The sequence below is a fragment of the Limosilactobacillus mucosae genome, assembly GCF_046939755.1.
Taxonomy (GTDB): Bacteria; Bacillota; Bacilli; order Lactobacillales; family Lactobacillaceae; genus Limosilactobacillus; species Limosilactobacillus mucosae_A.
The window spans coordinates 1-55,484 of the sequence record NZ_JBKZAY010000014.1; the positions used below are offsets into that span (position 1 = coordinate 1).

46 protein-coding genes are annotated in these 55,484 nt (G+C 45.0%); 21 read left to right on the forward strand and 25 right to left on the reverse strand.

Annotated features, from left to right (window positions below; all coding sequences use genetic code 11):
* Positions 1-47 precede the first annotated feature (47 nt).
* Positions 48-2,330: an alpha-xylosidase gene (gene yicI / locus ACLUWI_RS05950; protein WP_412146580.1), complete on the reverse strand. Its 2,283-nt coding sequence runs from the start codon at positions 2,328-2,330 to the stop codon at positions 48-50.
* A 303-nt stretch (positions 2,331-2,633) separates the two neighbouring features.
* Between yicI and ACLUWI_RS05955 the strand changes: the two genes are divergently transcribed.
* The 3 genes from ACLUWI_RS05955 (at position 2,634) to ACLUWI_RS05965 (ending at position 6,472) form a co-directional block, all read left to right on the forward strand.
* Positions 2,634-4,019 (forward strand): MFS transporter, encoded by a 1,386-nt coding sequence (locus ACLUWI_RS05955; protein ID WP_272214998.1) that lies wholly within the window; start codon positions 2,634-2,636, stop codon positions 4,017-4,019.
* A 67-nt stretch (positions 4,020-4,086) separates the two neighbouring features.
* Positions 4,087-4,995: an ROK family protein gene (locus tag ACLUWI_RS05960; RefSeq protein ID WP_412146581.1), complete on the forward strand. Its 909-nt coding sequence runs from the start codon at positions 4,087-4,089 to the stop codon at positions 4,993-4,995.
* Between the two features lie 7 nt (positions 4,996-5,002).
* Complete coding sequence (locus tag ACLUWI_RS05965; RefSeq protein WP_272218245.1) at positions 5,003-6,472, forward strand: glycoside hydrolase family 1 protein; 1,470 nt, start codon at positions 5,003-5,005, stop codon at positions 6,470-6,472.
* A 159-nt stretch (positions 6,473-6,631) separates the two neighbouring features.
* Here the strand turns inward: ACLUWI_RS05965 and ACLUWI_RS05970 are convergent, their stop codons facing one another.
* From ACLUWI_RS05970 to ACLUWI_RS06010, 9 genes are all read right to left on the reverse strand, one after another.
* On the reverse strand, positions 6,632-8,605 hold the full coding sequence (locus tag ACLUWI_RS05970; protein WP_412138133.1) for a DUF2325 domain-containing protein: 1,974 nt from the start codon (positions 8,603-8,605) through the stop codon (positions 6,632-6,634).
* Between the two features lie 493 nt (positions 8,606-9,098).
* Positions 9,099-9,344, reverse strand: coding sequence for a DUF2922 domain-containing protein (locus ACLUWI_RS05975; RefSeq protein WP_033934822.1), 246 nt, complete (start codon positions 9,342-9,344; stop codon positions 9,099-9,101).
* Positions 9,345-9,376: 32 nt separating this feature from the next.
* On the reverse strand, positions 9,377-9,583 hold the full coding sequence (locus tag ACLUWI_RS05980) for a hypothetical protein (protein ID WP_033934823.1): 207 nt from the start codon (positions 9,581-9,583) through the stop codon (positions 9,377-9,379).
* 729 nt (positions 9,584-10,312) lie between these two features.
* Positions 10,313-11,470, reverse strand: a complete 1,158-nt coding sequence (locus ACLUWI_RS05985) for an iron-containing alcohol dehydrogenase (RefSeq protein WP_412138132.1) — start codon at positions 11,468-11,470, stop codon at positions 10,313-10,315.
* 87 nt (positions 11,471-11,557) lie between these two features.
* Positions 11,558-12,250, reverse strand: coding sequence for a phosphoribosylanthranilate isomerase (locus tag ACLUWI_RS05990; protein WP_412138131.1), 693 nt, complete (start codon positions 12,248-12,250; stop codon positions 11,558-11,560).
* Between the two features lie 106 nt (positions 12,251-12,356).
* Complete coding sequence (locus tag ACLUWI_RS05995) at positions 12,357-13,319, reverse strand: PfkB family carbohydrate kinase (protein ID WP_412138130.1); 963 nt, start codon at positions 13,317-13,319, stop codon at positions 12,357-12,359.
* Positions 13,320-13,502: 183 nt separating this feature from the next.
* Entirely contained in the window at positions 13,503-14,576 is a 1,074-nt protein-coding gene (locus ACLUWI_RS06000; protein WP_412138129.1) for a PfkB family carbohydrate kinase, read from the reverse strand.
* Positions 14,546-14,737 carry a hypothetical protein gene (locus tag ACLUWI_RS06005; RefSeq protein ID WP_033934828.1) on the reverse strand — a complete coding sequence of 64 codons (192 nt, stop codon included), beginning with the start codon at positions 14,735-14,737 and terminating at the stop codon, positions 14,546-14,548. Before ACLUWI_RS06005 ends, ACLUWI_RS06000 begins: the two co-directional genes overlap by 31 nt.
* A 171-nt stretch (positions 14,738-14,908) precedes the next feature.
* A complete protein-coding gene (locus ACLUWI_RS06010; protein WP_302176672.1) occupies positions 14,909-15,376 on the reverse strand; it encodes a hypothetical protein in 468 nt (155 codons plus the stop codon).
* A 228-nt stretch (positions 15,377-15,604) separates the two neighbouring features.
* On the opposite strand from ACLUWI_RS06010, the gene ACLUWI_RS06015 reads away from it, so the two are divergent.
* On the forward strand, positions 15,605-16,210 hold the full coding sequence (locus ACLUWI_RS06015; RefSeq protein WP_412146582.1) for a sigma-70 family RNA polymerase sigma factor: 606 nt from the start codon (positions 15,605-15,607) through the stop codon (positions 16,208-16,210).
* 120 nt (positions 16,211-16,330) lie between these two features.
* Here ACLUWI_RS06015 and ACLUWI_RS06020 read toward each other — a convergent pair whose 3' ends face one another.
* Positions 16,331-17,098, reverse strand: coding sequence for a hypothetical protein (locus ACLUWI_RS06020; protein ID WP_302176671.1), 768 nt, complete (start codon positions 17,096-17,098; stop codon positions 16,331-16,333).
* A gap of 212 nt (positions 17,099-17,310) precedes the next feature.
* The gene (locus tag ACLUWI_RS06025) at positions 17,311-18,849 is read right to left on the reverse strand and encodes a replication initiator protein A (protein ID WP_412138128.1); all 1,539 of its coding nucleotides are present in this window, start codon (positions 18,847-18,849) and stop codon (positions 17,311-17,313) included.
* Between the two features lie 766 nt (positions 18,850-19,615).
* On the opposite strand from ACLUWI_RS06025, the gene ACLUWI_RS06030 reads away from it, so the two are divergent.
* Positions 19,616-20,452: a ParA family protein gene (locus ACLUWI_RS06030; RefSeq protein ID WP_272222841.1), complete on the forward strand. Its 837-nt coding sequence runs from the start codon at positions 19,616-19,618 to the stop codon at positions 20,450-20,452.
* Positions 20,453-20,467: 15 nt separating this feature from the next.
* The gene (locus tag ACLUWI_RS06035; protein ID WP_048344700.1) at positions 20,468-20,797 is read left to right on the forward strand and encodes a DUF5388 domain-containing protein; all 330 of its coding nucleotides are present in this window, start codon (positions 20,468-20,470) and stop codon (positions 20,795-20,797) included.
* Between the two features lie 1,167 nt (positions 20,798-21,964).
* On the opposite strand, the gene ACLUWI_RS06040 is transcribed toward ACLUWI_RS06035, so the two are convergent.
* Positions 21,965-22,717, reverse strand: a complete 753-nt coding sequence (locus tag ACLUWI_RS06040) for an alpha/beta hydrolase (RefSeq protein WP_412138127.1) — start codon at positions 22,715-22,717, stop codon at positions 21,965-21,967.
* Between the two features lie 371 nt (positions 22,718-23,088).
* Between ACLUWI_RS06040 and ACLUWI_RS06045 the strand changes: the two genes are divergently transcribed.
* The 3 genes from ACLUWI_RS06045 to ACLUWI_RS06055 all read left to right on the forward strand — a co-directional run bounded on the left by ACLUWI_RS06045 (position 23,089) and on the right by ACLUWI_RS06055 (position 31,139).
* On the forward strand, positions 23,089-23,442 hold the full coding sequence (locus ACLUWI_RS06045) for a hypothetical protein (protein WP_412138126.1): 354 nt from the start codon (positions 23,089-23,091) through the stop codon (positions 23,440-23,442).
* 581 nt (positions 23,443-24,023) lie between these two features.
* Complete coding sequence (locus ACLUWI_RS06050; RefSeq protein ID WP_412138125.1) at positions 24,024-30,641, forward strand: mucin-binding protein; 6,618 nt, start codon at positions 24,024-24,026, stop codon at positions 30,639-30,641.
* A gap of 198 nt (positions 30,642-30,839) precedes the next feature.
* Positions 30,840-31,139 carry a hypothetical protein gene (locus tag ACLUWI_RS06055; protein WP_155519139.1) on the forward strand — a complete coding sequence of 100 codons (300 nt, stop codon included), beginning with the start codon at positions 30,840-30,842 and terminating at the stop codon, positions 31,137-31,139.
* A 240-nt stretch (positions 31,140-31,379) separates the two neighbouring features.
* Here the strand turns inward: ACLUWI_RS06055 and ACLUWI_RS06060 are convergent, their stop codons facing one another.
* The 3 genes from ACLUWI_RS06060 to ACLUWI_RS06070 are packed head-to-tail and all read right to left on the reverse strand — an operon-like array spanning position 31,380 to position 33,140.
* A complete protein-coding gene (locus tag ACLUWI_RS06060; RefSeq protein WP_155519138.1) occupies positions 31,380-31,553 on the reverse strand; it encodes a hypothetical protein in 174 nt (57 codons plus the stop codon).
* Positions 31,550-31,867: a hypothetical protein gene (locus ACLUWI_RS06065; protein WP_412138124.1), complete on the reverse strand. Its 318-nt coding sequence runs from the start codon at positions 31,865-31,867 to the stop codon at positions 31,550-31,552. Before ACLUWI_RS06065 ends, ACLUWI_RS06060 begins: the two co-directional genes overlap by 4 nt.
* Positions 31,848-33,140: a Y-family DNA polymerase gene (locus ACLUWI_RS06070; RefSeq protein ID WP_412146583.1), complete on the reverse strand. Its 1,293-nt coding sequence runs from the start codon at positions 33,138-33,140 to the stop codon at positions 31,848-31,850. Before ACLUWI_RS06070 ends, ACLUWI_RS06065 begins: the two co-directional genes overlap by 20 nt.
* A 200-nt stretch (positions 33,141-33,340) precedes the next feature.
* Between ACLUWI_RS06070 and ACLUWI_RS06075 the strand changes: the two genes are divergently transcribed.
* The 7 genes from ACLUWI_RS06075 (at position 33,341) to ACLUWI_RS06105 (ending at position 39,305) form a co-directional block, all read left to right on the forward strand.
* Positions 33,341-34,822 carry a BglG family transcription antiterminator gene (locus ACLUWI_RS06075; RefSeq protein ID WP_412146584.1) on the forward strand — a complete coding sequence of 494 codons (1,482 nt, stop codon included), beginning with the start codon at positions 33,341-33,343 and terminating at the stop codon, positions 34,820-34,822.
* Positions 34,809-35,219: a PTS sugar transporter subunit IIA gene (locus tag ACLUWI_RS06080; protein WP_412138121.1), complete on the forward strand. Its 411-nt coding sequence runs from the start codon at positions 34,809-34,811 to the stop codon at positions 35,217-35,219. Before ACLUWI_RS06075 ends, ACLUWI_RS06080 begins: the two co-directional genes overlap by 14 nt.
* A gap of 10 nt (positions 35,220-35,229) precedes the next feature.
* Positions 35,230-35,685 (forward strand): PTS sugar transporter subunit IIA, encoded by a 456-nt coding sequence (locus ACLUWI_RS06085; RefSeq protein ID WP_033934799.1) that lies wholly within the window; start codon positions 35,230-35,232, stop codon positions 35,683-35,685.
* Between the two features lie 20 nt (positions 35,686-35,705).
* Positions 35,706-37,067 (forward strand): PTS galactitol transporter subunit IIC, encoded by a 1,362-nt coding sequence (locus ACLUWI_RS06090; RefSeq protein WP_412138120.1) that lies wholly within the window; start codon positions 35,706-35,708, stop codon positions 37,065-37,067.
* A gap of 31 nt (positions 37,068-37,098) precedes the next feature.
* Positions 37,099-37,386, forward strand: coding sequence for a PTS sugar transporter subunit IIB (locus ACLUWI_RS06095; RefSeq protein ID WP_033934801.1), 288 nt, complete (start codon positions 37,099-37,101; stop codon positions 37,384-37,386).
* Between the two features lie 650 nt (positions 37,387-38,036).
* The gene (locus tag ACLUWI_RS06100; RefSeq protein WP_412146585.1) at positions 38,037-38,852 is read left to right on the forward strand and encodes a DUF5067 domain-containing protein; all 816 of its coding nucleotides are present in this window, start codon (positions 38,037-38,039) and stop codon (positions 38,850-38,852) included.
* 21 nt (positions 38,853-38,873) lie between these two features.
* Complete coding sequence (locus tag ACLUWI_RS06105) at positions 38,874-39,305, forward strand: hypothetical protein (RefSeq protein ID WP_056968160.1); 432 nt, start codon at positions 38,874-38,876, stop codon at positions 39,303-39,305.
* 312 nt (positions 39,306-39,617) lie between these two features.
* Here ACLUWI_RS06105 and ACLUWI_RS06110 read toward each other — a convergent pair whose 3' ends face one another.
* The 4 genes from ACLUWI_RS06110 to ACLUWI_RS06125 all read right to left on the reverse strand — a co-directional run bounded on the left by ACLUWI_RS06110 (position 39,618) and on the right by ACLUWI_RS06125 (position 43,705).
* Positions 39,618-39,932 (reverse strand): type II toxin-antitoxin system Phd/YefM family antitoxin, encoded by a 315-nt coding sequence (locus tag ACLUWI_RS06110; RefSeq protein WP_320840959.1) that lies wholly within the window; start codon positions 39,930-39,932, stop codon positions 39,618-39,620.
* A gap of 174 nt (positions 39,933-40,106) precedes the next feature.
* The gene (locus ACLUWI_RS06115) at positions 40,107-42,320 is read right to left on the reverse strand and encodes a hypothetical protein (protein WP_412138119.1); all 2,214 of its coding nucleotides are present in this window, start codon (positions 42,318-42,320) and stop codon (positions 40,107-40,109) included.
* Positions 42,321-42,432: 112 nt separating this feature from the next.
* Positions 42,433-43,026 carry a site-specific integrase gene (locus ACLUWI_RS06120; protein WP_056968150.1) on the reverse strand — a complete coding sequence of 198 codons (594 nt, stop codon included), beginning with the start codon at positions 43,024-43,026 and terminating at the stop codon, positions 42,433-42,435.
* A 4-nt stretch (positions 43,027-43,030) separates the two neighbouring features.
* Positions 43,031-43,705, reverse strand: coding sequence for an MmcQ/YjbR family DNA-binding protein (locus ACLUWI_RS06125; protein ID WP_412138328.1), 675 nt, complete (start codon positions 43,703-43,705; stop codon positions 43,031-43,033).
* Between the two features lie 428 nt (positions 43,706-44,133).
* On the opposite strand from ACLUWI_RS06125, the gene ACLUWI_RS06130 reads away from it, so the two are divergent.
* Positions 44,134-44,298, forward strand: a complete 165-nt coding sequence (locus tag ACLUWI_RS06130) for a hypothetical protein (protein WP_006499105.1) — start codon at positions 44,134-44,136, stop codon at positions 44,296-44,298.
* A gap of 357 nt (positions 44,299-44,655) precedes the next feature.
* On the opposite strand, the gene ACLUWI_RS06135 is transcribed toward ACLUWI_RS06130, so the two are convergent.
* Positions 44,656-46,404, reverse strand: a complete 1,749-nt coding sequence (locus ACLUWI_RS06135; protein WP_412146586.1) for an AAA family ATPase — start codon at positions 46,402-46,404, stop codon at positions 44,656-44,658.
* A 412-nt stretch (positions 46,405-46,816) separates the two neighbouring features.
* On the opposite strand from ACLUWI_RS06135, the gene ACLUWI_RS06140 reads away from it, so the two are divergent.
* Both ACLUWI_RS06140 and ACLUWI_RS06145 read left to right on the forward strand, forming a co-directional pair.
* The gene (locus tag ACLUWI_RS06140) at positions 46,817-46,972 is read left to right on the forward strand and encodes a hypothetical protein (protein WP_155519163.1); all 156 of its coding nucleotides are present in this window, start codon (positions 46,817-46,819) and stop codon (positions 46,970-46,972) included.
* A gap of 228 nt (positions 46,973-47,200) precedes the next feature.
* A complete protein-coding gene (locus ACLUWI_RS06145; protein WP_412145085.1) occupies positions 47,201-48,145 on the forward strand; it encodes a GH25 family lysozyme in 945 nt (314 codons plus the stop codon).
* 270 nt (positions 48,146-48,415) lie between these two features.
* Here ACLUWI_RS06145 and ACLUWI_RS06150 read toward each other — a convergent pair whose 3' ends face one another.
* Entirely contained in the window at positions 48,416-49,279 is an 864-nt protein-coding gene (locus tag ACLUWI_RS06150) for a hypothetical protein (protein ID WP_412146587.1), read from the reverse strand.
* 275 nt (positions 49,280-49,554) lie between these two features.
* Here ACLUWI_RS06150 and ACLUWI_RS06155 point away from each other — a divergent pair, with 275 nt between their 5' ends.
* Both ACLUWI_RS06155 and ACLUWI_RS06160 read left to right on the forward strand, forming a co-directional pair.
* The gene (locus ACLUWI_RS06155) at positions 49,555-50,439 is read left to right on the forward strand and encodes a hypothetical protein (RefSeq protein ID WP_412138246.1); all 885 of its coding nucleotides are present in this window, start codon (positions 49,555-49,557) and stop codon (positions 50,437-50,439) included.
* Between the two features lie 11 nt (positions 50,440-50,450).
* Positions 50,451-51,059, forward strand: coding sequence for an Lreu_0056 family protein (locus ACLUWI_RS06160; protein WP_412138247.1), 609 nt, complete (start codon positions 50,451-50,453; stop codon positions 51,057-51,059).
* Between the two features lie 358 nt (positions 51,060-51,417).
* Here ACLUWI_RS06160 and ACLUWI_RS06165 read toward each other — a convergent pair whose 3' ends face one another.
* The 3 genes from ACLUWI_RS06165 to ACLUWI_RS06175 all read right to left on the reverse strand — a co-directional run bounded on the left by ACLUWI_RS06165 (position 51,418) and on the right by ACLUWI_RS06175 (position 55,330).
* Positions 51,418-52,245, reverse strand: a complete 828-nt coding sequence (locus tag ACLUWI_RS06165) for a histidine phosphatase family protein (protein WP_412138248.1) — start codon at positions 52,243-52,245, stop codon at positions 51,418-51,420.
* A 244-nt stretch (positions 52,246-52,489) separates the two neighbouring features.
* Positions 52,490-54,325, reverse strand: coding sequence for an ATP-binding protein (locus tag ACLUWI_RS06170; RefSeq protein WP_412138249.1), 1,836 nt, complete (start codon positions 54,323-54,325; stop codon positions 52,490-52,492).
* 3 nt (positions 54,326-54,328) lie between these two features.
* On the reverse strand, positions 54,329-55,330 hold the full coding sequence (locus tag ACLUWI_RS06175; protein ID WP_412138250.1) for an SIR2 family protein: 1,002 nt from the start codon (positions 55,328-55,330) through the stop codon (positions 54,329-54,331).
* Between the last annotated feature and the right edge of the window lie 154 nt (positions 55,331-55,484).

Here is a 55,484-nt window from a genome sequence, read left to right on the forward strand (position 1 = left end):
GATAATAAAAAGCCAATTCCTTCATACGGGAATTGACTTTCGCGATATTACAATTCGATATCTTGCTGAGCAGCCGTCAGTTTGAATTCCTTAACCTCTGAACCAACGTAAACATACAACGTTGGCAGAACCTTTAAAGCAGATACGTCTACCGTCAGCTTGCTCCCATCAACATTAATCTTAATGGTGCCATGACGATTACCTTCTTCATCAACGACCGGCTGTTCATGTTCACCATCAGTTGGTTGGAAAACATGCAGTTCCGGCGTGCTCAGATAATCATACTTAGCATGTTCTGCCTTTGGATTCATCAACAGAATAGCATTTTGTCTTGCCAAAAGAGGCAAATGCAGATAGTCGTATTCTTCATCAAACCATTGACCAACTTTTACATCATAGAACTTCCCCGTCAAAATGTTGGTCCACTTGCCAGCTGGTAAGTAATAGTGAGCCTGGCTGCGGTCATTGAAGATTGGTGCTACCAACAATTGACTTCCGAGCATGTATTGAGTGCCTAAATCTTCAGCCGTGGAGTCGCCAGGGAATTCAACAAACATTGGCCGCATCATTGGATACCCGTTTTCATGCGTTTCAACGGCCTGTTCAAACAAATAAGGCATTAAACTCAGTTTGTTCTTGACGAACTTACGTGAAACTGCCACGGCCTCATCCCCATAGTGCCAAGGAACCCGATATTCCGAGCTGCCATGATAGCGACTGTGGGTTGAAAGCAGACCAAATTGCGTCCAACGCTTGAACAGATCTGGTGTGCAGTGGTCATTAAAGCCGCCAATATCATGACTCCAGAAACCAAATCCAGAGCTCATGAATGACAAACCGCCACGAAGCGAGGCAGCCATCGAAGTATAGCGCGAATCTGAGTCGCCACCCCATTGAACTGGCATTGTCTGTGAGCCGACTGTCGCTGAACGACCAAAGATAACAGCTTCTTTTTCACCCTTAACTTCTTTAATAGCGTCAAATACCGTCTTATTGTAGATATAAGTATAGTAATTGTGCATTCGACTTGGATCAGCGCCATTGAAGTAATGAGCATCTTTTACCGGGATTCGTTCACCAAAGTCGGTCTTGAAGGCATCAACGCCCATATTGAGCAAGTCTTTTAAGTAGCCTTGATACCATTTAACGGCATCTGGATTCGTAAAGTCGACAAATGCATTACCAGCTTGCCACATATCCCATTGCCATGGATTACCGTCGCTACGCTTGATCAAGTACCCCTTATCGCGTGATTCCTTGAACAGCCGTGACTTTTGACCAATATATGGGTTTAACCATACACATACCTTAACTCCTCGATCATGAATCTTCTTAATTAGACCAGCTGGATCTGGGAAGTTGTCCTTGTCCCATTCGAAGCTTGTCCATTCGAAGCCCTTCATCCAGAAGCAGTCAAAATGGAAGACATCCAACGGCACATCATTTTCCTTCATCTTATCAATGAAATTAAGCACCGTTTTTTCACTGTAATCAGTCGTGAATGATGTCGTCAACCAAAGTCCAAATGACCATGCCGGTGGAAGAGCAGGCTTTCCAGTCAAACTTGTGTAGGCAGCAAGAATTTCCTTCGGCGTCTTTCCATAGACAACATAATATTGTAGACTCTCACCCTCAACACTGAACTGAACTTTGTCGTTATACTCAGATGCAACTTCAAACGAAACCGTCTCTGGCTGATCAACAAAAATACCATAGCCATGATTCGTGATATAGAATGGAATATTCTTATACGTCTGTTCCGACCCGGTCCCCGCATCCTTGTTAATGATATCAACAGACTGACCGTTCTTTACAAAGTTGGTGAAACGCTCACCCAGCCCATAAACCTTTTCATCTACATCCAGGTCCAAAGCTTCGCGCATATAATGACGGCCATCATTTCGATCGTTAATTTCACCTTGCATCCCTGGCTCAGATGCCGTCAACAGCTTGCCATCACCAAAGAACTGAATGCGGAATGACCCATCCAACGGCAGCTTGGCCTTAAGATCACCTGATGCAATCGTTAGGCTATTATCATCAGCAGTCGTCTCCATAGCCAGATGTTCATCATTAACGTGGAAGGAAGGATCCTTTGGCAACTGATCAAAGTGAATAAGCTTAACGCCCATAATGTTCTTTTGTGGTGCCGTAAACTCAATCGTTGAAGCGCCGACATCTGTTGTGTCATCCCGACCCTTGATCTGCTTGTATGGTGCAAACACACTGACTTTTTTATGATCATCAGCAACTTTATAGTCATAGACACATGCAGGGGAATCAACATCAAAATTGTCCCGCACCAGCCATAATCCATTGGTAAACTTCATGATTCAAAATGCCTCCTGATAAAAAGTTTGTTCTGATACGAAACTAACTAGCTTACGGTGATCATTTTAAGAAGGCGCTCTAACCATGTCAACCCCTAAAATACAAAACTAATTTCTTCAAAAAAATCTCAGCAATGCCTATATTATGTAGTTTTTTTGTTCAGGACACTCAAAAATCTATTCATTTCTGGAAAGCGCTTGCAATTTTCTAAGCAAGGTTTTATTATGTGATTGTTCGCAACGGAAACAAACTAACAAACTTACAAAACTATCAACAATTTGTTATAAGGAGCGTGTTAAGCAATGGATGCTTCGAAAAACGACGTTGACAAGATGCCGAATCTTGTTAAATGGCCCGAGCGAATCAGTTATGCTGCTAGCGATTTTGCCTGCAACCTCTCGTTTGGGATGATTTCAAACTTCTTGATGTTCTTTTACACGGACGCTTTCGGCATATCTGCTGCCGCCTGTGGGACACTTTTCTTGGTAGCACGGATAGTCGACGCATTTGACGGTCCGTTCTGGGGAATCTGCATTGACCACACTCATACTCGTTGGGGTAAGAGTCGTCCGTACTGGCTCTGGTTCTCAATTCCATATGCTATCTTCTGTGTTTTGGTATTCACCACGCCAAATCTCAGTCTGGAAGGTAAGCTGGTATGGGCCTATATTACCTATATTGGCGTTGACATTCTTTATTCTGCGGTTAACATTCCGATTACGTCTGTTCTGCCAAACCTTACCAATAATCCTAATGAACGGGTTACTTTAAGTACTATTCGTCAGTTCTTTGGTACGGCTGGCGGCACGATCGTTTCAGTCGTTGCTCTGCCAATGGTCAACGCTTTTGGACATGGCAATGAGCAGAAAGGGTTCTTCTACACCGCTTTAATCTTAGCAATTATTGGTTGCCTTCTGCTCTTGAATACTTTTGCCAACACTCGTGAACGTGTTCAGACTGCCTCTTCTAAGAAATCTCTTCCAATCAAGACTTCACTTAAGGCTCTCAAGCACAATTGGCCTTGGGCAGTTATTATCTTCATCAACTTTATTTACTGGTTGGGGATGCAGACGCGTAACCAAGTCACAATCTACTTCTTCAAATACAATATGCATGCTGCTTGGCTGACATCAATCATGCTCGGTCTGCAAATGGCTGCTTTAATTACCGTTGCTATTACGCCATGGTGCTCAAAGAAATTCGGCAAGCGTAATACGATGCTTACCGGGATGCTTACAGCCATCGCTGGCCAATTTGTAATGTATGTTGGCTCAAAGACGCTTAACGTTGGTATCATCATCGCCGCCAACATTATCGTCAACCTAGGGACTGGTCTGGTATCTGGCTTGATTGCCGTTATGTTGGCTGATGCAGTTGACTATGGTGAATGGCGGAATGGCGTCCGAGCAGAAGGTATCGTTACCTCGTTCTCAAGTTTTAGTGCCAAGTTCGGTATGGGCATCGGTGGCGCCATTACCGGTTGGATTTTGAACTGGGGTGGCTATGTTGCCAACCATGCGCAAAGTGCATCTGCTTTGAATGCAATCTCCATAAACTATGTCTGGGTACCTATGGTTGGTTTTGCTCTTTCTGCATTAGCTCTGTTATTCTACAAAGTTGACAGTTTTGAAGGACAGATGCAGTCTGATCTTCGTGCAAAACATGCGCGTGAAAATCAAGAAGACTAGATAATCAACTATAAAGAGAACCCTCATTTGATCGGTTCTCTTTTTTAATAGCAAGGGTGATCTTATCATGAAGAAGAATTATCTCAGCATTGACATCGGAGGCACACAGATTAAATATGGCCTCTTTGATCGGTCAGGAAACTTAACTGATCACGGCCGTCTTAAAACACCGACAAGCGATCAATCTGAATTTCTCAAAACAATCAACCGATTAATTGAAGAATATGCGAATGTCATACGTGGCGTAGCATTCAGCGTACCTGGACGTGTTCATCCTGATACCAGCGTAATTGATTTTGGTGGAGCACTCCCCTATCTAGATAAACTTAACCTCAGACAGAAGCTGACCGAACGATTTGGGAATAATCTTTTGGTCAGTGTCGAAAATGACGGCAAAGCTGCTGCTCTAGCTGAATTATGGATGGGAAACCTTCTAAACGAAAAAGATGCTGGGGCAATCGTTCTTGGTACCGGAGTCGGTGGTGGCATCATTCTTGATGGCAAACTTTTTCGCGGCGTCCACTATCAAGCCGGCGAGCTAAGTTTCATGAGCGCTAAGAATGGCAACGAAGACTACGGCACCTATGGATCCGCAGTCTTAATGATTCAAAAAATCGCCCGACACTTTCATTTTTCAGATCTCAATGATGGTACGGCAGCATTCGACTTAATCAATCATCACGATCCTTATGCCTATCAAATATTTCAGGAGTATTGTCAGCGAATAGCCTGTTTAATTTTAAGCATTCAATCAGTGATTGACCTTAGAAAATACGTAATTGGTGGTGGTATCAGCGCTCAGCCAATCGTTGCCGATACGATTCGTGAACAGTTCTATCAATTGTTGCATCATCTAAAGCTTGATAATAATGGTGTTACACCACCCGCTATCGTAAGGGCGCATTTCGGCAATGATGCTAATCTTTATGGCGCTTTATACTGCCTGCTTTCAAGCCAAGTAAAGTTAAAGGAGTAATCAACATATGTATAATAATGACTTTCCACATCATTTTCCTAAAAGCTTTCTATGGGGAGGAGCCACCGCGGCAAATCAGATTGAAGGCGCCTGGAACATAGACGGTAAAGAACTTTCTGATGCTGAATGTATTAAAGGAGCACGACCGGGTACCAATCATCGCCCAACACTGGATGATGCCACGCTTTCATCAATCGAAGAAGCTGTAAACAGTAATTCTGAAAAACTTTATCCAAAGCGCCATGGGAATGATTTCTATCATCGCTATCCAGAAGATATCAAACTGTTAGCGGAAATGGGATTTAAGGCTTTCCGCGTCTCACTTGCCTGGTCTCGAATTTTTCCAAATGGTGACGATGAGCAACCTAATGAAAAAGGACTGCAGTTTTACGAAAATGTCTTTAAAGAAATGCACAAATACGGCATTGAGCCGGTCGTAACGCTATCACATTATGATGTACCGGTAAGTATGACGCTTAGATATAATGGCTGGGCAAGTCGCAAAGCCGTGTCTGCCTTTACGAATTACACAAAGACTGTTTTTAACAGATACAAGAGCTTAGTTCGCTACTGGATGACGTTTAATGAAATTAACACTGGTGCGTCTGGATTTCATGCAACAGGGGCATTGGAAGACAATCTAACTAATGAAGATGAAAAGCTGCAGCTACGTTATCAAGCTCTTCATCATCAATTCGTTGCCAGTGCTATCGCCACTAAGCAGCTGCATGAAATTATTCCAAATGCCAAAATGGGCTGCATGCTCGCTCGTTCTGAAGCCTACCCAGCTACCTGTGATCCCGTAGACGTGCTTGCGGCTCAACACGCTAATGATCTCAATTATTTTTTTACGGACGTACAGGTTCGTGGCGAATATCCCGAATACATGAATCGCTTTTTTGCTGAGCATCATATCAAGATTCAAATGGAACCTAATGATGAAACACTGATCAAAAAATATCCTGTCGACTATCTTAGCTTTTCATATTACTGCTCGGCAACGGTTTCTGGCAGCCATGGTCTAAACTTTACCAATATAGACCAAGTCAAGGTATCCAATCCGCATCTAAGTGCCACTGACTGGGGATGGGAAATAGATCCCATTGGACTGCGTGTTGCTTTAGATGATATGTGGGACCGATATCACATCCCGCTGTTTGTTGTGGAGAATGGCGTTGGCGCGCACGACCAGATAGCGTCTGATGGGAAGATTCATGATGATTACCGCATTCAATATTTTCGGAGCCATATTCAGCAGATGAAAGAAGCCATTAAAGATGGGGTCAATCTGATGGGGTACCTTACTTGGGCTCCAATCGATCTTGTCTCATTCTCAACCTCTGAAATGTCAAAACGCTATGGGTTCGTATACGTTGACTTGGATGACGAAGGTAATGGCTCAATGGATCGCACGCCCAAAGATTCATTTTTCTGGTATCAAAAGGTCATTCTTTCAAATGGTGAAAATTTAGATTAACGCTTTTCCACATATTTAATACACTTGGCATAGCTTGTATTGACAATCATAAGCTCCATATTAAAACACTCCAAGCGTTCGTCATTAAACTGTGCCAACGTCATAGAAAAGGCTTGACTGCGTAATGCAATCAAGCCTTTTTTATAGAATTCTCTGTTTTTATCCCATTGGGTACTCGATCTCCTGGCCACTCTGCTCATCGGACGGCAGGTTGTTTTCAGCCCGATACAGCGCACGGCAGAACGATTGCGTCGACATCTTGTTGCTTACGGCAAACTTGACGCCATACTTCTTGCAGGCCTTAGCAAGTGACCATGACGATGGATGGTTCGCGTAGGACTTGATCATGATCACCATATCAAGATTCTTGACCGCCTTTTCGATCTTCTTGCTCTTGCCGGTGAACGCGTTGATCAGCCGTGGATCCCCGTTGCAGGCCCTGACCGTGGCTTTTAGGATCTCGCCGTTTTGACCGTTGCCGATCGCGATGCCGACTTTTTGTCCCTTCAGATCCACCTTCAGCTTCTTGGCGTCTTGAGCTCCCTGCTGCATGCTGCCAAAGATCTGCTTGCTTAAACCAAGCGCAAGATGCATCTTTTCCTTTTTAGCAGGCTTCTTTTCCACGGATTTCTGCTTTGGCGCTTTTTCTGCCAGCTGATTATCGTCTTCAAGCGGGTAGACCCAACGAATCGTCATGCTGTCCTGGGTGTTGTCATCGTTGGCGTACCATGCCAGATCCACGATATCGCCCTCCTGCACCATGAACTGAATGCGGTCATCCTTGACGTGATAGGTAACCTTGGATCCATTGACCTTCAGCCGCTTGCCATAGATGTTATGGGTAACGACCAGCTCGCCATCCTTGTTTTCGACTACGGCTTGGCGGAATACCTCAATCGGATCATAGTCCAGATCCAGATGGCCAGTTACCCGTTTGATATATGCCTTGGATAATGACTGGTAAGGCTCGCCATCAGCCGTAACGATATCGCCATCTTGCAGATTCAGCATTCGGATCATCTTCTCACTGATGAAGAACGCCTGCTGACCATAGGCATCCAACAGCTGGGCTCCAGTCAGTCGACGCTGCACGACGTATTCGTCCAGATCCAGATCAAATACTGACGATTGATCAAGTAATTCGGCAAATGATGGCTCAGTTTCTGGTTCGGAACGTGTTGGCGAAACCTGCTCCACATCAGTTTCATTCTTGGAAGACTTCTCGGCTGGTTCATCTTTAGCCTGGTCCGTGTCAGTCTCTTTTGGATTCTCGGCCGTTTTATCTTCAGTCTGGACCGTGTCATCCGCTTTAGGTTCTTCGGCTGGTTCAACGGTCTGCTTGTCCGTCGTGCTTGGCTGTTCTTTCAACAGCGTGTCAAATCGTTGAACCGTCTCCTCTTTGATCAGCCCATTCGTTTGCGCTTCAGCAACTGCTTCTTGAAATGCAGTCAGCTTGGAAGCATCATCAGTTTCCTTGGCCAGATCAGCACCGGCCGCGATCAAGCGCTCGATCAGCCGACTGATGTTTTCCTTGCCGACCAGCATATCCTTATACGTTTGCCGGGTCTGCTTCAGCTGCTGCGACACGATCAGATAGTACGCGTTGGTCAGCGAAGTGTCTTCATCGCCCAGATTATAGTGGCAGTCCTCGAGATTCTTCTTCAGCGTGCCAAACGATGGCTGATATTCTGAATCCTTGACTACTCTGCGCAACTCGTTGGCGGTCGTTTCCATAATCGACTTAAAAATATGAATCGCGTCATACTGGGCCAGCGTTAAGGCATCGCGCTTCTCAACCTGGTTTTCAGTATTATCCTCGTCAGAAACTGGTGCCTCATCCTGCTCAGTCTGACCGCTCTCTTCATTTTCAGCTATCTCAGTTTCTCGACTGTCTTCAACGGCCTCGCTTGCTTCATTCTGCTCAATTGCCGTATCTGACGGGGATGCCGTTTCGAGTGGCTCAATCGTCTCTTCATTTCTTTCCGGTTCGCTTGGCAACCCGCTGTTCATTGGATTCTGATAGCCAGACTGATGCCGCAGCAGGTTCACGATCGACTGGACTGCCTCGATGCCTTCAATGCTGGGATTAGTGCCCTTAATAATATCAATTATATCTTTTCGATAGTCATACATAATTCTTCACCTCAATTTTGATTTTATCAACCGGCCCGGACAATAAGCGTCTATGTATGAAAAAAAGCTCTAAAAATTTTTGAAATTATGACAAATAAACCAAGTCAGCGGAGTGTAAGTTGAACCAACTCGGAACCAATCTTTTATCGTGGATTATTTACTTTTTACAATTCACAATTTACAATCTACTATTTACAATTCATTATTTACATTGTTAAAGTTTTATCCAACGGAATATAAATGCCCATATATCAGCATATCTTAACCGTAAATAATCCACTTTATACAATTCACAATCTACTATTTACTATTTACAATTCATTATTTACATTGTTGGAGTTTATTAAACGAGTAAATGTCTGCCGATAAAAATATCGAAAAACAAGAACTACCTGATTTTCATTCATCAAAAAAGACGACCCGTTATGATCAGCGGATCGTCTTCTGACATTAAAAAATCGGAACTGGCTTTTGCCAATCCCGATTCAATCAATTAATATGGCAGCTCTTTAACCTTTGGCGAGTTGTCAAATACAACCGTTTCTTGAACGTCAACATACTTAGCTGACACAGGCTGTTCGTAGAGGAATTCGTCAGAGTGCTGGAACAGTTTCAGCGCTGCCAGAGATTTCATCACTGGCAGAATAGTTTCTTCCTTCAGATCTGGCTTAGCATTGTGCACCTTAAATACGTGCTTGCCGCCAAGACTGCCTTTAAAAGTCAATTCAAGTGTCTTCATAGTTCAGATCTCCTTTCAAATATAATTCCTGACTACATCTTGATCAAATCGATCGTGTTGACTACCCGGCCGTAGAAGTACGTTTCGTTGGACAAGTCGGTCAATACCTTGATGCAGCCGTTGATCTGATCGTCAGTCGGCTTTTCAATGGCATCTGAGTAGCTGCGCCAGAGACCATCTTCATTGCCCTCGCTGACCATCTTAAATGACAGTTTTGAGTTCTTGAAATTGCGTTCCATGATTGAACATCTCCTTTGAATAATTTGGTAAGGTTTTAAGACTTACATTTATAGAAACGATTCAAGCTCAAAAAAGTAAAGGAAGATTCTAAAGATTTTTCGCATCCATTAAGCATCCCTAATCAACTATTTTGAAATGGCCTCTAATCCTCCTTTTATCAATCTCAGTCATTGATGATAATTTATTATTCACAATTAATTATTTACAATCCACTATCTACTATTCACTATTTACATTGTATTAGTTTATACCGTTATCTCTCAAAGGCCTTTATATAGCGGTTTATATTACGTTCACATTTTACAATTCACAATGCACAATCTACTATTTACAATTCATTATTTACTATTTACATTGTAGTAGTTTAAAAACATATGATCAGAACCAATCTTTTGTCAGCCAATACTACCCCAAATTCGTCACTTTCAGTCTTAGAATTTTTTACACCAAAAAGGAATTACCGATGTTATTCAAGACTACATGCACTCATACATGACCGGAACGTCCTGTATATACAGAGGGTGTATATGCATTATCCCCCAGGCCGGCGGAGCGTGAGCGGAACTAGGGGCTCACTCGAGGCGACGGTAAGCATGGCACATGCGGCCCGCCGGAGAGGAGACCCGTGAAGCGGAAGCGGAGCCGGCCTGGGGGAGCGTCCTAAAATAAATGAAAAAGCCAAGCCATGAACTCGTCATGACCTGGCTCGTTTTAACTTAGCGGCAATCCTAACCGAAATGTTTCAAGAGCGCGGTAACCTTTTCCTTGGTCAGCTCAAAGGATGTATTGCCGGCAAATCGTTCATGAAGCACTTCATCAGCGTTCTTAACCAATTCTTCGTTTGAGACACCATAGTCGGAAAATGGGTGCAGTCCGACCTGCTCGTCACGGAACTTCAGATAGGCCTGCTTGGTGATTGCGCCAATCTCGTCTGGCGTTTCATCCCCAGTAAATTCAGCGCCTAGGATCTTGCCAATCTCTTTGACCTTCTTCGGCAGTACAGAGGCCGACATTTCAAGCACGGCAGGCAGAGCATAGGCAACCGCCTCGCCATGGACGAAATGATACTTGGATCCCAGAATGTGAGCTTCTGAATGCGCCACGATGGTTCCAGACTGATTAAGAATCCAGCCCGCCAAGTTGGCAGCTACCATCATCCGCTCGCGATACTCGATGTTTTGACCATCTTTAACCGCGTCTGGCAGATAGTTGGCACACAGGAACATGTTCTTTTCTGAGATTGCATCGGCCACGGGACTGCTCAGATTAGACAGGTAGCCTTCCGCGGCGTGCGAGAAGACGTCCAGCCCGCTGGCAATCGTTTGGCGCTTTGGCAGACTCAGCGTCAGTTCAGGAATCAGCAGCGCGTAATCGCTCAAAATGCGGTCCGATAAGATAGCGTTCTTCTCATGGGTCGTCTCATCGGTAACCACGAGCGCGTTGGACATCTCGCTCCCAGTACCGGCCGTGGTAGGCACGCTGATCAGGCACTTGAAGTCACGGATAAGCGATTCGTCTTTTACGTAGTCGAGGATATCGCGGCTGCCGCCATTGCTGGCTACGATGTCGATTCCCTTGGCACTGTCCAGGCAGCTCCCACCACCGATTGCAATCACGCAGTCCGCGCCAAAGTTTTTCATTGATTCCGCGCCCTTATTGATGACGCTGGCAGGCGGGTCTGGCACGATTTCGCTGTAGACCGCCGTCTCAATACCGTTCTCATCCATTTCGGCGAGCATTTCTTGTACGGCTGGTACGCCCATCAAAAATTGATCAAGCACCACCATTACGCGCCGTTTGTCCTCCCGTTTGAGAATCTCCATGATTGATTTGGCCAGATCGTGTTCAACGATGACTTTGACCGGCTGCTGCATTCTGATTTTCATATTCCACGCCCCTCGCATTCTCTTGATTGATGACGATCAGAGCCTCCCCTGACTCTGGATCGCGTTGATCGTCTCGCGTTTTGAATTCTACAGACCAATCTCCGCGGCGGCTTTGTCAGCGGCCTCACAGAACGCCTTGACCTTTGGAATGTCTTTTTCCATGTTGCCGTGGTCGTACTTGATGCTCGTCTTGGTCAGCGAGTCGACGCCGTATGGACGAATCTTCTTGATCGCGTCCGCCACGTTGTCTGGTCCCAGTCCTCCAGCTTCGATTACCTTGGCGTTGACTGACTTGACGATTTCAGCATCGATGTTCCAGTCATGCGTCTGACCGGAAGCACCAATTCCCGTGTCAGGGGCCAGGCCAGAGTCCAGCAGAATGTAATCAACGAATGGATCAACCTTCTTGGCACGCTCAATAGCTCCCTTGCCATCAACCAGCACTGCCTGCATCAGTTCAGTGTTAGGAGCGACCTCTTTCAAACGCTTGGCGAATTCCTCATCAGCCGTGTAGCCATCCCCTGCCACGTGCAGAATCTCTGGCTGCAGTCGCTTGGCCAGGTCGATCATCTCATCTGGATCGTTCGTCAGCATGATCAGAACCATCTTGACTCCGCGCAGCCGGCATTCTTCATGAATCTGATCAACCCTATACAGCGGCACGCGGTGAGCAGGCACCCCGCCCATCTGCATTGGCACCAGCCCGATGTTGTCGGCGCCGGCTTCCATGGTTTTGATGGCTTCGTCCAGTTGAATAATTGAGTAGAGCTGCTTGATCATCTTAGTTTCCTCCTTGGTTTCTTTCATTCGGTCTAAAATTTCCGTCTCAGCGTCGTTTTCAGGCCGTTTAGTCATCGTTTCAATAGATTACGCGCTGATTACTGATTCAGCTTCTCACGGCCTTAGAGCGCAACTGTTCGTTAAGCCGCTTTCCTGCCAGCTTGGCCTCGACTTTTGCCGGCGTGATGTCAGGCACCGACTTTTCGCTTTCCAGCGCGATACTTGCGGCTGCCTGCGTGTATTCGCAGACTCGGTCAAGATTCTTGATTCCCCGGTAGCGGCACCAGACGATCGTAGCCGTGCTGCAGTCCCCCGCGCCGTTTGCACTGACGATTTTGGTGGTCATTGTTGGCACGTGCGCTGATTGATCATTACTCATGGCCATGATGCCGTCCTTACCCAGCGAGATGAAGACGTTTTTGACACCGTATTCCAACAGCTTGGCGGCAGCGATCTGAGCTGTCTCGCAGTCCGTGATCTTAATGCCGGTCATCATCTCGGCCTCGATTCGATTAGGCTTGAGCGTGTCGATCTTATCTAAAATTGGAATAACGCGCTTGCCCTTAACGATTGACACCGGATCAACAAAGATTGGCGCCGTCACGTGCTCGCCAAGCCACTTGATCGACTCTTCCGGCAGGTTGGCATCGATCATGCACACGGACGCGTGATTGATAAAGTCGAGCCGCTTTGCCAGAAATGACGGCGTGATGTTCTCACAGATCTTCATGTCGTTGATCCCCAAAAGCATGTCTCCGGTTTCGTCAGTGACGTAGAGATATCCCGATGAGCGCTGGCCAGTCAGTTTTTCAGCGTAGTCCAGCCGAATACTGTGCTGAGCGCAGGAATGCTCCATGACGATACCGTTCATATCATCGCCGTAAACGGTAATCAGATACGTTGGCACCTCTAGCCGCGCCAGGTTCTGAGCAATGTTCTGCCCAACGCCTCCGACCGCCATGCCAATCTGGCCGATATTCGAATCACGCGGAATGACCTTCTCATCAGGAATGCCGAAGATATCCATGTTCATGCCGCCAATGACTGCTACGTATGGTTTCTCGCTCATCTGATGACACCTCTTTCTATTTCTTAAACATAAGATTAATTGATTAAACCTTTGTTGACAAACCAATTCTACCCTCTTGTGAAAGCGCTGTCAAGATGGTACAAAAAAAGAGCGCCGTTTTAGCGCCCTTAGCATCACGACAGTCAATGAGAGCATTCATCGCGATTCTGATATTAGATTCATTTAATTTTCCAGCAGCGTCCCAACTCGATCGCTGACACTTTTGCCAGTGGCCATCGTCAGCCCACCGATTTTGATCATCAGGTCAAGCGTGTCGTCCAGCGATTCATGACGCAGCTGAGCATAGGCAAGCGCGGCCGTCATGGAAGCCCCGACGCCATTCGTGTTCTCCACATGCAGGCCGGGCTCGTAGCCATGATAGAGCATGCCATCCCGATCGGCCATAACCAGTCCCATTTGATCCAGATACAGATAAATCCGCGTTTTGAAGATATCATAGAGTTTCTCAGCGCATTGCTTGGCGTCATTAATGTCCATGATCTTGACATTGGCCATAAACGATCCTTCCACGCCATTAATGACCAGGCCCTCGAGATTGAGGTTGTCCTGCAGCAGGCGCGGCGTCTTGGTTACCGAAACGGCTTTGGCATACATCGGCACGCGCACGTTATCATAGAGCCAGCGAATCGTTTCCGCCGGCAGATTGGAGTCAACGATCGCGGCCTTGCCGGCATTGATGCCCGCCAGCCGCGGCTCCAGAAACCTGGGCGTGATGAACTCATTGATCCGCATGTCGTCCACGCCGATGATCCGTTCGCCATCACCTTGATTGACGTAGAGATAGACCGACGTTTTACGATCCGGCAGCTGCTTAGAATATGAGATGTCGATCCCGCGGCGATAGGCATCCTCCTTGAAGCGGGTACCATAGTCATCGCTGCCGAAAACCGTGATCAGATTGGTGTCCAACCCCAGCGCGGCGGCGTTCGCGGCAATGTTTCTGCCCAGACCGCCCAGCTGTGTCGTCACGTGGCCAGTATTGGATCCCTTCAAGACCACCGGATAGTCGCTGACGATGCCATAGATGTCCATGTTCACGGCACCAATCACCGTAACGTATTCTTTTTTAGGCAGTACGTAACCCTTGCCTAGAATCAGCCCTTCCTTGATCAGCCGCGAGATGTGCGAAGCCACGCCCGGCCTGGTAATGCCAAGCTTTTCCGCCAGCTCTTTTTGCGAGATCATCGGATTTTGCCGAATCAGGTCTAGAATCTGCTTTTCGCGCTCTGTTGGCAAGATGTCATCCCCTCGGTGAGTTCGCGTCTTCTTTTATCGACCAGCCGCTGCAGCCGGTCCAGCGTATCCAGGTCATCAATCTGACTGATATACAGATCGGCAGCCGCGCGCAGTCGCAGCGACTCAATATTTTTAGTCTGTTCTCTCAATTCATCGCTCATCATGTTTCCTCAAACTCTCTTGAAAATATCAAATACAATTAAAGCAGAAATCAGCAGTCATGGCAAAGAATCGAGAATTCAAGCCGCCATCCGAACCTACACGCTGATCAATTCATATCTGCAAAATCTAAGCACCGCGTTTTTGGCCGTCAGTCATCAATCAAAACAGCTTCAGCATTCCACACCCCACAAGCCGTCAATCTCATCAACGCACTCATGCAGAACTCCATTGAGTCCCAGCAGCCACTCATCCTGGACCATCATTCCCTCGTACTGATAGATCTGGCCCTGCTGATTGGCGATGGCCAGATGCCAGGTTGGCCCATCCGTGATCGTGTATGGCGGATAGCCTCCGTCAAAGATCTCATGCAGATAAGCAAACAGCCGACTGATCTGCTCCGGTTTCATCAAGAAGCGCTGTCTGCGAATCGGCGTGACCATTTCTTTTTGGCCATCGATGTAGAACGAGTTAAATCGCACCAGTCCGTTCCGATCGATGGTCAGATGCTGCTCAGTCTCATGATACGGGTTGTTTGGCCGCGTCTCGGGCAGACCATACTTTTTGTTCATGAACCCCCAGGCCAGGTTGAGCGAAACCAATGAAACGCGGTCAATGCGTCCTTTAAGATCATTATTCATGCTATTACCCCTCTGCAAGTATTTGACGCGTTTTCTGGCGTGACGCGAACGAATCGGCGGCAAATGAGAACAGCCGCGCGTTGACAGCAGTGAAAACACCGTCAATCACGCTGACAGCTCTCATCGCGTGCTGAGCGTCGCTGATTTGGGGTAATTCGTTCCCAAATCATACTCATTCGCTCGATCCGCGCCAACCGCTAATAGAAAGCGCTATCATGATTGAGGTTCTTGCAAACTTACAGATGGAAGGTGATATCCGAAGCAGAACGGTCCCTTACGGATGGCTATCGCTTCTTGGTGGCCGACAAGCAGCGACTATTGGTTATCTACGGCGCTTTAAAATATCGTGGAATTTATCGATCTCATCAGGATTTCGATGACCTCGCCCAGCAAGCAATGGGCTGGTATGCGGAAGCCTATCGCGACTTCCCAGGTTCCCCTGAAAAAGACCAGTCATCATTTTCGCATTATGCTTTCCAACGGATCGACTGGCACCTCAAGGATCGTTTCAAACGCCAAAAAGTTCGCGCCAATCATCAGTGTCTTTGTCTGGACGCGGAATTGAATGGTGAGAACGCTAGCGAATGGCTCATTGATTCAGACTGCGATGCCGCTCTGATCGAACGAACCGCCGCTCAACAGCTGTGGCGCCGGCTTTGGCCTTATCTAACTCAAAAAGAGAACTCGTATCTGCGGTGCGTCATCGAGCTTGGCCTCAACAACAAAGAGATTGCTGAGCGCTGGCAGACCACACCACAGGCCGTCTCCTACGTGAAGAAGCGCGTAATCGAAAAGGCAAGGGCCATTTACAGCGCGCCGCCAAACATCGCGTAGTCTCTTGCATAATCCCTAAAAACTTGACTACCTCGAATCTCTCCCAGCATGTCTTGAAAAACAAGGCATGCTGTTTTTGTTTGGAGTCTGGCAGGTCAGCTAGAGAATTCCAAGACGCGATCAGTGATTGGTGCCATCGTAAGGAGCGATCAGCTGTTTTTTAAGCAGCCGCTTGAACTCCTCATCCATGGGGTGGCCATACAGCTTGTTGGCGATGCTGTCCAGAGCATTTTCCAGCACCTCATAGCGGACCCGATTCTCAAGCTGATGCAGATCATCAAGGTGATTGAAGTCCGGATGCCTCTCACAGCAGCGCTCGCCCTCGTAGTTTTTCCGCACCATTTCCAGATGCTCGATCAGCGCGTGACTGATCTTGGCAGCCGCGTTAAGATTGCGCTTGATCGTATCAATAGCGACATTAATCATCACGCGAATCGTCTGGTGATCATAGCCGTCAAACGACAAGACGGAACAGCCCCTGCGCGAACTGTCGAAGCCATGGGGCGAAAGATTGTCGGCACAGATAAAGATCACGGCCCGATTGCGCAGCCCAGTCAGTGGTACCAGCCGATGCCGACCCGAGATGCACCCCATCGACTGAGCATTGGTCTTCTTGTACAAGGTCGCCATGGTGTTGCGATAGACATGATATTCCTGGGACAGCTCGCTGATCAGTTCCGAATACCGTCGCTCCACGTTCAGTAAGCGTCCGCGGCGGTCAATAACGATCGTGCTGTCCTCGCCGTCATGAAGCCAGCGCATCAGCAGAAGCATGCTGCTCCAGTCCAGGTGATAGGCCTCATGCACGTCATCAAACTGCAGATGATCCAGCTGACGCAGATCAATCAGCCGGTCATCGGCATATTCAGCGTTAGACGTCTTTTTCATGGAATACTCCTCCCCTAAAGTACGATTCTGAGCCAAAAAGACGGCTCCATTCCTCATGCTATCAAGGGTTGTATGTGCTTACAATGGTTCTGAGGGAGTTCTCATCAAATTTTTAGTATACGTCCAAGAAATCAAGGTTTGTGAACGCATTTGAAAACAAAAAAGTATAACTGGTCTAGTCGCCCGACGAGAATTTTATTGCCGATTTTTGCCTATGCCATTCCAGGATTGAGACCGTTCTGCTTGAGGCCGAAAATCTGCTTTTTGAAATCCTTAAGCGAAAATGGCGGCTGGAAGTTTCCGTGCTCTGGACTTGGCGACTGCTGCTCCGTGTTTGCTGATGACGCGAAACGACGCTTGTCATCTGGCGTGGCTTTAGGATAGGCGTCCATAAATTCAGCCGCGGTCTGTCCAATCGCCTGTTCGACGATTCGCTGCTGAGCGTCGTTGGACTGCGGCGCGTTTTTTTCGTTGGCGATCCGCTTCGTCAGCCAGTCTGCCGGATAGTCGGCAAATTGATCGTTTTGATCGCCTGTCTGGACAACGGCATCGTTCATCGCGTTAGATGTCTGAGCGTTCTGGTCAAAGTTACACGTGAAATTTGAGCTGTTTGCGTTAACGGGATTGCTGGACTGCCAATTCTGCTTTGACGGCATGATCGGCACTTTACGGAACTCATATTCTGATTCAGACGCTGCATGGCTTTGTACAGTGCTTGGCGTGTCGTCTTCCGGCAGTTTGAGAATTGGAATCTTAGGCGCGTTGCGGAACTGGCTGAGCATCTCCTGCGTCATGATCCGGAATTTTTTACGATTCTGGTTCATAGTTGAAAAGCTTGCGTCCAGGAATTCAGCAGCCTTCAGGTGATCATAGACCATGTCGTCCAGATTGGTGATGCCATTAGCGCGATCCGTGTAGAGAATCTGGGCGATATAGGCCGGTGGATTGCTGATAGAGTATCTTTTGCTGAGTTTGATGGCACAGCTCAGCATTCTGGCGCCAAACTGTTTCTGCAGACTCTCCAGATAACGAGCCGTATAGTTGGTCAGATGTCCAAACTGAGAACGATACAGGGCGAACGCAAAATCCAGATCATTATCGTCAACGAGTCCTAAAGAGCGTTCTTCAATCGGCTCAGTCGATGGCTTCGTCTTTTGATTATCAGCGGCTGTTGGCTGGTGCGTATCGTCAGATTTATTTACGGATGCGATGTTGATAGTTTCGTTTTGAATTTTTTCCTCGCGATTTTTCGCGGAGGAATCAATCGAATCTACGTTGTCTAGATAGTTATGTAATAGCTTTGTCTTACTTGTGTTCACATTTTGCACGTCGCTGGGTTCAGATTTTGAACTCCGAGCGAATTGTTGATATGACGGGGTTTGATAGCTGTTTTGGGTGTTTTCGCGGTGTTCACATTTTGCACTCCGCACGTAATTGTTGACGTACACCCGATATTCACTCATTCCGGTTCGTTCAACATGAATCAGACCAAACTTGATCAGCTTTTTCCGAGCGTTGGTCACAGTATGACGAGACGTGTGCAGCAAGTCGGCCATCTCATCGTTGGTGAAGTAGATAAATGGCTGACCGTTGCTGTCGATGAAGCGCGGGTTGCCGTTTTGCGCGTTGCGGATCGAGCCATCAAGTCGTGAGCGGTAGAGAGAGTACATCAGCATTGAGTTGCCATCGAGTTTTCGATAGTTGTCATTTTGGAGCAGGTCCAGCTCGACTTTAACAAATTTTGAAGTCATAAAAAAAATCTCCTTCCTTACCAGCGGCAGTGAAAGAGACTATCTCAAAAACACTCAAGCACTTTCAGCAATTCGCAAAAGTCATGCGACCAAGCCAATTGCCTTTGATGAACGCACTCAATAATGCTATAATGTGACTACATTAAAAAATAAATCAAACTGGATATCTCAATCTTTACATTCAATCTTTACATTATAGCATCATGATTGCAGTGCTTGAGTATTCAGGATAATCTCAGAATCATGAGCGGCCACTCATGATTCTTTTTTTATTGCCTGAATCTCTAATTCGTTTTATGTTTTATAAAGAACATTCTGCTGCTTATTCTAATCATTTTGGTTAAAGCGGTTACAAAGACATTTTAACCGATATCGATTAAATTTTGCAGTCTTGATCTAACAAAGTTCAAAACGATTTACGCCTTCAAGACCAACCGTTTTGGATGATCGATTCTCTAACAACTCCATGTGGTTTTCATATCGATCATTAAAGTAATAATTACACATAAATATTCCTAAATCAATAGCGATTTTCGGGTAGTTAACTATTTACAATTCACTATTAACAATTTACAATGTGGAAGATGAATGAGAGAAAATTTGCTAATTTGAAATCCCTTGTGTCAGAATAGATTAGAAAAACTTTGTCAATGTTAACAATTCACAATTAATTATTCATTATTTGCTATTTACAGCGAGAAAGTTTGATATAATATTTTTGATAACTAGCGAAACAGCGAAAAAACTATTGATGAGGTGAAAAATAATGAGTGCTACCGTAATGTCCTTTTGCAATCAAAAGGGTGGTGTCGGGAAGACGTCGACGACTGCTTTGGTCAGCTACAACCTGTCCAAGCTCGGCTACAAGACGCTGGTCATCGACTTTGACCCCCAGGCAAACATCACGCAGCTCTTTTTGAAGACCAAGACGCGTGGCCAGTCTGCCGTGGCAACGATCAACAAGTCTTTGATGACGGTGCTGCAGAATGAGGAACCGCTGACCAACGCGATTCTGTCAATCAATGAAAATCTGGATCTGATTCCAACGGCGGTTGACTTCTCTTTGTACGGCCGTTTTCTTGAGAATAAGGAATCTGATGAAAAGAGCCGTGTTGCCTACTTCCGCAAGCTGCTTGAAGAACAGCTGATTGATCATTACGACTTTATCTTTATCGATGTTCCGCCTACGTTGGGACTTTCCAACGATACGGCCTTCTACGCCTGCGATCAGATCATCATCGTTCTGCAGACGCAGGAACGTTCCCTGGTTGGTGCCGAATACCTGCTTGAATATCTGCAGCGGGTAATCATCAATTCCTTCCAATCCAAGGTTGACGTTATCGGTCTGCTGCCAGTGCTGTCCAAGCGCGACTCTTCCGTTGATGCCAAGATTCTTCAGTCGGCAAGCGAGGAATTTGGCGAGGACAACATTTTCGACAGCCACATCACGATCATGGAACGGGTTAAGCGGATGGACATGACCGGGATCACTGACAACGACAAGGATGCCTGGGACCGCAAGACGCAAAATGCGTACAAAGCGGTCGCCGAGGAAATCATCGAACGACTGAACAAGGGCAAGCAAGAAAAGGATAATCAATAAAAGGAGCGATTTAAAATGGGCTTGTTAAATCACGACATGAAGAAGGATGAACGTCCAGAAATGAAGCACGGCGCGGACTTTGTTGTTGAAAAACAGGTCAAGCGCGAAGACATCGTTCAAAACTCTGAACAGGTTACCTACTCTACCAACGTGCGGGTCGACAACCACGTTCGCAATCAGCTGACGGCATTGGTTAACGTTGGCGCGGCCAAGAACGTGCGCGAGCTGGAAAAGAAGATGATCAGCGCGGCTGTGGACCAGCTGCCAAACAGTGATCAGTCACGTTTCTACCAGATTCTGCGCATTTTGGAAGAAAAGGACATGCTGACGTCACGCAATAAGTAGCATTTGCCGCGGGAACTCGACATGTTTAGATAAATATGTAAGCTTAAAAGGCCTGATTCCAGGATCAACTGGAGTCAGGCCTTTAGTGTTTATTGAGAGTAAGCATCCATTAATGTAGCGACGGGACCAAAAGATATGGCGAGCGACCAACAGCCTAAGAGTCGAGCTAATCGATTCTGGGGCCTTTTTTATGTTCCGTTGTATTAGCGCTTCCCCAGGCCGGCTCCGCTTCCGCTTCACGGGTCTCCTCTCCGGCGGGCCGCATGTGCCATGCTTACCGTCGCCTCGAGTGAGCCCCTAGTTCCGCTCACGCTCCGCCGGCCTGGGGGGTGATGCATATGCACCTGTTGTATATACAGGACATGTCGGTCATGTATTAGTGCATGTAGTCTTGAATAACATCAGCAATTCCTTTTTGGCGTAAAATTTCAGCGCCAAAAATCGGCTGGATAATGATGAATTTAGCAGCTTAATGGAGAGTACTGAATGGCTCTTGCATAAGCTTCTACAATGTAAATAGTGAATTGTAAATTGTAGATAGTGAATCATGGATTGTGAATAGTAGATTGTTTGCTTATGCATAATGCTATTGCATCAACGATGGTTTAACTATTCGATAAACTTCTACAATGTAAATAATGAATTGTAAATAGTAAATTGCGAATTGTAGATTGTGAATAGTGAATTATAAACATATGAAATTAAGCGGCGATTGGATTAGGATTGAGTCGGTCAGATTATAATCTTTAACCAATTCCATGGTAGGATTTCAATCCAATGTCTAAAACATTATTGAAGCTGATTCCATATCGCGAGGCTTCACCAAACTGTATATACAAAATAAGCAGACATGACAGAGACTTATTTTAGCTCGTACGAGGTCTCAATTGCCAAGTTGAGATTGTCATAATTGGACGTTTTCAACTTGCCATTAACTTAAAAAAATTGAAATTAAAAAGTGCGAAACTCGATACCTTGCATAGAGTATAGATAGAGGGGCGGAAGAGAGAACGCTGCTTGAAATAAGTCTTACCGGATGAACGATCAAGCAGCCATCCCCTTACCCCTCACGCTTTTTCAGATTATCTTCCTCGCCGCGTTCCATCCCAGAGCGCGGCTTTTTATTGACTAAAAAAGCATGACCGATATCATGCCATGCTCAACGGTTTATTTAGTTAAAAAGTCACAGACGATCTTGATTGCCTGTTGGCGTTTTTCCTCATCGAGATAGGAGTGATCACAGTTTGGAATCAGATTTAGCGTGCTGTTCTTATAGACATCATTGTACCGAAGCGAGGCCACTGGATTAACAACGGTATCATCCGTGCCGTGTATCAGACACACGGGCCCCTCATAGTGTTTAGCGATATCATACAAAGGCAATAGCTGCGCGGTTCTAAAGTAAAAGCCGCCGATCGTTTTCTGTTTAACCGTAATCTTTTCGGGGATATTGTGAGGATCATAGACGCTGCCCTGGCAGATGCCAAGTCGCGCGTCATCAATCAGCGTGGCAGCCGGAGACATTAAAACCAGCTTTGAAATTACGTCAGGATAGTAAGCAGCCATCAAACTGGCAATAACGCCGCCTTGCGAATGGCCCAATAAATAAACGCGACGAACGCCCTTTAGATGCAGAGCAAAATCAAGGATCGCGTTTGCATCGGACAGTTCATTGAGAATCGTCATATCTGCAAGCGAGCCTTCGCTTTTTCCATGTCCATTAAAATCAAAGCGGAGCACGCCAAGACCCTTTTTGCGCAAGGCTGGGGCTAGATCATAAAAGACACGGCGTTTGGTGTAGCCGAGATCAGAAGTAAAGCCATGCATCAAAATAACCAGATCAAACTTTTCTTGATCGGGAATATCGATCAGACCATGCAATCGCAGACCATCCCGAACAATTTTAATTTCTTTTTCCATTGGCAGATCGCCTTTCTTTTTGTCTTGATAATAAGCAGTGCCTGTAAGCGACTTCTTGATTAATCTTATCAGTAAAACGGCAATTTTAAAATGTTTTGATGGTTTCAAATATACAATTGTACTATAATATAACTATATTTAAAACTATCAATTTTGACTGTTTAAGCTGGTTCAAACTTGATAGGCACGGCTGATAATAATGTTTTATGATGCAGACAGCCGGTTGGATATGGGGCTGATCGGCGGCCGATGATCATTCTATCTCAAGGTTGATTGCTTGGTGATAATTTACTTTCATTAAGTTCCCTTAAAGAAGCCGCCCAGGCCAGAGTTGGTCCAGGCGGTTTTTATGTTCAAAGGAGGACTTTGCGATGTTTGATGTTTCCGCGATGTTTACCCAGGTATACGACGCAATGATGGATAAGTTTGAACGCCTTAGTGCGATGAACGATCATAACGTTTATAATCAGCAAATCTACGACATGTACCTTGATTGCTTGATCTTAGCGGAGCGGGTGCTGACCAGATCCAAGCAGACAGATGACATGACGCTTGAGACGCACATCTATGTCTGCACGCTGATGAATGGTTTGATTGATGGTGAGACCGATCTCATGAAAGAAGGCCCGACGTCCTATAATCGACCGGAGCACTACCTGATTCTGTGCCAGGTGCGGGCCGAGCTGCAGCAGAAACTAGCCATGACCGATGAGCAGGCAGCCTAGCCCCCCTTCTTAGCTATGCCTTGTTTCAATTGTTGGAAAGCCAAGTATTAAATAGTTGTATACCGTGATGCGGTTATTTATCTGATACGGTAAATAACATGCCGCGATAAATAAAGGAATACAACATTTGAAAAATTAATAAGAACCTGATCACAGCGCTGTTTTGAGCTTAAGTAAGGCTTGAAGCAGCGCTGTTTTCTTTGAACGATTTGTAGTCGAAAAAATCAGACTGAAGTATATCTTTTAGATCCCTCAACTCCCTTTTTTTATTTGAATCCTTTTCATATCTTAAAGATACCAAGAGTCGCTATGAGGCTGTTGAAACAAGAATAGTTTTCTCTTGATAATTAATATAAATAAAATGTCTACTTTCAAAACATTATGCTTTCATATTTTTAAGGATTTGTGCTAAGCTTTAGATGTTTGGGATAACGCTTTCGAAGTGGTATCCACATTGACTTTAGCGTCGTTTGAGGAAAATTTTTAAATCCTTGTTAGGTTGATAAGTGACGAATGGATATTTGAGGATGGCGTCGAAGTCAAAATAGTGCAATATTCATTGATATATAGGGGGCAAGATTATGTATTCCAAAAATAATAAGAGATTACAGGAATTGAAAATGGCTGATGGGAGGCAGCGATTTTCACTACGACGCTTGAACGTTGGAACAGTCTCAGTGCTCATTGGAACCATCTTCTTTTTTGGTGCCGCTGGGACAGCATCAGCTGATACAGTACCAACCGATACTTCAGTAAATGTCACGACAAGTACCGATCAGACCAGCAGTACTGATTCGCAAAGCGTTGTCCTTTCAAAGACCGCTTCAGCAAGTGACGCGTCTACGGTCGTGAATAGCGCGTCAGCAAGTGCAGTGAGCGATAACAGTTCATTGGCGAGTTCAGCAAGTACCGCTAGTACATCAGTAAATACTGCGGATCTTTTGAGCAGCGCAACGGTAACTAACAGTACGGCAGTATCGGCGTCAACTGTTGCCCAGTCATTGGTGGCAAGTCCTCAAACAGTCAATACTTTGGCTACCGCGACTGCGAGTTCAGAGGTAGAGATTCCGAAAGACGTGGCAAGAAACTACGCGGGAGTCGCTTGGTCAAACTATACTGCTGGCATATACTCAGATTCGAAATATTATAGTGGGAAGTCTATTACTAACGGAGTATTAAACATCAGCAGCACTGACCCGTTGCCGGATAACTGGACGACAACGCTGAAGCAGCCCGACGACTATGGTGTACCAGTGCCAAAGTTCTCTGATTCAGACAGCAAGACATACTATACGTTTGCCAATGTTAAAGACATTAGCAACAATACTGAGATTGGCAGTTACGTAGCAACCAAGAATCTGACAGACGATCAGCTTATCGTCACCTACTTTGAAAAAACAGGCGATACATACGTTCAAAAAGACAGTGTTCAGTTAACACAAGGACAAACGACAAAGCTTGGCTCAGTCTCAATTGAGTACCCATCGAGCAGCAAGATTATAATGACGCCTAATGATAGTTCATCGCTGCAGCTTACATATCATTACACAAACACTCAGTTAACCAGTCCATCCCAAAAGGTAACATTTTCCGTGCCAACATATACGGATCAGACGATTGAATTTATCGACTTAACGACTGGGAAAAATGTTTTTGCGACAATTAAGCGAAATATTCTGGTCGGTTCTCAATACACGACTGTTCCATTTTCAGCAGCAGGGTATGAAATCATCGCGCCATCCAATGATTCAGGGACTGTCTCGACTTCCAACTATGGAGGAAAAGGATCCGTCTACACTGGCACTACTACTACTAGTCAAGGCGTCGTGGTGAAATATACGGTTACCATTACCGGAATTGACGGCACGGCCAGCATCTCGGCACAGGCAGTCTACAACGGAAAGACAAATGACCTGCTTATAAATGATGGGAAGACATCCAGCAAAGCAGCCACGGGAATCAAGCCTGGACAAACTGTGGATATTATTGTTCCGTCATATGAAACCTCGACTGGGACTTCGACCAACGGAACGATTATTACAATTGCCAATTCTTGGAAGCCGAATACCAGAAACATTGTCTACTACTACAAGCAGATTATTACTATCATATCGCAGCCTACCACTCAAACTGTTATCTACCAAGGAGCTGGCGATGCTAACCCGCCACGGGAAGTGCAAGATTACACTATAATTGGTGAGCTTAATGAAGTCACTCACGATATAAACTGGTATGAAGATAGTCATATATTTGATGATGTTGATACTCCAGTCGTTAACGGCTACTACGCAGATAAAGCGGTCGCTCCGGGTCAGCTGGCTACGCTACACGATCCAGATAAAGAGGTGATAGTAACCTACAAGCCGTTGGGAAAGATCATTCCGGTTGATGAGAACCACAAACCGATTTCTGGAGCTACTACCCCAACGTACAACAATAATCAAAACGATCCAACCCAGGCTACGACGACAACGGTTCCAGAAATCCCTGGCTACACGGCTACGGTAACCAAGGTAACGCCGGATGACCCTGGTTTGGATACTGAGGTTGTCTACACGCCAATCGTTAATGAAGTCACGGTACCGACAAGCCAAACGGTTAAGTATGAAGGTGCCGGCGACCTGACACCTAAGGACAATGTCCAGAATGGTTATATCTTTACTGGCAAGAACAATAAGGCAACTGGCAAGACGACTTGGGATGAGGAAGAGCACTCGTATGATTCCGTTGATACTCCAGTTGTTAATGGCTACTACGCAAATGCCGAAAGAATCGCTGGTCAAACCGTAACGCCTGATCACCCAAATGCAGAGGTAACGGTCACTTACAAGCCACTGGGCAAGATTATTCCAGTTGACTCAGACGGCAATCCAATTCCTGGCGTTTCTACTCCAACCTATAATAACGATAAAAAAGACCCAACTAAGATTGTGGCGACTGATACTCCGGATATTCCAGGCTATCAGAAGTCAGAAACCAGCGTAACGCCGGATGATCCTGGTTCGGATACTGAAGTTGTCTACACACAAATTATTACTCAAGAGGAAGTACCAACAAGCCAGACGGTAAAGTATGAAGGTGCGGGTGACCAGACACCAGGACCGAACGTGCAGAATGATTTCACGTTTTATAAAATGACCAACGAGGCAACAGGTGTAGTATTCTGGAACGTAACAGATCACACGTATGATTCCGTTAATACTCCAGTCGTTGAAGGCTATTACGCGGATGTCGCAAGCGTCGAAGGCAAAACGGTAACGCATGAGCAGCCGAATGTTACGGTAACGGTTACCTACAAGCCGTTGGGCAAGATCATTCCGGTTGATGAGAACCACAACCCAATTTCTGGCGCTTCTACCCCGACCTATAACAACGATGAAAAGGACCCAACCAAGGCTACGACGACAACGGTTCCAGAAATCCCTGGCTACACGGCTACGGTAACCGAGGTAACGCCGGATAACCCTGGTTCGGATACTGAGGTTGTCTACACGCCAATCATTAAGGATGCCACATTGCCAACAAGCCAAACGGTCAAGTATGAAGGTGCCGGCGACCTGACGCCTAAGGACAATGTCCAGAATAATTATACGTTTACCGGCAAGAGCAATGAGGCAACTGGCAAGACGACTTGGGATGAGGAAACCCACGCCTACAAACCTGTCACGACGCCGGTCGTTGAAGGCTACTACGCGGACACGGCGGTCGTTCCAGGACAGACGGTAACGCACGACCAACCAAATGCAGAGGTAACAGTCACTTACAAGCCACTGGGCAAGATCATTCCAGTTGACTCGGATGGCAATCTAATTCCTGGCGCGGAAACTCCAACATACGAAAATGATCCAGATGACCCAACTAAGGCGACGACGACCAAGACGCCGGATATTAAGGGATATGAAAAGTCATTACAAGAGGTAACGCCTGACAATCCAGGTGAAGATACTAAGGTTACCTACACGCCAATCATTAAGGATGCCACATTGCCAACAAGCCAAACGGTCAAGTATGAAGGTGCCGGCGACCTGACGCCTAAGGACAATGTCCAGAATGATTATACGTTTACCGGCAAGAGCAATGAGGCAACTGGCCAGACGACTTGGAATGAGAAAACCCACGCCTACAAACCAGTTAAGACGCCAGTCGTTGAAGGCTACTACGCGGATGTCGCAAGCGTTGACAACATCGTTTTGACGCCGGAACACCCAACCGAAGAAGTTACGGTTAAGTATCGTGCTTTAGGCCGCATCGTACCGGTTGATCCAGAAGGCAACGTAATTCCAAACGCGCCAATGCCAACCTACAGCAACGATCCAAGTGATCCAACCAAGACCACGACGACACCGGTTCCGAAAGTTCCTGGGTACACGACGACGACCACTGAGGTAACACCGGATGATCCTAGTGCCAACACTCAGATCACCTACACGCCAATCATTAAGGATGCCACATTGCCAACAAGCCAAACGGTCAAGTATGAAGGTGCCGGCGACCTGACGCCTAAGGACAATGTCCAGAATGATTATACGTTCACTGGCAAGAGCAATGAGGCAACTAATGTAACGACTTGGGATGAGGCAAACCACGCCTACAAACCAGTTAAGACGCCGGTCGTTGAAGGCTACTACGCAGATGTCGCAAGCGTTGACAATATTGTTCTGACGCCGGAACACCCAACCGAGGAAGTTACGGTTAAGTACCGTGCTTTGGGTCGCATCGTACCGGTTGATCCAGAAGGCAACGTAATTCCAAACGCGCCAATGCCAACCTACAACAACGATCCAAGTGATCCAACCAAGACCACAACGACGCCAGTCCCAGACATCCCTGGGTACACGACGACGACCACTGAGGTAACACCGGATGATCCTAGCGCCAACACTCAGATCACCTACACGCCAATCATTAATGAAGTCACGGTACCGACAAGCCAAACGGTTAAGTATGAAGGTGCCGGAGACTTAACGCCTAAGGACAATGTCCAGAATGATTATACGTTTACCGGCAAGAGCAATGAGGCAACTGGCAAGACGACTTGGAATGAGAAAACCCACGCCTACAAACCAGTTAAGACGCCAGTTATCCCTGGTTACTACGCGGATATTGCAAGCGTTGATGGTGCTGAGGTAACCCCTAATAATCCAAATTCAACGATAACAGTTACCTATAAGCCAATGGGCAAGATCGTTCCGATTGACTCAGCCGGTAATCCAATTCCTGGGGCGGAAACTCCAACGTATAAGAATGATTCAAATGACCCAACCAAGGCGACGACAACCGAAACTCCGAATATTAAAGGCTATAATAAGTCAGAAAGCAGCGTAACGCCTACTACTCCTGATGGGGATACTCCGGTTGTTTACACACCAATTATCTCGACTAACAAGGTTCCAAGTAGCCAAATCATCAACTACGTGGGTGCTGGCGATCAGACACCTAACCCGAGCGTCCAGAATGACTTTACGTTTACTAGTGATACCAACGAGACAACCGGCCAAACGACTTGGAATGCGGAAGAACATACGTATAAGTCAGTTGAAACACCGGTTGTTCCGGGCTACTATGCGGATATCGCAAGCGTTGATGGCGCTAAGGTAACTCCTGATAACCCAACATCAATAACAACGGTGATCTATCATCGATTAGGACAGATTATTCCGGTTGATCCAGAAGGCAACACGATTCCAAACGCGCCAACGCCAACGTACAACAACGATCAAAAAGACCCAAGTAAGGGCACGACGACACCGGTTCCGAAAGTTCCTGGGTACACGACGACGATTACTGATGTAACGCCGGATGACCCTGGTGCCAACACTCAGATCACCTACACACCAATCATTAAGGATGCCACGGTACCAACAAGCCAAACGGTTAAATATGAAGGTGCCGGAGACTTGACGCCTAAGGACAATGTCCAAAATGATTATACGTTCACTGGCAAGAGCAATGAGGCAACTGGCCAGACAACTTGGGATGAGGCAACCCACGCCTACAAACCTGTCACGACGCCGGTTATCCCTGGCTACTACGCGGATGTCGCAAGCGTTGACAATATTGTTCTGACGCCGGAACACCCAACCGAAGAAGTTACGGTTAAGTATCGTGCTTTAGGCCGCATCGTACCGATTGATCCAGAAGGCAACGTAATTCCAAACGCGCCAATGCCAACCTACAGCAACGATCCAAGTGATCCAACCAAGACCACGACGACACCGGTTCCGAAAGTTCCTGGGTACACGACGACGACCACTGAGGTAACGCCGGATGATCCTAGCGCCAACACTCAGATCACCTACACGCCAATCATTAATGAAGTCACGGTACCGACAAGCCAAACGGTTAAGTATGAAGGTGCCGGCGATCTGACGCCAGCGGAAAGCATTCAAAACGACTACACGTTTACTGGTGAAAAGAATGAAGCAACTGGTGAGGTAACTTGGACTGAGCAGAACCACAGCTATCAAGGAGTCCCAACACCAGTCATCCCTGGCTACTATGCGGACATTGAACATGTAGCAGGCGCCGAGGTTACGCCGGACAATCCGGTTTCAACGACCATCGTTACCTATCACAAATTGGGAAGCCTTATTCCAGTAGACTCGAATGGCAACCCAATTCCAAACGCGCCAACGCCAACGTATAACAATGATCCAAACAATCCAACTCAAGGATTTGCTACGCCGGTTCCTGACATTCCAGGTTACAAGAAGACGGTTGAAAGCATCACGCCTAATGACCCCGGCTCTGATACCAAGATTGTCTATGTTCCGATTAAGTCTGACGACAATGGCACAGTACCATCGAATCCAGGCAGCAACACGCCAACCGGTCCTGAACAGCCATCCAGTGAGAATGGCAATGGAACGGTGACTAACGAGCACCAGACCGATAATCAGTCCACGACGAGTTCTACAACAGAAAACAATAGCCAGAACCAGTCGAACCAGACCAATAATCAATCCACGATGAGTTCTGCAACAGAAAACAATGGTCAGAACCAGTCGAACCAGACCAATAATCAATCCACGATGAGTTCTGCAACAGAAAACAATGGTCAGAACCAGTCGACTCAAGCACAATCGCTGCCGCAAACCGGTAATGATCAGCAAGAGGCAAAGGGCTTGATTTCGCTTGGTATTGCCAGCTTCTTAGGCATGCTGGGATTAATGGGATACAAGAAGAAGCAGGAGCATTAAGACTCTGAAGAACAATAAAGGACAGATTGGATAAGTTCCAACCTGCCCTTTTATTTTTGTGATAGGCTTGATTAATTACTCTAAAATAAAAAATGGGAAGTGTCATTTATACCGAGTTTATTGAAAATCTCTTTACTGCTTGGTGAACTAGCTTTAATCATAATTCCAGCTAAACGTATGTTTGTTCAAGAGCGGCTGATGAGCGAACTGTATTCGATTAACCAAGCTACGTATAACATGGCAGCTGATATACGTGAAAAATATAAGCCGATTGCTACTACGTTGATTTTGACCATGCTGCTAATTTTCTGGCTAAGTATCATTGTTGCAAATAAGTACGGAAACACGTGGCCATTATTAATCGGAATCAGTATTAATTTCTTGCATTTCTGGATTGTCCGCTTTGTCCTCAATCATATGGTAAACGCAATACCAATCCTTAGTAGTATTCATATTGAGTTTTCAGATGATGACGATGAATCAGATGACGAAATTTGATTACATAGCTTGTCGTGAATAGTTCAATGCTATCATGAAACCAAAAACCCTAACGTACTATACGCTAGGGCTTTTTTGGTAGCTTGACTTTGCTCGGTTCGTCAATGCTTCCAGTTATCAAGCCAATGTAAAATGATTTCGTTCAGCACAAAAAACGGCCCACATCGAAATGACATGGACCGTAAATTAATATAGATATGTAGCACAGACGTTATTATAGCGGAACTTTAACGCGTTTCCCTATTTTTGAGGGTTATCATTGTGCTCCTTATCGATTTCCTTATTTAATGCGGCAGTATGTTCTGAAAGCAGGAAGCCGCTCCACTTCATCTTGCCGCGATCATGATAGTAGTACTTGAAAAACTGCGTGGCCACCTTGTCAGCTTCTTGACCATTGTAAAAATGCATTTTCATCGAAATTTCCTCCTCATTTCGCGGACCTGGTCATCAGTGAAGTTTAGGTAGTTCAAGGTGAACCGATACGTCTGGCGAACCTTAGTTATAATATCAAGCAACTCAGAATACTCGCAATCCGCCAACCGAGCAATCGGGACTGATCGGCTATAGGTATTGCGAGGCTGAATGTTAAAAAACAGGTTATAGCCATGCTCCGGTTCATAGTAGACCACGGAGACCCAATACCTGGTGCGCCAGCGATTGGTAAAGTTTCGCTTGATTCGCTCGCAGATTTTATCGCTTTCAGTTTCTTTATTCCAAGCTTTGTCCACCGGCGTGACCTCCTACCAACTGACTTCTTTTAATAAATGTACCGCCCTTCTCCAAGCTGGCTGCCCGCATGATCGACGTCTTACCGAACCGTTTGCGGATGGCGTCAACGGTGTCTTCCAGTTTGACCATATCGTACTTGGGCTGCTTGAACAGATCGAGCTGCTCGCCATAACGGTCGGCTAAGCGGGTTGCGGCTACACTGACGCGGCGGACCGGCGATACCCCATCCCAGTATGTATAGAACAGATACATCAGCTGCTCGTTGATGAGATTTGAGTCGACCGTGGAATCGGAAAGCTTCAGCGAGTGAGCAAAGCCGGTTTCTTCCGTTGGCGTGCTCAGCGAATAGCCGATTGAAAGGTAGACGCCCCCTGCCTGCTTGTCATGCGCGCGGAGCCGGGAAGCGACCTGCGAACCAATCTCACGGATGACGACCTCGATTTCTTCCGCCCTTGTATAGTCACGCGGCAAGACCTGCGAGTTGCCCAGGCTCTTGTCTTTAGGCAGGACTTCCTCGGCCAGGTCGGTGCGGTCGATGCCCCAAGCAGACGCGTACAGCTGCGCTCCAATCACGCCCATCTCTTCCTTGAGAATGAACGGATCGGCATGGGCCAACTCAGCCATGGAATGAATCCCAAGTCTGGCAAGGCGTTTGGCGGTGCGCTCGTTAATGCCCCAGACATCAGTAATCTCAGGGATGGACCAGATCTTCTCCTTGACCGTGTCATAGGTGATCTCGCCAATAAAACGCGGATCATGCTTGGCATAGACGTCCAACGCGATCTTGGCTTGTAGCGGGTTCTCACCCACGCCTACCGTGGTAACCAGCTTCAGGCGGTCATGAACGGTCTTTTGAATCTTCTGCACGACTTCGATCGGATCATCCCCAAACAGCTTCCAGGAATGGGTAATGTCCAGAATCGACTCGTCAATCGAATATGGCAACAGATCCTCATCAGCTACAAACTCGCGATAGATGTTGTTAACCTCAATATTCTTTTCGATATACGTGTTCATGCGCGGCGGCACCACGATCAGATGGTTGTCGCGCGGCAGATCACGTTGGCGGTTGACGTTGGAGATGCCGTAAAGCTTTTTGGCCATTGGAGATGACGCCAACACCAGCCCGCCATTGGTATTCTCGGCTTCCGACATGACTACGAGCGGCGTGGTGAGCGGATCCAGCCCGCGCATCGTGCACTCAACCGTGGCATAGAATGATTTGTTGTCAATGACCAGGAAAATCCCGCGTGGCTCTTCTGAACTGTCCATCTTGTTGCCCTTCTCGAACTTCTGTTTGCATTATATTATAATATGCGAATAAGTGTTCGTAAAGAGGAGAAGATAATGTAATTTAATTGATAATCGTTTATACTTTGATACAGTTTACAAAAGAGTGTCCACAACAATGGACATTAATTTATTTTTAGCGCTTACATTGACCAATATAATTTAGACAAGGAGGGAGGAAGATGAGTGGAAACCGTGACAAAATAATAAAGATTCTGTCGAAAAGCGATCGTTTTGTCACAGCCGATGAATTGGCAAAGTCTATTGGCATCTCGACAAAGACGATTTATCGAACCGTCAATGGTATCAATGACCACTATGGCGAACAAATCATTGTCTCTGAGCGCGGCAAGGGATTGAAACTGAACTATAACCGTTATCTTGAGTTGACAAGACAGACGAGTCCAGAAACCGATAAGCTGGAAAGCACGCCATTGGAACGACGCAATCAAGTTCTTACCAAGCTGCTGTTCAACGCGCCATTGGCTAACAGAATATTGGAGTTGTACAACGACTTCTTTGTGAGTACTGAACTGATCCAACAAGATTTAACGATTATCAGCAAGCAGCTTCAAAAGTATGACCTCAGCTTAAAGCGGGATGGCAGCTTTGTTTCGGTAGTGGGCGATGAACGGAACATCCGGCGGGCCATCAACGCGGTCTTGATTCAAAGCAATGCTATGAACCAAGAGAGCATCAACGATTTCGTCAGCGAGTTTCATGATCTGAGCCGATTTGACAATCAATTCATAACCGCGCAGCTGGAATTGATCCAGCGCCTGCTTAATACAACGATCCCCTATCCTTATAACGTAAACATCTTTTCCCACCTCTACATTCTGATGAAGAGAATTCGTCAAGGAAAGATGATTGACTCTAAGGACGGGCAGATCAAAAGCAAGCGGTATGAGAAGATCATTCAGGACAATCCGAAGTTCTATAAAGTAAGCAATGACGTGATCAAGAACGTGGCTGATTACCTCAACTGCGATATACCAGCCATTGAAAGCTATTATTTATTGGAATATCTGATTTCGATGCGTTACAACAACAATTTCATATACGATAAAAAGACTTCATCTGAATCGATGGAGCTGGCTGAGTTCTATATCAAGCAGTTTGGATTGAATCCAGGGTCTTCACGCGTTATCTCGCTTCAGAATGATCTGGTCAGTCATATTCGACCCATGATCAACCGTCTGAATAATCATATCATCGTTGCCAACAAGGTACTTGCCGACATCAAGCTGGAATATGGACAGCTATTTAAAAAGGTTGCGGCAATTTCTGAAAAGGCGGCAAACCAACTACAGCTGCCTTGGAAGATCAATGATGATGAGATTGGATTCCTTACGCTTTACTTTGCTAAATATATTGAAGAATCCAGCCTGCCAAAACGAGTACTGATCATGTGTGCGAGTGGGATTGGAACTTCAAAACTCCTGTACGTAAAGATTCATAAGGCATTTCCGGACCTGAACATCGTAGAAGTCACTTCAAAGACCGACTATGTTGAGAATCCCGACAAGTACGATGATGTTGACGTGATCGTCTCAACGGTGCCGGTCGTGCCGCGAAAGGACGCTAAGGTTATCCTTTCAAGCGCGATGTTTAACGAACAGGATAGGAATCGATTGAGCAGGTTGTTGAATGATGAAGACTAAGCTGATTCTAGACAAAAACGTGATCGTGCCTAACCGTGATGAATGGCTTAAACACGTTGCAGGCATCATCCCCGCCATCTCGAATGACACGGTGTCTGTAGTTCAGACGTTAAAGCATCGAGAAGAGATTGGGAGCACGAGAATTGCCGAAAACATGGTAATGCCGCATGTGGTAATACCCACGATTGCCAATAGCTATATCATTGTTAGCCAATTGGAATCACCGGTTGAATGGTTCGATAATCATTCAGTGGATACCGGAACGTTTCTGATTGTAAAAGGCGACGATGAAACGATAAGTAATTTTGTAGTTCATATGGCAGATGATTCTTTTGTAGAACAGCTGTCTGAACGAGGCATAGAGAAGAAGACGATTGAAAGTCTTTTAGAAGAATAGAGGGAAACGCATGTTGTTTGATAAAGAGGTTATTTTATTTAACCAAGATGCTTCTGACAACGTAAGCGCCTTGACTCGGCTGGCTGACAGTATGTATGCCAAAGGAGTAGTAACCAGCGAGTACAGGGATGCCTTACTGAAGCGTGAAGAAAGCTTTCCCACCGGACTGATGACTCAAACGATTGGGGTTGCGATTCCCCATACAGATCCAGATAAGGTGATTGAACCACAGATTGGATTCATGAGTCTGAAGCATCCAGTGACTTTTCATCAAATGGGCGATAATGCTGAGATTCAAGTAAAGCTGATCTTCATGCTCGCGCTCAAAAAGTCGGACGACCAATTGAGCATGCTGCAAAAGCTGATGGCGCTCTTCCAAAATCAGGAAGCCATGGATGCTTTGCAAAGCGTTGATCAGAAGAAAGATTTTCTCGCTTTGATGAAGAAGAACGGAATAATTGAATAGAGCTAAAGGGGGATAAAGATATGAGTGCTATAGCATCAGGGCTCCAATGGTTCGTTAACCTTGGGGCAAGCGTAATGCTTCCAATACTGCTGTTTATCTTTGCTTTGATTTTACGGATCAAGCCAAGCAAGGCCTTCAAAGCTGGCTTGATGGTCGGGATCGGGTTTATTGGCTTGAACCTGGTCATCAGTCTGTTGACCAAGAATCTTGGTCCTGCCTCGCATGCCATGGTTAGAAACTTTGGGATGCACCTCGGCACGATTGATATTGGCTGGCCAGCTGCTTCCGCCATTGCTTATGGTACCGTTCTGGGGAGTCTGGCCATTCCGGTTGGGGTTGTCACCAACGTTGTACTGTTGCTGTTGGGATTAACGCAGACGCTGGACGTTGACGTTTGGAACTACTGGCACATTGCCTTTACTGGTTCCCTGGTCTACGCGGTTTCGCACAGTTTCTCGCTTGGGATCTTTACGATGATCGTTCACGTAATGGTCATTTATCTGCTTGCTGACATGTCTGCTCCATATATTCAGAAGCAATACGGATTGGACGGCATCTCGTTCCCACAAGGCGCCTCAGCACCAGGATACGTATTGGCGCTGCCATTGAATTGGCTGATGGACCGCATCCCTGGCATCAACAAGATCAAGCTGACACCAAAGACGATTCAAAAGCGTATGGGAATCTTCGGTGACTCTGGCGTGATGGGTCTGCTGATTGGTATCGTAATCGGTATTTTGGCTAAGTACTCTGTTACCAAGACGCTGCAGCTTGGTGTTTCAACGGCTGCTGTTCTGGTCTTGATGCCTCGGATGGTTTCACTGCTGATGGAAGGTCTGACTCCTATCTCTGAAGGTGCCAACGAACTGGTTCAGAAGCACTTCCCAGGCCGGAACCTTTACATCGGGATGGACAGTGCGCTTGCTGTAGGTAACGAAACGGTTCTGTCCGCCTCACTGCTGCTGGTTCCAATTACGCTGCTGATTGCCGTAATCCTGCCAGGTAACCACGTGCTGCCATTTGGTGACTTGGCAACCATCCCTTACATGATTGCCATCATGGCTGCCGTATTCCGCGGCGACATTTTCCGGACGCTGGTTGGTGGGATCGTGGACATCATCTTGAGCCTGTACATTGCTTCTTGGGTTGCTCCACTGGTTACGGCTTCTGCAAAAGCTGCCAACTTCAGCCTTCAAGGCAACACTTCAATTTCCGTTCTTAGTGACGGTGGTGTCTGGACTACCTGGGTCGTTGTTGGCCTTGGCAAGATCATGACTTGGGGCGGTATCGGCTTGATCGGTGTCGTTACCTTGGCATTGATGATCTGGTACAACAAGTTCCACAAGAAGAGCCAAGCCAAGAAGACTGAACCTGCTGCCTAGATTTGTTTAAATTTGGAAGGAGATTATTACTATGAAGACGTTAATGGTTGTTTGCGGTAGTGGTGTTGCTACCTCCACTGTTGCTGAAGGAAAGATTCGCGACTTTCTGGATTCAAAAGGATTGTTGGACAAGGTCAAGATCTACAAGAGCAACATTGCCGAACAGATCAACAATATTGATGATTACGATGTGTTTGTCAGCACGACGGTTGTTCCAGAAGACGTTCGCGACAAGGTTATCAATGGCCTTCCGCTGCTGACTGGAATCGGTGTAGACAAGGTTTACGATCAGATTCTTGCAAAGCTTGGTGAAGACTAGACCAACTTATGAAAAGCAGGCCCGTGGAGATTCCACGAGCCTGTTTTTTGATTGCTGATGGAGTGTATTGAACAAAAATTGCCAAGCAGCTCGAGCAAATTTATCTCCGCTTGCTGTCGCAAAAATTAATCAGCTGGCGGTTTGAAAATGATCAAAAATGGCAGAGTGAAATTGTACAAGAATGGCAATTTCAAAATGTATAATACCCCGCGTGCCGTTCAGAATTCGTAAATCGTTGATGGACGCATTGCGGAGTTATTTTGGTTAGCGAAACGTACTCATTGAGGGGTCATTATAGGCGCAGACGAGAAAATTTGATGCTACCCCCGAATCCCCGTCACTGACGGGATGCTGACGTGTCAGTAGTAGATTCCCCTTATGCTCTTTACGACTAAAAAATCGAAAAAAGGAGATTATTTTAAGCCGTACCAAAAAATTCGATTGGTGTGGCTGTTATCAGTCATTGTTTTTGAAATTTTATAACGTGTATCTAACTTGCACTAACAGTTCTTTTGATGATGCGAAATATCCATTTAAGTTGCGTTATCCTTATTAACATAAGTGAAGCATTTGTTAGTATTTTGAATCAGTATATAGAGATTATAGGTACTATATTTGGGGGCTTCATATGATTGGGAGAGATTTAACTAATGAAGAAAGTAGTTACAATTAGTGCAACGATTTTGGCGGGGATAACGCTTGCTGCATGTGGCCATGATTCGCATAGCTCGAGTACCTCATCATCATCTGAAACAAGTCATCAAACACACAGTAAATACTATTTCAACGGTACAACTGCAAACGTTGATAACGCTAAAATTAAGATCACTGGAGTTCACTTTTATAACGCTGCTTCAAGCCTTGGATATGACAAACAAGAAGTTGTTTTTGACTATCAGATTACTAATAAATCGGACCATGAGATTAATGCAAACAATGGCTGGTTGGCGGCTTTTAAAGTCTATCAAGATGGTAAAGAACTGAGCATTGGAAATCTACCAACAGATATCAGTCAGACAATCTTGGACAATCAAACTGAGACGATTAAGAGGGGCGAGACGGTGAAATGTCGTGTCGCTTATGAGTTGAATAACAGCAAGTCTGTCGTTGTAAAAGCAATGAATCATGGTAAGTCGGTTGGCCAAAAATCTTTTAAGCCGAGTGACTTTAAAGATCAAGTTGAGACTAGCTCAGAATCAACCAGCAGCCAGACTAGTTCGAGCGATTCTACCTCTCAAACAGCTCAAAGTAGTGCTAATAGTTCAAGCACTTCTTCAGCATCTTCCGTTGTAATTGCAGGTCACTCCTTCCATCATGAAGACTTCTATGGGACTGATATTTTGGTTGGTGACAATGGCGAAGGTGAGGCAGGCGAATGGGCTGTTAACAGTCCGGAAGTCTACGGAGATAAAAGTACTCAAGAAAGCGTAAGGAACCAATTACACGATTTATACAATAATAATTAATCAGATTTAAGAGGCGATACAATGAGTATTGTAATTAGAATCATAGGGATAGCAATGCTGCTGATAATTCTGATGGAAACTCTTTTGCTGATGCTCAATATCAGATTCGCATCCATCATCCCCCAAGGCAATCCGCAGCTCATATTAATGAAGCAGCAACAAGAGAGAGTGAACCGACAAAAAACGATCGTGCTGGTTCTGATGCTGCTGATTTTCGCGGTTGGTTTTATCGGCATGCGCGTCTTTCAAAACGAGCTTTTCTTGGTAGCTGGCAGCTTTGTCAGTTGGATTCTTTATATGGCATCTGCGGCTTCTCTTCGCAGAAAATCACGCAGAACCAAGGTGATTCATGTTAAAGATCCAGTAGCGCGCAAGTTCATCCACGACCTAATTAGCGATGGCCTCGTGGACGATCTTAAAGAGGCCGATGACAAGTCCAAGAAGAAGAAATAAATCGGCTTTCCTCGAGTGATTTGTCATAAGTAGATTCGGGATGTATTAGCCAAGTTCAAACGAAAAGAAAGCAGCTCCAAAACTGGGGTTGCTTTCTTACTTTGACGTTATATACTAGGATTGTTTCCCCGCTTTATGCGGGTGTGATCCTGATGTTAATGTGATGAATGGATCAAAGATATATGTTTTCCCCATTGCATGTGGGGGTTAAGGCGTCTCCGATATGGGGATGCCTTTTTGAATTTTATCGCCTACATTTTGCCAATACAAATATTGGTTATTGCGCAATGACAGTGAGTGAATCTAAGCCAGTTATTCCCAGCCATCATTCTCATCAATAACCGGCTCTTGCAAGGCTATTTCGCCTCGAACTTGATAGTCGCTGACTAATTCTGGAGCAGCGTTGCTAAGGCGAATCATAGCCTTTAATTCAGTAATCTCATCAAGCATCCGCTCATTTTCATCAACCATTTTTTCGTAGTCATTAACTGACATGACCACGCCGCTCGGTACATTATGATCCAAAATATATACGCCAGTTTGAGTTTTGGCAGCCTGTTCAAAGACTAATGATGGTGAGTTTTTCAATGTGCTTATGTCGCTGGTTGGTACATCATTTTTCAGCATATTTATCACGGCCTTTTCTTTGACTAGGCTTGGGATCCTCGCTGCATCGAGAGCGTTTAAGCCTACACTTTTGCCAAGGATGATTTACGTATGGTGCAGTTCTCATCTATGTAATAACTTTAATACAACATCAGGCCCGTGGGAATTCCCATGAGCCTGTTTTGATGCTATATATTAATTGGCTGCCATTTCAAAATTACCGAATTCATCACGTACTGCTTCAATGATTTCATCGTCAAAAGATTCACGAGCCTTAAACTTAGAAACAACCAGATTTTCAAGGGTTTCATCGATATACTTACGTGATTTTTCGATACCTTCGCGATCACGTCCCCCATTTTGGAACATCAATTTAAACAGCTTAGGCGCTTCTTTGGGATCGAAAACCGTTTGAGCAATATCATTAAATTCTTCTTTGGTCAAAGGCATAAACATTACGACTTCAATAAACTCTTGCTTTGCAATTCGTGCCATAATGACGCTATCATCCTCAGAGAAATGATCCAACAGTTTTTTAGCCGCAATACCGCCAATCATGCTTCCGGCAAGAGTTCCAACAACAGGAACAACGCTTCCGGCAAGAGTTCCAACAACAGGAACAGCAGATCCTAGAATACCCCCAACAGCCATACCTGCGCCAGTAACAGCGGTGTTCTTAACTAATTGCTGAAAGGAAATCTTACCAACCAGGCAGTTTACTGCATCAGGTCCAACAGCAACGACAACGGTTAAAGCACCCATAGTCCTCTTGGCGATAACATCACGACCAACTTTCTCCATTCCAAGCTTTGCGGCTGTCTTCATTGCCAGATCGCTCCCAGCAAACTGGCTGGCAACAGTATACATCAGACCACCAATCAGCATTGGCTTAGCGAATCCAATCATTGCATTCTTGGTGGCAGTAGTACGATCAACTCCTTGCCAACGGTTATTTGCATAGATCCAGACAAAGTTGACAACTGACATTGGTGCCGCAGCCACTGCGCCAGTCCGGAAGTCAGTACCAGCTGAGACAACAAGCTTTTCAGCAAACGGAACTTGAACTTCTTTACCATGAATTTTAATCGTTGAATCACGATCAAAAATGGAGAGAGTTGCTACCTTAGACTGACGGTAGGTTAATACACCTTTTTTGACGTACTTGTATGCATTATCTGGATTCGTTTCGTTTGGTACTTGTCTTAGTTCAATCTTTTTTCGCATTATCCCAATGGCTTCCTTGTATTGATCCTTTGGCACCTCTAACGTCATTGGCTTGCCATTGCCATTAACATAACCTTTTTTAATGAAGTTATTAACACCACTTCTTGCTGAAGCATAGTATTTAGTTTGGATCATCTCGCCTGATATCTGACGAATACGATCGGCACCTGACTTAACATTCGTATGTCCCTCGGCTGATGGATTCAATCCTTTAAAGTAGTCACTAACCCAATTTGCTTGCTCGGCAGCAACACCATGTCCTTGAGAAGCACCAAAACGAGCATTAAGCTGTTGCGTCTTAAATTGCCGATTGAGTGTATTTATATGACTTGAAGACAGGATTGCTGACTTGGTGTTTAAGCGGTTGGCTTCTTGAATTTTGGCACTTTTTTCAGCCTTTTTAATTACCTTATCAATATCCTTAAGCGATTCTTTTTGAGTAGCCCAAGTCTTTTTAAGAACGCGATCAACGTTACGAGTCCATCCATTATTGATTGCGGTAGAGAATGCATTGTAAAGCAGCTTACCATTTCCACATTCGCTTAATTGTTTAGTGTGTCGATCAGCATAGTAAACCGTCAATACATCATTCTCTTCATCAAAAGTTACTTTGTAGGCATTGGAGAATGGCAGTACCGTCGTTTCGGCTATGTATGATTTAGCCTTCGAATCCTTGGTCTCAGGATCTTCTACTTGCTTTTTGTAAAGGACACCCTTAGTCGTAATCAAGATACCAAATTCACGAAAGGCCATTTCGTTATCAGCTGGTTTGGCATCGTAATAAATAGGAATAACGCCATCATTCTCAGTTAGAATGTCATTGTTATCATTAAAAGCAGAGACTCGGTTATAAGGAATATCTGGTTCGGCATCATCTGATTCATAAATTGCTTCAGTTAAGTCAGATGAAATCTTATAAGGGCTTGTCTCAGGATATTTTGCCCGTCGCCAAGCCCTAATCTCCTTACTTACCGCAAAATAGTTACGTGTCCAGCGAATGATAAGCGAAGTAAAGATAATGAAAAGAACAACCTCAATTAAAAATAAGCTGCTTGCAAAAAGGCCCGCCAATACAAGGATTGCAAGACCAACTCCAATCCATCCAGCAGCTTTGCTATTTCCGAAAATCTTTTTCCCGGCATAGTAACCACCAATTAAAATGGCGATTAGTATTAACTCATCCATAATAATTTCCCCCAAAATTAAATAACTGATAATGACATTATATTATTAGCTATTGTCTTTAAGGATCATAATGAATGAATTGAATCATTGAATCTACTTTATATATCATATGTTACCCGAAATCAATCTTATCCAGCATATGCTCCCGACTGACCTGATCTAGTCCCAGGTATGCTAGGGTCATGGCTTCGCTGGAATGATTCAGCAGCTTCATGACCAAGCCAATATTGTAGTTGGACTGTACATAAACGCGGTAGGCCCCCGTTTTGCGCATCGTATGCGTGCCAAGGTAGTTGATTCCCAGCAGGTCCCCCACTTTGGCCATCACGTTGTAGAACTGGCGCTCATCGATATGCTTTTGCGGGCGCGTCGTGGAAGGGAAAAGCCACTCGGTCGTCCCCTCGTAGCCGTTACGCTTGAGCCATTGCTGATACATCACCAAATCCATCATGACCGGCTTTAAGTAGAGCGTGTTCTGCTTGCCGGTCTTTTTGTCTTTGATGAATGCGTGCTGCTTGATGGCCCCATAGTCGTCAAAGACATCGGACTGCTTGAGCCGCAAAACGTCACTTACCCGCAGCAGCGTTGCCTTGCCAACTTGAAAGATGGTGTAGTTGCGTCGGCCAGACTTGAAGTTGTTCAGTAGTGTGTCTTGGACTTGTTTGAGTATCTCATCATCCTTGATTGGCAGTACGATCTGTCGCATTTAATCACCCCTGCTTTCCCGTCAAACGGAAGCTTTCATCAATCAATCTCATTACGTTATCGTCGCTCAGCTGATCATCAAGTACGACTGAAATCCAGTACTTATGATTCATATGGTAAGCCGGAAAAACGGACTGACCGTCAACTGGCAGCGTGTCGCTTTTCAGATTGATGATATCGACGGTCTGTTCATCATCATTTTTAGTGACGAGTCCCCGCTGTACGTTCATGATCAAGCCAAACCACTTGCCTGAATTCAAATGTCGAAAAACGCCATTATCCTTGTTGCTCTTGGACTTCCAAGGAAAATCCGGCATGACGCGATACTGATCATAAATCCTGTCTGTAATTCGATTGGCTTGTGGGGATGTAAATGGCATGGACAAGCAACAGTGATCGACAATCTGCCCTAAGATCTCTAGATAGCCGGATCGGACTGAACTGACAAACTTGCCCTGCATTGCCGGCACGTCAATCTGGTAATATTCATCCCCAGTTGAGCAGTCAATGACCTGGCCATCGACTTTGCCGTTCCTCACGGTGACGACCGCTCGAAATGAACCACCGAGAAAATTCTCTTCGTATGTATAGGAATCCCCAGTTTTCTGAAAACCAAATTCGGTCATCTGCGTGGGGATGAATTTTTGATGCTTAAATACATCGTCAATCAGTCTGGCCATCTTGTCACTCCACTTTTTTTCGCAAAATCGATAAGTATCATTTTTATTATATATGAACAAATAACACGTCTTAATTTTAGCATAAAAACGGATGCCTTTAAACCGCCTTTTTCGAGGTGTTATTTGATAGAAATAACACTTCGAAGTGCGATCGTAGGCAGTCAAGCGGCCAAAACCTCCGAAATACAAAAATCGCCTCTCAGACGCACTGAAATTCAAATAGACGGGTAGTTGTCCATTACGTTTCTTCTGAGAAGCAATTATAAAAAACGCACTAAAAAATCGAGCTAACTAGTAGCTGACTCGATTATGGTATAATATTTTTGTCTAAGAACATTGGCGGTGCTTCGCTTTTCGAAGGGAGCGATGCCAATGAAGGAGTTGAAAAAATGCACGACGCTTCCCATCATTACGAAAGGGATCCATAAGTGTCAAACCGACATCAAGATGGCGCCGACTTAAAAGGTCTTGCCGCTGTTCTTCACGAACTGCATGGCTTGCCGATTGGCGTTCAGTATGCAGCCTTGGCCACGGTCGTAATCATTGTGATTGCTTCCCTCATAGCCGGCTGCTACATGGTCAGTCATTTCTGACCAAAAAGAAAAAACCATCTTAGAGCTGCAACTCGTAAAGATGGTGTTATTGCTTATTAACCTATATTAATTTGCGAAACACTGTCGATTTTCAAGGACATTCGGGCTAACGTGTTCCCTCACGTTAGCCTTTTTGTTTACGCCATAATTATAGCTGATTTCAAACGGCATTGCAATTTGAAAACGCCTTGCCAGACCAAGCAAGGCGCTATATGAATGGTAAGTGCTAGTTATATAAGGATTGAATAATAGCTAGCAGACAATTTAAGTGAGGGGAAACCATACCCTCAAGAATGATTATACTCTAGTCTAAAGCGATTTTAAATTAGCCGTTCTGCCAAAAAACTGTCATTGCAGCTAATCGAGTTCGGCATTGGCCAGATCAATGGATTTAATAATCGAGAGGCCCTCATCAAAGTCATTTTCGGCAGCCAGACGATTAGCTTGTGCGGTTAAGGCATCCTCAAAGAAGTTTCTGACTGCGCGACCATTGGCAAAGTCGTCTGGTCGGTCGGCACAGGTCGTCTGGAAAAGATTCATAGCGTAGTCGCGTGCTTCATCAGTCAGCTCTACTCCATACTGCGCGCACATCTTATCCAACATTTCCAATAGTTCAGCTGGTTCATAGTCTTCAAACTCAAGGTACTTGTTGAAGCGTGACTTCAAGCCGGGATTGGATGCCAGGAAGGTGGCCATTTGATTTGGATAGCCGGCAACGATCACGATAAAGTCATCACGGTGATCCTCCATGGCCTTCAAAAGCGTGTCAATGGCTTCTTGACCATAGTCGCTGCCGCTTCCCGATGCGAGCGTGTAGGCCTCATCGATAAACAGAATCCCGCCCAGTGCCTGATCAATCACGTTCTTGGTCTTGATCGCCGTCTGTCCGACATAACCGCCAACCAGTCCGGAACGATCGACTTCAACCAATTGACCCTTGGAGAGAATCCCCATTTTATGGTAGATTTTCGCCAACAAACGCGCAACGGTGGTCTTACCTGTCCCTGGATTGCCATAGAACACCAGATGCAGCGACATGGCAGGCTGCTTAATCCCTCGCTGTTCCCGAATCTTGCGGACCTTAAGCAGGTTAATCAATGAGTTGACATCTTTCTTAACGGAATCGAGACCGACCAGATCATTCAGCTGAGCCAGCAGTTCTTCTAAGGTAGCGTCATCCTCTTCAGCAGTGGCAGTTTCCGTACTGCTATTATCATCAGCCGTCTGTTCTTCATCGGACATCGTTGAAGACTCTACGCTATCCGTACCATCATCGGTTGATTCTGCCGGTTCAGCCATTGGATTGCCTAACCAGAAGATGAACGAGCCAGCGCCATTGCCATCCAGAGAGCCTGCAAAAACATTTTGTTGATCATCGCTGACAGTAAGCAGACAAGGCTCATCGGAAAGTTTCAGATTCTCCACGCTGCCTGGATTATCCTCCAAGTCGAATTCCATTGCTTCCAAAATGTCACCGTAGTCAGACGCGCTAGGACCATCGACCAAGTAAAGCGAGGATGAATCATTATGAAGCAGGTACAGCTGTTTTGAAGTGATTTCTTCATATTCGGGATGATTTTGCATAAATCGCTGGTAAAAATTCCAGTTAATGTTGAAGATACCTTGCGCGCTGCGTTTGATGCTATCGGCACCATCGGCATTTCCACTTAGATGACAGATGGTACAGATATTATGAATCAGCCGCAGAACCAGGTCACTAAAATCGATGTCTTCAAAATCGGCATCCCCCATTTCGGCACGCCCCAGCTCCCATTTCAAAATGCTGTGATATACATTGCCTGATGTTTCCCAATCTCCTCGAAAGAACAAAGCCTGCGCGAACTGCAGATTGATCAGCATGGAAATGTCATCATGATTGCTGTCCAATAACACTTCAATCAGCTTCTCCAGCATCAGTCGTTTATTGAATAGAATCTGGTTAATTTCTTCATCCAGAAATAGGTATTCTACCGGACTGTAAATGTAGTCAGATAGGAACCCAATCAGATTTCCCATGGCCACGATATCACCTGGATCAAACTCATAGTCATCCAACAGCTCTATATATTTATCCTTATACTCTCCCAATGGATATATCTCTGACATGAAATTTTCCCCTTAGTATATGTAGTTATCTTTAATATATCATATGAAGACGACAAAAAACGCCCGTGCTGAGGAAAACGCGGACGTCAGTGACTACTATTATATGAACGAATGGCCAACAATGATTAGTCGGAACATACAGCAAACTATTGATATATAGGCGTTTGAGTTGGGCGAGGATCATGATAACCGTCCAACTATTAATAATTATACTATATTATAACAATAATTTATAATAAAATGACTTATCACGCAAAAGAATTGGTATCCCCCACTGAAGTCAATATAATTAAGATGTTGTCTGATGGCAGCGCTTTGCTTCTTCTGGAAACATTATGAGGGGAGGCGATTGCCATGATGAAAGTCGTTTTGACTGCTCTGGGCCGCCTTCTTTCGGGAAGGAGCTCGAATGATGTCAGACCTTGATCCGTTCACGGGCTTGGCAAAAGTGCTCAGTGCGCTGCCTGGCCTGCCGGAAACCGTGCAATTGGCCGCGTTGGGAACCGTCTGCTTTCTGGCGTTGGTCATCGCGGTGGTCTTTCTCTGGCCGAAAAAGCCGAGAGAATAAAAAAGGCATCGTCCCGCAGTTTGGCGACTGGGACGGTGCTTTATTTCTGCTATTCAACTGAAGTAAGGCGCTGTCGATGATGACAACGTGGGCTTGGCGCTGTGCAGGCGTCAGGCCCTTTTATTTACGTCTTTATTATAGTCGGGCATGGATTGCTAATCAAGAATCGTGGTTCGGCTTTTTCATATTAGTCTATTTATAATATAACAGCAAAAGGAGAATGTTTTTATGACCAGTTTTCCATTAGTTGCCGACATCAGCAGCTACCAGCCTGATGAGCCGGCGTTTTTCCAAGCATTGAAGAATCAAGGAGTCAAGGCAGTTATCGTCAAAATTACGCAGGGCTCGGCGGATGGGGATGCCTATATCAATCCCAAAGCCAAGGCGCAGATAGGCAACGCGCGGGCGGCGGGACTGCTCGTGCATGGCTATCACTACGCGCGTTTCAATGGTCGGCAGGACGCGATCAATGAGGCCAAGTGGTTCTATCAAAACGCGATCGCACTAGGATTAGGCAAAGAAAGCGTCTTGGCGGTGGACGCGGAAGATGACGCCCTTGCCCATTACGCGACCGCTGACGTCAACGCGTTTTTGCAGTATCTAATTGATCAGCAGCACTTAAACGTGGACGTGTATTCGATGGCGTCCTGGTTCTGGGAAAAGCGGCTGATTCAATCGGAGCTGATCGCCAAAAATGATTGGGTGGCCAACTATGGCAAGTCGCAGCCTGGCGTTCCCAACGTTGGTACCTGGCAGTTCACCAACAGCTTTTCGGTATCTGGTATCGGTATCGACATGTCCTATGACTTCCATGGATACTACACTGACCCTAAGATTGGCTACGCGGATGGTCAGCTCGCGATCAAGGTTGAGCAGGCGCCAACGCCAAAGATTGAGATTCCCGTTCCCGATTCATGGGTTGATGAGCTGGGTGATACGTGGCATAAGGAGAAAGGCAGCTTTCTGCTGGGCATGCCGCTACACCTTCGCTGGGGAGCGCGAACTGATTCGGCAATCATCGCCATGCTGCCGGCGGGCGTTATCGTAAGCTACGATGCCTGGTCACGGCACGGCGGCTTCGTCTGGCTCAGACAGCCACGCGCCAACCATCAATACGGATATGTCACCTGTCGCGACGCGCGGACCAATCAGGCATTTGGGACATTCGCCTAATATCGCAACAAAAAACGCCCCACTGGCAGTCAGTGAGGCGATTCTGGATAATCAACTAAGCGGAATGAGATTGTTAATCATCTATCTAGCGAAACAAAATCAATGTGAATTGGGTGAAAAATTTCTTGAGATGAAATTTTGAAGGGATGGGCTAACCCTTCATTAATATTATAGCGCTTTCTTTTGCGTTTTTAAACAGGTTGCACTATATTATAACTATAAAATTCTATTTTAAAAAACGCCCTTGCTTGGACGATTCTTCCTTATCTGTTATCTGCGTTGGCCGCCATTTTTCAGATATAGATCATAGCCGGTCGTGAAATAGCTTTGCGAGACGATGCTACGCACTTTCCGTGAGAACAGACGCCAGACCGCGTCGTCCGGCAGCTTCTCGACCTCAAATAGTGTCTTAGGCCGTAATCCCTTGCCGAACTTCCACTCGACCGTGCATCCGCTGATCATGTACGCCCGACGCGTCATCGTAATTTCTGACATGTTACCCTTTGGCAACGGCTTAACGTCTCCCGCGTGATCCAGTCGAAAACGGTGCTGATCATCCTGAATCTGAACTGGTGGATAGATAGCCGTACGATCCGGTGTTTCTACCGGCTGAAACATGGTCATACGGCGGTTGGCCTGCTCATGCCCGATATAGTCAACCCATTCCCTGCGCATATCTTTGATGAACTGCTTCTCATCGCCTGGGTTGCGTTTCAAGTTGAGCTGATTTGCTCGTTCGTTGCAACGGTTGGCAAATTCCTTGACCCACTCCTGCTCTTCAGACGTCAAATCGATGAGACAAAGCGTGATCGTTCGTCGGTATGGCAGAAAGTTGTCGGCCAGCCATTGATCAACGTCCTCCTTATTGAAATAGGTCCGGCAGCCCAGCACCGGCGCGTTAAAATAACGGACCGAGCTCATCAGGTTGCGCTTGAGAAAGTCAGCGCCAACCCAGAGTTTTTCCTCCAGTTCAAATTTCTTATATGAGTACTTCTCAAACGCGACAAAGCGCCGTTTTTGCTTGTGACTGGTAATCTCAACGTACTCGCCTGAATCGACCAGTTCGCCGGTTGCTTTGTCATAAGCCTTCAGCGTATTGCCATCACGCTTGAATTCAAAATCTACCATTGGCATATGTATCTCTCCCTAATTTTGATGCCTAATGAACTAATTATACTATATTATAATGTTTATAAAACACTGATTTAAAGGGATTCCGGCAGATTGACCTGGTAGGTGGATGGTTATTGTGGGAGTGAAGTGAAAGTAAATTTATACCGGTTCAACTAGACAGCATACTGATGTTTCCAACTTAAACTATCTTTTTTACTGATGGTGCACACTATAATATTTGAATTGGGTTATCCTTATACTATATAAACAAAATCACCACTCTTGGGGGAGTATCAATGAAGAAATCTATCGTTATCACATCCGCGTTAATGTCCTGCTTCTTGCTGACCGCGTGTGGAAGTCAATCGTCATCATCGTCTAAGCAAAGCAGCAGTCATTCAAGCAGCAAGGCCGTTGCTAAGACCAGTACATCAAAGAAGCAATCCGTTGCCTCTTCTTCAAGCTCTGCATCCCAAACACAAAAGTTCACGGATGAAGAGTACGCTATGATGGGCTTCTTGAAACAAGATGGTCAGGGAATTGACAATTTGCTTAACAATTCCATTCAAAACATGAACTGGAAACAATCTGGCAACACCTACGCCATCGATTTCGGCGCTCACACTACTACCATGACGGTCAACAAAGATTCAGTCACTGTTACCTACGATGCGTACGACTCAAGTCTTGGACATATGGGAACTCAAAACGCGCACAAGACCTACACGAAAGAAGAACTGGCAAATCAGTTTGGAACTGACAAAGCCAAGATTGACCAAGCACTTGGCCACAACAGCAGCTCCTCATCTTCTTCCAGTACTCAGGATCAAAACCTTACGCAACAAGCATCATCTATCCTCTACTATGGCGCGAACAAACTGAACAATGAAGAATTCAAAAACTGTTATGATTTTGCGGTTAAGAATTCTCGGCTGGCTGTCAGCAAGGTTACTGATGATAAAGGAAACACGCTCTACCATTTAGCACCTGGCGAATTGGATTCATACATTGCCTATTCTGTAGATTCAGACGGTACGATTCACTTCTACAAGACGACGCCAACTGATTCGGGTGAGATTGGCACTGCCAGTCAAAAGGACATCAACAGCTTTGTCTCATCCCAGAAGGCCACTGACCAGGTAAATCAACTGGCTAACGCTGCCAAGGTTTACGGAAACTAGGAGGAGAACCAATGAACAAGAAAATCATCACTGCAACGATGATCGCTTTAGCCGGCTTCGGATTAGTCGCTTGTGGCCAACAAAGCAGCTCTTCAACCGCTAAGTCCAGCTCTACGTCAACCAGCAGCACTTCACATCAGAAAGCGACTAAAACCGTTTCCTCTACAAGCAGCAGTTCTTCGTCCAGCAGCTCCGCGTCAAGCACTTCAAGCTCACAAACGGAAAAGATTGATGATCGTACCTTAGCCGTTATGGTGGGGCTTCAGTATAATCAAGAATGGTTTACCTCACTGATTGATGGTACGGCAGGACACGGTGTCTACTTCATCAACACGCCGCTTGACTCCAGTACTTCGCCTGAATTCAATGGCTATCTAGAAATCACTGGAAATGGCGACGCAGCAAGCGATGTATTCTTCAAACGTGATGGCAACAACGTTATCTATACAACATTCCAGACTGGCGAAGATGGCGTTATGGCTAATGGGCATTATGTAAAAAACACCATTCCTATAGATGAGCTGATTGAGAATTACTACCAAACGTCATCACAAAAGGCAGAGATCGCGAAATACGCGTCGCAGTTAAAGAGTGAAGCTGAGTTAAAGAACCAAAACTAAGAATACAGCAGAATTTAATCAGCGCGTCAGCTTACATGGCGCGTTTTTTGTGTACGCAAAAAGCCGTGACCCAGTGAGGATTGCGGCTTTTACCTTGCATATGCTGCCTATTCTATTTATTGAATCCCAAGCCGCTTTTGACTACTTAAGATCCACAGAAAGATTATCTCCAAAAAGGAATTGCTGATGTTATTCAAAACCACCAGATGAGTATGCAGGCCTCGTCACCAGGCTCGGCGGCACGGAGCAGCGATAGGGCTCTCCCGAGGCGACGGTAAGCATGGCACATGCGGCCCGCCGGAGGGGAGACCAGAGCGCGGAGTAAAGCCGAGCCTGGGTATCTGATCAAATGGGGATGCTATTTGTCGGCAGCAATCTTTTGACCCTTGTTGACATAATGAAGAGTGCCAATTGGACCTTGTACCTTGAACTTGCCATTCTTGTAGACAAGCTTGGTTACGGCCGCATTCTGCATTGGCTTGCCTTCATACTTGTTGGTCATCGTTGAGAGATATTCGTTGATCGACATCCCCGAGCTGACCACCAGCACGTTGCCACCGCCTTGCTTTTGCGTCGTCTTGGCAATATGCAGAAGCTCCGAGCTCATGCGCTTTTGAACCTGATTGGCGCTTTCGGCACGATCGCTCTTGGCCAGATTGGTGCTCTGCGAGTTTTCCGAATCAAGCTTGTAGTAGGCATCCTGCAGCTTATTCCAATAGTTCTTCCCCGTGGCCTGTTGGAACTCCTTGCCGTCTTGGTAGCCGTATACGTTGGCGATCTTTTGGTTGTCCGCAGCAATGCTGTCGCCTTCGAAACTGCCATAACCGCCTTCTCGCAGCTTAGGCGTGGTCGTGATCTTGGTTCCCTTGTTGTTGGAGTACTTCAAGACATGCTGTGCCGTAACCTCTTGCCGCGTCAGATTACCCGTGTAGGCATGCTTGAACTTAATGCCCTTCAAGCCGTACCCAAGATCATTGGCAACCTCGATCCCGTTCTTAGTCAGTGGAAAGTCGCTCGACCCCTGTACTCGTTGCATGACGTTACCAGTCGTTTCACCGTGACGAGTCAGATAGATGGTTACCTGATCCTTAGACGATGCCGACGCGGGAGTCGATACTGTCACTGCTCCCCCGAACATGATTCCAGACAACACCGCGCACATAGCCGTTGCTTTTTTAATCTTCACAATACTTCCTCTTTTCCAATATTTTTTGAGCACTGACTATTATAGTTATCTTTGCAAGCGCATTCAAACGTTGGAATTCATTGAAGTATTGGCACATTGCATATTTTTTCATTTAAGCAACGTTATTTGGAAAAAGAGTAAATCAAATTTCATCAACACTGCTTATTGGGACGAGTTGAAGAATAAACTTTCTTTGGGTTTGTAAGAATCTCAAGATGATTTAGACACTAATTACCCCTTAAACTTAATTTCCCCATAAGTCAGTCAGAACAATGTCATCGCTCTTTGGCCGATTATACTTTTCCTTCCTTACTTTAACAATTACAGGTACTCGCATTGCATTTCCGGTAATAATAGCTTCTCCTTGACCCAAGCTTGAAATTTCATTGTATGAATTTTTGTCAAGAGTAGGCATTGTATTTTCAAGCATACGAAGATCATTTTCATTAACAAGACGGTGAACAAAAAAATTATGAAGCTGTGAAATAATAGTCGGTGATATATCCGCAGGTCTTTGGCTTGCAAGTGTGAGAAAAAAGCCAAATTTTCGACCCTCTTTTATAATCTCTTCAAATACAGATAGCCTAAAATCCTGCCAACTGTCACCGTTACGGCGAAATTCTGAACTTAAAATATTATGAGCTTCATCAATTATTAGATGACAGGTTTTCATAATTTTGCTATTTTGGGAAACTTCTTCTTTTTGTCTATCATAAATCATCTTTGATAGCATCATTGGTACTAGTCTTTTAATTTCTTGATTAGCATTTACTAAATTAATTATATTCAAACATGTAAACTCTTTTTTCAATGTATCAATATCTACTAAATTAAGTATAGGATCTAAACCATCTAGAATAACTTCTATTCTTTTAAATAGTGGATTTATATATTCACTCTTTCCTGACTCATATAGTGATATATATACCTTTTGAAATTCAAAAAACACTTTTAGTTTATTTATCTCAGAAAGTCCATCAATTGTATCTTGTAATTCCTTAACAATTTTTCTTAACAATTGTTTACCCTCTTCGGTAAATTCTCCATTTATAAAAAAATACTCATTATTTATTTTAAGCTGAGGATTACCAAAATCTTTATAATTTGCAGCTGCTTTCAAAGTTTTGAGCGAGTTTGAACACATACCTAAACTACTACAAATGTTTAGCCATTCTGAAAATAAAGTTTGTTTCGAATTGCCAATTTTTAATATACTTTTTAATAAACCTACTTCGAATTTTGCAAATATTTCCCTATTATAACTATTATATATCTTCCTATATTTTTTAATAGTATCTCTAAGAAATGGAATCTGTGTTGCAGGTCGCGCATCGAATAATATGGCCAATATATCAGGATTAAATAAATAACTCTTTGTTATTGGTAATTTATCTGATTCATTACTACGAGTATTAATATTAAAAATTTTCTTATACTGATCTCTAACACCAAACTGTTCTGCCTGTGTATACTCTCCATTAAAATCAATCACAAAAAACTTCGATTTTTCAAAAATACTACTTCTATATTGCGATTTGAATAACTCTAAATATAGTTTGTGTAATGTATTCGACTTTCCACTACCTGTATTTCCAAATATGCCAATATGCGATGCAAAAAACTTATTTATTGGTAATTTAACAGTCTGTTTTTCCCTTACGGACTTTCCAATACTTATAGTTGGTTCTTCATCTTCTACATCGTAAATTGAATTTAGATCTTCTGGTGATGTCAACATTACCTCGTTACCGATCATAGGAACATGCTCACTAGTAAGTTGAAATTTACCATTATCAATTACACCTTGAGTTTTTAGACAAACGATTCGATTAATTGAATTAGGCGAATAACGATTATCAAATTGTGCACTCTTAACAGTATTTTGCTGATCTATTATTTTTTCAGAGGTAACTATTGCAATAATTTTTATATCATTCTGTTTAACTGTCAAAAATGCTCCTACCTTTGGACCTGCCAGTAATTTACCATCCCATAGGTATTCAGTTTCATTTGACATATTGTACATGCCTACTTGTGCTATATCACCATCTACCCCAACAATTACACCTAATGGATTCATGCCCTAGTTATCTCCTTTTAAAACCTTTGTTAAACTATCTAACGTTAATTCTTCCTCACCTAATTCTTTTGGCGTAATTAATTTAAGATTACCTGGCTTCATCCCTAAATTTTTTGAAATATCTTCCTTAGCATTATTATCATGACAAAAGCACTCTATTACCAGTTCACGATTTTTCAAAGCCCTGCTAATCATTTTTCCAATATGCTTATCTTGAAATGAAAAACCGATAACAAATAGAACTGATTGTGGCTTATCTAATTCTAATTGAAATATTCGCAACATATCATGGAAATGATTGTTTAAAAAAGTTTCTTCATCTTCATATCCTGTTGGCGGAACAACAACAGGATCATCAACAACCTCGTTTTTAATAATGATCTTATCATTAGGGACTCGTTTCCAATTGACTGATCCATGTGGCTTAATGAGGGACAGCGAAGGTAATTCATCAATGTAATTATTATTTAATCCTCTGTATGAAACCGCCTTGTTATAGTTTGATCCATCTAAATAACGATTAAAATAACCTCTTGCGCCATCATTAAATACCAGAGAAGTATTTTCTAACACGCTATCTAATGCCTTCTCTATGAAAAGATCATAATTCGTTGTAAAAATAGTAGCTTCTCTTGGTGTCTGCCTAGAATTAGCATTATTTAATACATCAGATACTGCCAATATAAAGTTTTCATAACTTTTTAAGACACTTAAATTCTTTTTAGTTTCTTCATCATTCTCTTTAGCTTCTTCATCAGCGGAAATTATTGACTTGCTTACCTCTCTTATTTTATTCAATAATTTCTGGTTCTTTTCATTTTTATCTTTTCCCTCCACCTTTGACATTAAAGGAATTGCTGGGAAGGATGCACCTGAACCTATTAAAAAATTAAGTTGTTTGGACATGGCAAGCTTTCGCAAAACCTCTTTTCGTTCCAATACCTTATCATCTTTATTTCTAGTGTGCTCTGTGAATTCTCCTGTGAATTCTACTGTAGTTTTCATGATATATTTACCTCTCTCCGGTATACCTTAAACCTAGAATAATAACTAACTTTTAATGATATCACTCTTTACCATTGGTCTATACATAATCTTGCATTAACAAACAAATCAAAGAAGCACCGCATAATTAGCTCTCAAATAAACATTGATTAAC

Coding starts and splice junctions, on each gene's coding strand:
- yicI (WP_412146580.1), bottom strand. CDS start 2,330: ATGAAGTTTACCAATGGATTATGGCTGGTGCGGGACAATTTTGATGTT.
- ACLUWI_RS05955 (WP_272214998.1), top strand. CDS start 2,634: ATGGATGCTTCGAAAAACGACGTTGACAAGATGCCGAATCTTGTTAAA.
- ACLUWI_RS05960 (WP_412146581.1), top strand. CDS start 4,087: ATGAAGAAGAATTATCTCAGCATTGACATCGGAGGCACACAGATTAAA.
- ACLUWI_RS05965 (WP_272218245.1), top strand. CDS start 5,003: ATGTATAATAATGACTTTCCACATCATTTTCCTAAAAGCTTTCTATGG.
- ACLUWI_RS05970 (WP_412138133.1), bottom strand. CDS start 8,605: ATGTATGACTATCGAAAAGATATAATTGATATTATTAAGGGCACTAAT.
- ACLUWI_RS05975 (WP_033934822.1), bottom strand. CDS start 9,344: ATGAAGACACTTGAATTGACTTTTAAAGGCAGTCTTGGCGGCAAGCAC.
- ACLUWI_RS05980 (WP_033934823.1), bottom strand. CDS start 9,583: ATGGAACGCAATTTCAAGAACTCAAAACTGTCATTTAAGATGGTCAGC.
- ACLUWI_RS05985 (WP_412138132.1), bottom strand. CDS start 11,470: ATGAAAATCAGAATGCAGCAGCCGGTCAAAGTCATCGTTGAACACGAT.
- ACLUWI_RS05990 (WP_412138131.1), bottom strand. CDS start 12,250: ATGATCAAGCAGCTCTACTCAATTATTCAACTGGACGAAGCCATCAAA.
- ACLUWI_RS05995 (WP_412138130.1), bottom strand. CDS start 13,319: ATGAGCGAGAAACCATACGTAGCAGTCATTGGCGGCATGAACATGGAT.
- ACLUWI_RS06005 (WP_033934828.1), bottom strand. CDS start 14,737: ATGAGCGATGAATTGAGAGAACAGACTAAAAATATTGAGTCGCTGCGA.
- ACLUWI_RS06010 (WP_302176672.1), bottom strand. CDS start 15,376: ATGAATAATGATCTTAAAGGACGCATTGACCGCGTTTCATTGGTTTCG.
- ACLUWI_RS06020 (WP_302176671.1), bottom strand. CDS start 17,098: ATGAAAAAGACGTCTAACGCTGAATATGCCGATGACCGGCTGATTGAT.
- ACLUWI_RS06025 (WP_412138128.1), bottom strand. CDS start 18,849: ATGACTTCAAAATTTGTTAAAGTCGAGCTGGACCTGCTCCAAAATGAC.
- ACLUWI_RS06030 (WP_272222841.1), top strand. CDS start 19,616: ATGAGTGCTACCGTAATGTCCTTTTGCAATCAAAAGGGTGGTGTCGGG.
- ACLUWI_RS06035 (WP_048344700.1), top strand. CDS start 20,468: ATGGGCTTGTTAAATCACGACATGAAGAAGGATGAACGTCCAGAAATG.
- ACLUWI_RS06040 (WP_412138127.1), bottom strand. CDS start 22,717: ATGGAAAAAGAAATTAAAATTGTTCGGGATGGTCTGCGATTGCATGGT.
- ACLUWI_RS06045 (WP_412138126.1), top strand. CDS start 23,089: ATGTTTGATGTTTCCGCGATGTTTACCCAGGTATACGACGCAATGATG.
- ACLUWI_RS06050 (WP_412138125.1), top strand. CDS start 24,024: ATGTATTCCAAAAATAATAAGAGATTACAGGAATTGAAAATGGCTGAT.
- ACLUWI_RS06055 (WP_155519139.1), top strand. CDS start 30,840: ATGAGCGAACTGTATTCGATTAACCAAGCTACGTATAACATGGCAGCT.
- ACLUWI_RS06060 (WP_155519138.1), bottom strand. CDS start 31,553: ATGAAAATGCATTTTTACAATGGTCAAGAAGCTGACAAGGTGGCCACG.
- ACLUWI_RS06070 (WP_412146583.1), bottom strand. CDS start 33,140: ATGGACAGTTCAGAAGAGCCACGCGGGATTTTCCTGGTCATTGACAAC.
- ACLUWI_RS06075 (WP_412146584.1), top strand. CDS start 33,341: ATGAGTGGAAACCGTGACAAAATAATAAAGATTCTGTCGAAAAGCGAT.
- ACLUWI_RS06080 (WP_412138121.1), top strand. CDS start 34,809: ATGATGAAGACTAAGCTGATTCTAGACAAAAACGTGATCGTGCCTAAC.
- ACLUWI_RS06085 (WP_033934799.1), top strand. CDS start 35,230: ATGTTGTTTGATAAAGAGGTTATTTTATTTAACCAAGATGCTTCTGAC.
- ACLUWI_RS06090 (WP_412138120.1), top strand. CDS start 35,706: ATGAGTGCTATAGCATCAGGGCTCCAATGGTTCGTTAACCTTGGGGCA.
- ACLUWI_RS06095 (WP_033934801.1), top strand. CDS start 37,099: ATGAAGACGTTAATGGTTGTTTGCGGTAGTGGTGTTGCTACCTCCACT.
- ACLUWI_RS06100 (WP_412146585.1), top strand. CDS start 38,037: ATGAAGAAAGTAGTTACAATTAGTGCAACGATTTTGGCGGGGATAACG.
- ACLUWI_RS06105 (WP_056968160.1), top strand. CDS start 38,874: ATGAGTATTGTAATTAGAATCATAGGGATAGCAATGCTGCTGATAATT.
- ACLUWI_RS06110 (WP_320840959.1), bottom strand. CDS start 39,932: ATGCTGAAAAATGATGTACCAACCAGCGACATAAGCACATTGAAAAAC.
- ACLUWI_RS06115 (WP_412138119.1), bottom strand. CDS start 42,320: ATGGATGAGTTAATACTAATCGCCATTTTAATTGGTGGTTACTATGCC.
- ACLUWI_RS06120 (WP_056968150.1), bottom strand. CDS start 43,026: ATGCGACAGATCGTACTGCCAATCAAGGATGATGAGATACTCAAACAA.
- ACLUWI_RS06125 (WP_412138328.1), bottom strand. CDS start 43,705: ATGGCCAGACTGATTGACGATGTATTTAAGCATCAAAAATTCATCCCC.
- ACLUWI_RS06135 (WP_412146586.1), bottom strand. CDS start 46,404: ATGTCAGAGATATATCCATTGGGAGAGTATAAGGATAAATATATAGAG.
- ACLUWI_RS06140 (WP_155519163.1), top strand. CDS start 46,817: ATGTCAGACCTTGATCCGTTCACGGGCTTGGCAAAAGTGCTCAGTGCG.
- ACLUWI_RS06145 (WP_412145085.1), top strand. CDS start 47,201: ATGACCAGTTTTCCATTAGTTGCCGACATCAGCAGCTACCAGCCTGAT.
- ACLUWI_RS06150 (WP_412146587.1), bottom strand. CDS start 49,279: ATGCCAATGGTAGATTTTGAATTCAAGCGTGATGGCAATACGCTGAAG.
- ACLUWI_RS06155 (WP_412138246.1), top strand. CDS start 49,555: ATGAAGAAATCTATCGTTATCACATCCGCGTTAATGTCCTGCTTCTTG.
- ACLUWI_RS06160 (WP_412138247.1), top strand. CDS start 50,451: ATGAACAAGAAAATCATCACTGCAACGATGATCGCTTTAGCCGGCTTC.
- ACLUWI_RS06170 (WP_412138249.1), bottom strand. CDS start 54,325: ATGAATCCATTAGGTGTAATTGTTGGGGTAGATGGTGATATAGCACAA.
- ACLUWI_RS06175 (WP_412138250.1), bottom strand. CDS start 55,330: ATGAAAACTACAGTAGAATTCACAGGAGAATTCACAGAGCACACTAGA.